General features: G+C 63.6%; 38 protein-coding genes, 1 tRNA gene and 2 rRNA genes (1 of these 41 only partly in view). 11 read left to right on the forward strand and 30 right to left on the reverse strand.

Features of this window, described 5'->3' with window-relative positions:
• A protein-coding gene (locus tag LOZ77_RS13135; RefSeq protein ID WP_230279458.1) for a hypothetical protein crosses the window boundary here: on the forward strand, positions 1-1,559 show its 3' portion. It extends 214 nt beyond the left edge of the window; 1,559 of the gene's 1,773 nt are visible here — the last part of the coding sequence; the start codon falls outside the window, past its left edge; it ends in the stop codon at positions 1,557-1,559.
• A gap of 1 nt (position 1,560) precedes the next feature.
• Here LOZ77_RS13135 and LOZ77_RS13140 read toward each other — a convergent pair whose 3' ends face one another.
• From LOZ77_RS13140 to rpe, 6 genes are all read right to left on the reverse strand, one after another.
• Positions 1,561-2,052 carry a Fur family transcriptional regulator gene (locus tag LOZ77_RS13140; RefSeq protein WP_230279459.1) on the reverse strand — a complete coding sequence of 164 codons (492 nt, stop codon included), beginning with the start codon at positions 2,050-2,052 and terminating at the stop codon, positions 1,561-1,563.
• Between the two features lie 61 nt (positions 2,053-2,113).
• On the reverse strand, positions 2,114-2,782 hold the full coding sequence (gene msrA / locus LOZ77_RS13145; RefSeq protein ID WP_230281871.1) for a peptide-methionine (S)-S-oxide reductase MsrA: 669 nt from the start codon (positions 2,780-2,782) through the stop codon (positions 2,114-2,116).
• Between the two features lie 16 nt (positions 2,783-2,798).
• On the reverse strand, positions 2,799-2,924 hold the full coding sequence (locus LOZ77_RS17850) for a hypothetical protein (protein ID WP_255671130.1): 126 nt from the start codon (positions 2,922-2,924) through the stop codon (positions 2,799-2,801).
• Positions 2,925-3,051: 127 nt separating this feature from the next.
• Positions 3,052-4,644: a bifunctional phosphoribosylaminoimidazolecarboxamide formyltransferase/IMP cyclohydrolase gene (gene purH, locus LOZ77_RS13150; protein ID WP_230279460.1), complete on the reverse strand. Its 1,593-nt coding sequence runs from the start codon at positions 4,642-4,644 to the stop codon at positions 3,052-3,054.
• A 142-nt stretch (positions 4,645-4,786) separates the two neighbouring features.
• Positions 4,787-6,679: a heparinase II/III family protein gene (locus LOZ77_RS13155; protein WP_230279461.1), complete on the reverse strand. Its 1,893-nt coding sequence runs from the start codon at positions 6,677-6,679 to the stop codon at positions 4,787-4,789.
• 7 nt (positions 6,680-6,686) lie between these two features.
• The gene (gene rpe / locus LOZ77_RS13160) at positions 6,687-7,349 is read right to left on the reverse strand and encodes a ribulose-phosphate 3-epimerase (RefSeq protein ID WP_230279462.1); all 663 of its coding nucleotides are present in this window, start codon (positions 7,347-7,349) and stop codon (positions 6,687-6,689) included.
• Positions 7,350-7,514: 165 nt separating this feature from the next.
• Between rpe and LOZ77_RS13165 the strand changes: the two genes are divergently transcribed.
• From LOZ77_RS13165 to LOZ77_RS13180, 4 genes are all read left to right on the forward strand, one after another.
• Positions 7,515-9,230, forward strand: a complete 1,716-nt coding sequence (locus LOZ77_RS13165) for an ABC transporter ATP-binding protein (protein ID WP_230279463.1) — start codon at positions 7,515-7,517, stop codon at positions 9,228-9,230.
• A gap of 134 nt (positions 9,231-9,364) precedes the next feature.
• The gene (locus LOZ77_RS13170; protein ID WP_230279464.1) at positions 9,365-9,877 is read left to right on the forward strand and encodes a DUF2141 domain-containing protein; all 513 of its coding nucleotides are present in this window, start codon (positions 9,365-9,367) and stop codon (positions 9,875-9,877) included.
• A gap of 69 nt (positions 9,878-9,946) precedes the next feature.
• Positions 9,947-11,182 carry a M20 family metallopeptidase gene (locus tag LOZ77_RS13175; RefSeq protein WP_230279465.1) on the forward strand — a complete coding sequence of 412 codons (1,236 nt, stop codon included), beginning with the start codon at positions 9,947-9,949 and terminating at the stop codon, positions 11,180-11,182.
• Positions 11,179-12,492 carry a Zn-dependent hydrolase gene (locus LOZ77_RS13180; protein ID WP_230279466.1) on the forward strand — a complete coding sequence of 438 codons (1,314 nt, stop codon included), beginning with the start codon at positions 11,179-11,181 and terminating at the stop codon, positions 12,490-12,492. The genes LOZ77_RS13175 and LOZ77_RS13180 overlap by 4 nt, the downstream gene beginning before the upstream one ends.
• Here LOZ77_RS13180 and LOZ77_RS13185 read toward each other — a convergent pair.
• From LOZ77_RS13185 to LOZ77_RS13245, 14 genes are all read right to left on the reverse strand, one after another.
• Positions 12,489-13,730 carry an Nramp family divalent metal transporter gene (locus LOZ77_RS13185; protein WP_230279467.1) on the reverse strand — a complete coding sequence of 414 codons (1,242 nt, stop codon included), beginning with the start codon at positions 13,728-13,730 and terminating at the stop codon, positions 12,489-12,491. The two genes, LOZ77_RS13180 and LOZ77_RS13185, sit on opposite strands and share 4 nt — an antisense overlap.
• Before the next feature lie 10 nt (positions 13,731-13,740).
• Positions 13,741-15,678 carry an asparagine synthase (glutamine-hydrolyzing) gene (asnB, locus tag LOZ77_RS13190; RefSeq protein ID WP_230279468.1) on the reverse strand — a complete coding sequence of 646 codons (1,938 nt, stop codon included), beginning with the start codon at positions 15,676-15,678 and terminating at the stop codon, positions 13,741-13,743.
• A 46-nt stretch (positions 15,679-15,724) separates the two neighbouring features.
• A complete protein-coding gene (locus LOZ77_RS13195; RefSeq protein WP_230279469.1) occupies positions 15,725-16,822 on the reverse strand; it encodes an aspartate carbamoyltransferase in 1,098 nt (365 codons plus the stop codon).
• Entirely contained in the window at positions 16,819-16,941 is a 123-nt protein-coding gene (locus LOZ77_RS17855; protein WP_255671131.1) for a hypothetical protein, read from the reverse strand. Before LOZ77_RS17855 ends, LOZ77_RS13195 begins: the two co-directional genes overlap by 4 nt.
• A complete protein-coding gene (locus LOZ77_RS13200) occupies positions 16,938-18,362 on the reverse strand; it encodes an urea transporter (protein WP_230279470.1) in 1,425 nt (474 codons plus the stop codon). The genes LOZ77_RS17855 and LOZ77_RS13200 overlap by 4 nt, the downstream gene beginning before the upstream one ends.
• Positions 18,355-18,789 carry a hypothetical protein gene (locus LOZ77_RS13205; protein WP_230279471.1) on the reverse strand — a complete coding sequence of 145 codons (435 nt, stop codon included), beginning with the start codon at positions 18,787-18,789 and terminating at the stop codon, positions 18,355-18,357. The genes LOZ77_RS13200 and LOZ77_RS13205 overlap by 8 nt, the downstream gene beginning before the upstream one ends.
• Positions 18,790-19,049: 260 nt before the next feature.
• The gene (locus LOZ77_RS13210; protein ID WP_230279472.1) at positions 19,050-20,531 is read right to left on the reverse strand and encodes an NAD(P)(+) transhydrogenase (Re/Si-specific) subunit beta; all 1,482 of its coding nucleotides are present in this window, start codon (positions 20,529-20,531) and stop codon (positions 19,050-19,052) included.
• The gene (locus LOZ77_RS13215; RefSeq protein WP_230279473.1) at positions 20,528-20,842 is read right to left on the reverse strand and encodes an NAD(P) transhydrogenase subunit alpha; all 315 of its coding nucleotides are present in this window, start codon (positions 20,840-20,842) and stop codon (positions 20,528-20,530) included. Before LOZ77_RS13215 ends, LOZ77_RS13210 begins: the two co-directional genes overlap by 4 nt.
• A 14-nt stretch (positions 20,843-20,856) precedes the next feature.
• On the reverse strand, positions 20,857-22,017 hold the full coding sequence (locus tag LOZ77_RS13220) for an NAD(P) transhydrogenase subunit alpha (protein WP_230279474.1): 1,161 nt from the start codon (positions 22,015-22,017) through the stop codon (positions 20,857-20,859).
• A gap of 83 nt (positions 22,018-22,100) precedes the next feature.
• Positions 22,101-22,736: a CoA transferase subunit B gene (locus tag LOZ77_RS13225; protein ID WP_230279475.1), complete on the reverse strand. Its 636-nt coding sequence runs from the start codon at positions 22,734-22,736 to the stop codon at positions 22,101-22,103.
• The gene (locus LOZ77_RS13230) at positions 22,736-23,062 is read right to left on the reverse strand and encodes a DUF5076 domain-containing protein (RefSeq protein ID WP_230279476.1); all 327 of its coding nucleotides are present in this window, start codon (positions 23,060-23,062) and stop codon (positions 22,736-22,738) included. Before LOZ77_RS13230 ends, LOZ77_RS13225 begins: the two co-directional genes overlap by 1 nt.
• Positions 23,062-23,769, reverse strand: a complete 708-nt coding sequence (locus LOZ77_RS13235; RefSeq protein ID WP_230279477.1) for a CoA transferase subunit A — start codon at positions 23,767-23,769, stop codon at positions 23,062-23,064. The genes LOZ77_RS13230 and LOZ77_RS13235 overlap by 1 nt, the downstream gene beginning before the upstream one ends.
• A 286-nt stretch (positions 23,770-24,055) precedes the next feature.
• The gene (locus LOZ77_RS13240; protein WP_230279478.1) at positions 24,056-26,098 is read right to left on the reverse strand and encodes a transglycosylase domain-containing protein; all 2,043 of its coding nucleotides are present in this window, start codon (positions 26,096-26,098) and stop codon (positions 24,056-24,058) included.
• A gap of 107 nt (positions 26,099-26,205) precedes the next feature.
• Positions 26,206-27,150 (reverse strand): MFS transporter, encoded by a 945-nt coding sequence (locus LOZ77_RS13245; RefSeq protein WP_230279479.1) that lies wholly within the window; start codon positions 27,148-27,150, stop codon positions 26,206-26,208.
• Positions 27,151-27,401: 251 nt separating this feature from the next.
• Here LOZ77_RS13245 and LOZ77_RS13250 point away from each other — a divergent pair, with 251 nt between their 5' ends.
• Positions 27,402-27,965: a DUF4136 domain-containing protein gene (locus tag LOZ77_RS13250; RefSeq protein ID WP_230279480.1), complete on the forward strand. Its 564-nt coding sequence runs from the start codon at positions 27,402-27,404 to the stop codon at positions 27,963-27,965.
• 46 nt (positions 27,966-28,011) lie between these two features.
• Here LOZ77_RS13250 and LOZ77_RS13255 read toward each other — a convergent pair whose 3' ends face one another.
• From LOZ77_RS13255 to LOZ77_RS13270, 4 genes are read right to left on the reverse strand one after another with little or no spacing between them, the layout of a single operon-like run.
• A complete protein-coding gene (locus LOZ77_RS13255; protein WP_230279481.1) occupies positions 28,012-29,424 on the reverse strand; it encodes an efflux transporter outer membrane subunit in 1,413 nt (470 codons plus the stop codon).
• Positions 29,425-29,438: 14 nt separating this feature from the next.
• Positions 29,439-32,648, reverse strand: a complete 3,210-nt coding sequence (locus tag LOZ77_RS13260; protein ID WP_230279482.1) for an efflux RND transporter permease subunit — start codon at positions 32,646-32,648, stop codon at positions 29,439-29,441.
• 56 nt (positions 32,649-32,704) lie between these two features.
• Positions 32,705-33,982: an efflux RND transporter periplasmic adaptor subunit gene (locus LOZ77_RS13265; RefSeq protein WP_370638010.1), complete on the reverse strand. Its 1,278-nt coding sequence runs from the start codon at positions 33,980-33,982 to the stop codon at positions 32,705-32,707.
• A complete protein-coding gene (locus LOZ77_RS13270; RefSeq protein WP_230279483.1) occupies positions 33,979-34,398 on the reverse strand; it encodes a hypothetical protein in 420 nt (139 codons plus the stop codon). Before LOZ77_RS13270 ends, LOZ77_RS13265 begins: the two co-directional genes overlap by 4 nt.
• Before the next feature lie 80 nt (positions 34,399-34,478).
• Here LOZ77_RS13270 and LOZ77_RS13275 point away from each other — a divergent pair, with 80 nt between their 5' ends.
• A complete protein-coding gene (locus LOZ77_RS13275; RefSeq protein ID WP_230279484.1) occupies positions 34,479-34,718 on the forward strand; it encodes a hypothetical protein in 240 nt (79 codons plus the stop codon).
• 19 nt (positions 34,719-34,737) lie between these two features.
• On the opposite strand, the gene LOZ77_RS13280 is transcribed toward LOZ77_RS13275, so the two are convergent.
• The gene (locus tag LOZ77_RS13280; protein ID WP_230279485.1) at positions 34,738-35,376 is read right to left on the reverse strand and encodes a TetR/AcrR family transcriptional regulator; all 639 of its coding nucleotides are present in this window, start codon (positions 35,374-35,376) and stop codon (positions 34,738-34,740) included.
• A gap of 266 nt (positions 35,377-35,642) precedes the next feature.
• Here LOZ77_RS13280 and LOZ77_RS13285 point away from each other — a divergent pair, with 266 nt between their 5' ends.
• Positions 35,643-36,473 (forward strand): alpha/beta fold hydrolase, encoded by an 831-nt coding sequence (locus LOZ77_RS13285; RefSeq protein WP_230279486.1) that lies wholly within the window; start codon positions 35,643-35,645, stop codon positions 36,471-36,473.
• A 44-nt stretch (positions 36,474-36,517) separates the two neighbouring features.
• Here LOZ77_RS13285 and LOZ77_RS13290 read toward each other — a convergent pair whose 3' ends face one another.
• Positions 36,518-38,572 carry a TonB-dependent receptor gene (locus LOZ77_RS13290; protein ID WP_230279487.1) on the reverse strand — a complete coding sequence of 685 codons (2,055 nt, stop codon included), beginning with the start codon at positions 38,570-38,572 and terminating at the stop codon, positions 36,518-36,520.
• A 200-nt stretch (positions 38,573-38,772) separates the two neighbouring features.
• Between LOZ77_RS13290 and LOZ77_RS13295 the strand changes: the two genes are divergently transcribed.
• Positions 38,773-39,714, forward strand: a complete 942-nt coding sequence (locus tag LOZ77_RS13295) for a hypothetical protein (RefSeq protein WP_230279488.1) — start codon at positions 38,773-38,775, stop codon at positions 39,712-39,714.
• A 25-nt stretch (positions 39,715-39,739) separates the two neighbouring features.
• Here the strand turns inward: LOZ77_RS13295 and LOZ77_RS13300 are convergent, their stop codons facing one another.
• A complete protein-coding gene (locus LOZ77_RS13300) occupies positions 39,740-41,347 on the reverse strand; it encodes a winged helix-turn-helix domain-containing protein (protein ID WP_230279489.1) in 1,608 nt (535 codons plus the stop codon).
• A gap of 177 nt (positions 41,348-41,524) precedes the next feature.
• Here LOZ77_RS13300 and LOZ77_RS13305 point away from each other — a divergent pair, with 177 nt between their 5' ends.
• Together LOZ77_RS13305 and LOZ77_RS13310 are read left to right on the forward strand one after the other, a co-directional pair.
• Positions 41,525-41,833 carry a hypothetical protein gene (locus tag LOZ77_RS13305; RefSeq protein ID WP_230279490.1) on the forward strand — a complete coding sequence of 103 codons (309 nt, stop codon included), beginning with the start codon at positions 41,525-41,527 and terminating at the stop codon, positions 41,831-41,833.
• A 9-nt stretch (positions 41,834-41,842) separates the two neighbouring features.
• Positions 41,843-42,319 (forward strand): hypothetical protein, encoded by a 477-nt coding sequence (locus LOZ77_RS13310; RefSeq protein WP_255671277.1) that lies wholly within the window; start codon positions 41,843-41,845, stop codon positions 42,317-42,319.
• Positions 42,320-42,507: 188 nt separating this feature from the next.
• Here the strand turns inward: LOZ77_RS13310 and LOZ77_RS13315 are convergent.
• The 3 genes from LOZ77_RS13315 to LOZ77_RS13325 form a co-directional block, all read right to left on the reverse strand.
• Positions 42,508-42,584: transfer RNA gene (locus tag LOZ77_RS13315), tRNA-Met, on the reverse strand.
• 112 nt (positions 42,585-42,696) lie between these two features.
• Positions 42,697-42,811 (reverse strand): 5S ribosomal RNA (rrf, locus tag LOZ77_RS13320).
• Positions 42,812-42,941: 130 nt separating this feature from the next.
• Positions 42,942-45,732: ribosomal RNA gene (locus tag LOZ77_RS13325) — 23S ribosomal RNA — on the reverse strand.
• Positions 45,733-45,884 lie beyond the last annotated feature (152 nt).

Here is a 45,884-nt window from a genome sequence, read left to right on the forward strand (position 1 = left end):
ATGCGCCGTTCGGTGCCGGAATGCACTGGTCGCGGCTGGTCGATGTGCCGCTGGCGGCAGTGATCGTCGTGCTGTCGCCTTTGTTCGGGCAGGCTCTGGCCGAACATGTCGCATCGGTCATCGTACCGCTGGGCACATTATGGCTGGCGGTGCTGCTGATTGGGCGGATCGCATGGCGCCTGTGCGACGAGGAAGCGACGGGCCTTGCCTGCCTTGCCGCCGCCATCGCCGCGCCGCTGCTGCACCAGATGCGGCCGATGCGGATCGACCATCACGGCTGGCAGATCGTGCTGTTCATGCTGGCGGTCAATGCGCTGATGGCGCGCGATGCGCGGCGCGGCGGGTGGATTCTGGGCGGCGCGCTGGCGCTGTGGCTCAATATCTCGATGGAAGCGCTGCCGATGGTCGCGGTGTTCGGCGCGATCCTGTTCGCGCGCTGGCTGCGTTGCTGGGGCGACCGCCAGTGGCTGGTCGCGATGCTGCAATCGCTGGCGGCCTGTTCGGCGGGACTTTACCTGCTGACGCGGGGGACTACCCCGTCGCTGCCGATGTGCGATGCGATGGCGCCTGCGCATATTGCCGCCCTGTCGATTATGGCCATCGCCGCCACCGGGCTGGGCCGGATCGAAGTGCCGCGACCGTGGATGTTCATGGTGCTGGTGCTGGGATCAGGCGCGCTGGCGGGTGTGATCGTGCTGCTGCAAATGGCGCCGCAATGCGCGGGCGGCAGCTTTGCGGGGATGGATCCGGTCGCCCATGATGTGTGGCTGGCCAATGTGATCGAAAGCAAGCCGCTGTGGCATCATCCGGTCACTCTGATCGCACAAATTCTGGTGCCGACCGCGATTGCCATTGTCGTATCGTTGCGGCTGGCCGCGCGCAGTGCCGACTGGCTGCACCGCTGGCATCTGGAATATACCGTGCTGCTGCTGGCCGCGTTGGTGCTGGCGGTCTTTCTGCCGCGTTCCAGCGGATTGGTCGCGGGGCTGGCCGCCGTGCCCATCGGCATGCAGATGAAGCAGTGGCTGCGCCAGCTGCGAAGCCTTGGCCGTCCCGGCAAGCAGGCGATGGCGGTCGCGGGGATGACGGCATCGCTGCTGCCCGCCATGCCGTTGACCGTGCTGATGCATGCCACCCCCAGTCACGCCTCCGCTGCAAAGGCAGCGCCCGCCATTGCGTCGGCCTGCGACGTGTCCGGCGTGCTGCCGTCACTTGGCGAAGATGCGGCCAATATCATGGCGCCCATCGATATGGGACCCGCGATCCTGATCGACAGCCCGCATCGCGTGGTCGCCACCGCGCATCACCGCGCGCATCGCGGCATTGGCGATACGATCCGCAGTTTCAGCGGACCCGCAAGCGATGCGCATGCGATCCTGATGAAACGGCGGGTCGGTTTTGTCATGCTATGCCCCGAAATTTCGGAAGTGCGCTTCTATCGCAACATGGGGCACGATAATCTCGCCAGTATTCTAACCGCAGGCGAAACGCCCGACTGGCTGATGCCGATCACCCACGACGGCGATCAGGGTGTGCTGGTCTGGCGGGTAATCGGGTAGGTCAGGCCGCGCAGGCGGCGCATGTGCCGCGCAATTCCACCACCGTGCGCAAATCCCCGAAACCGGCCGAACCGGCTGCCTGCCGCAACCCGTCCGTCAGCCGGTCGTCATCGATATGTTCGGCGCGCCCGCATTGGTCGCAGATCACGAAGATGCAATCGTGGCGGCAGCCGGGATGGCGGTTGACCAGATAGGCATTCGCGCTTTCGATCCGGTTGGCCAGATTGGTGCGCACGAACAGGTCGAGGATGCGATACACGCTATTGGGTGCGACCCGCTTGTCCCGCTCGCGCGTCAGCTCCTCGGCAATGTCATAGGCCGATACGGGCGCGGCGCTTTTCATCAGCTGGCCGAACACGGCGCTGCGCATATCGGTCCATTGCTCGCCCGCATCGGTCAACGCCGAACGCGCCGCGCGCTGCAGCGATTTGCCCGAGTGTTCCTCGTGGTCGTGACCCGAATGGTCGTGCGGAGCCAGGGTTTCATGAGACATTGCGCAAACCGAGATATTTACTGCGGGGCCCGCTGGCAAGCTTTCGCGGCGGCGTGGCGGATCAACCCCGCCGGAACGATGCGCGGTAATCGTCGGGGAACAGGGCCTGCAATGCCCGCACCTTGGGCGCGTCCCACCGCAGGATATAGGGGTGGCGCGGATTCTTTTGCGCAAAGTCCTGATGATAGGTTTCGGCAGGATAAAACCGCTTTTCCGCCTCGATCCGCGTGACGATCGGCCTGTCCCACAATGCGGCCTGTTCCAGCTGCGCGATATAGGCGCGGGCGACCTTGGCCTGCACGTCGGTCGTCGGCACGATGGCGCTGCGGTAATGGCGGCCGGTGTCGGGCCCCTGACGGTTCAGCTGTGTGGGATCAGCGACAACGGCAAAAAAGATGCGCAGCAATTCGTCATACCGCACCTTGGCCGGGTCATAGGTGATGCGCACAGCCTCGGCATGATCGGTCAGGCCTGCGCTGACTTTTTTGTAATCGGCATCGGCGCTCGTTCCGCCGTGATAGCCCGATACCGCGCTGGTCACGCCATCGACATGGCTGAACACCGCTTCCACGCCCCAGAAACAGCCGCCCGCAAAGATCGCGGTGCGCGTGCCGCCCGATTCGCGGGCCTGTATCTTGGCAGGGGGCGTCCGCACCGCCTCTTCGGCAGAGGCCGGAATCTGGCAGGCCGCAAGCCATGCGGCACCCAGCAACAGAAAGGGCGTGCGAATGATCACGCCCGGCACATTACAGGAAAACGGCGGCGATGGCATCCGATGCAAAGGGGAAGCCCGTCGTCGCGAACAGGCCCGCCGCGCCGATGGCAAAGCCGATCGAGAGATGGCGGATCATGTGCTTGTCGAGAATGCTCATGGCGATGCTTTCGCTTCAGTCTGGAATATGGTTACCGCTTCTACCGGCGGTCCACTGAAAAAAGGGTGAACGGCGCTGTCGTGCGCCGTTCATCAACGTAACCGATTGTCGCGGAAAACCGCCGCGATCAGTGGCGGAAATGGCGCATGCCGGTGAACACCATGGCAAGGCCGGCTTCGTCGGCAGCGGCGATCACCTCGTCATCGCGGATCGAACCGCCGGGCTGGATCACTGCGGTCGCACCCGCCTCTGCCGCCGACAGCAGGCCGTCAGCAAAGGGAAAGAACGCATCCGAAGCAACCGCGCTGCCCACGGTCTTGGGCTCGGTCCAGCCATAGGTGTCGGCGGCTTCCTTCGCCTTGACCGCAGCGATGCGCGCCGAATCGCGGCGGTTCATCTGGCCTGCGCCGATGCCTGCCGTCTGGCCGTCCTTTACATAGACGATGGCGTTCGACTTCACATGGCGCGCCACGGTCCATGCGAACAGGCAATCCTTCAGCTCCTGATCCGTCGGCGCACGCTTGGTGACGACTTTCAGATCCTTGGGATCGACATGGGCGAAATCGCGATCCTGCACCAGCAAGCCGCCTGCGATCACCACTTGCGAAACCCCGCGGCGGCGCGGATCGGGCAGCGAAGGCACGACCAGCAGGCGCAGGTTCTTTTTCCTGGCAAAGATCGCCTTGGCCGCATCATCCGCGCCGGGCGCGACGACGACTTCGGTGAAAATCTGCGTGATCTTTTCCGCCGTCGCCGCATCCAGCGGGCGGTTCACGGCGACGATGCCGCCGAATGCCGACACCGAATCGCACGCCAGCGCCTTGTCCCACGCCTCGGCCAGATTTTCGCCCACGGCGACACCGCAGGGATTGGCGTGCTTGACGATCACCACGGTCGGCGGGCCGTCCGCGAATTCGGCCACCAGTTCCAGCGCGGCATTGGCGTCGTTATAATTGTTATAGGACAGTTCCTTGCCCTGAAGCTGCTCGGCCTGCGGCAGGCCGACGACATGCGGCCCCTCGGGCACATAAAGCGCGGCTTCCTGATGCGGATTTTCGCCATAGCGCAGCGTGGTCACCAGCTTTGACGCCATGGCGCGGCGCGGCGGGAACTTCATCTGCTGGTCGGCATAGGCGAACCATTGGCTGATCGCCGCGTCATAGGCTGCGGTAGCGGCAAACGCCTTGGCCGCCAGCATCTTGCGAAACGCATAGCCGGTGGAGCCGTCGCCCGCGTCCATTTCGGTAATCAGCGCGCCGTAATCGGCGGGATCGGTCACGATCGAGACATAGGCATGGTTCTTGGCGGAAGAGCGCACCATCGAAGGGCCGCCGATGTCGATATTCTCGATAATCTCGTCGCGGTCGGACCCCTTGGCGACGGTTTCGACAAAGGGATACAGGTTGACGACGACCAGATCGATCGCGCCGATGCCGTGATCTTCCATCGCCTTGGCATGGGCGGCATCGTTGCGCACCGCCAGCAGGCCGCCGTGCACCTTGGGGTGCAGCGTCTTGACGCGGCCATCCATCATTTCGGGAAAGCCGGTCAGCTCCGAGATATCCCTGACTGCCAGCCCCGCATCGCGCAGCGCTTTGGCCGTGCCGCCGGTGGACACCAGCTCGACATTGCGGGCAGCCAGCGCCTTGCCCAGATCGACCAGCCCGGTCTTGTCCGAAACGGACAGCAGGGCGCGGCGGACGGTGACGGGGTTTTCCATGGGTTCGTGGCTTTCGTGACAGCGGCGCCTATGCGCCATATGTGCGCGTGCGCTTAGGCGCGGAGGCGCCAATCATCAACCGCCGATTGTGACGTTTCGGGAACGGGGACGCGAATCCGGCCCGTTTGGGCCAGCTTTCGCATCAGCCCATCTTGCGCAGCGACCAGTGGACCATGTCGCCCTCGCGCCCGACATCGCCGGTGACGACCAGTTGCAGCGTCTGGCGCGGCTGCCCCCCGCCATCGACCCACAGGCTGTCCTCTATCGCCAGACCCGGTTCGTCGACGCGGAACTGCCAGTATGTGCCATCGGGGAGCGCCAGCATCGCGCCGCTGCCGCCATCCTCTGTCTGCACGACGTGATCGGCCGCGACATTGGGGCCAAGGTGGAACCGGATCGCGAAATTATGGCTGCCGCGCCGCGCCCGCTTGCCGCGCGGCATCAACGCGTCCTGCCCTTCCAGGATGGACCCGTCATCGGCCAGCGCCAGCCGCCGTTCGTGATACAGCCCGTGCCGCGCGACATAGCCGTCGTGACTGGCGATCATGAGATGCGCGCCTTGCGCCCGTTCGCGGTCGAACGTGACCGATTTGACGCCGCTGCCCAGCCTGCCGTCGGCCTCGACCGCCGTCGAATCGCCTTCGCCCAACATCAGCGTGCTATGCGCGGCGGTAGAGCGCAGCCCTTCCTCGATCCGGCGCGGCACGGCCCCGCCCGCCATGGACGCGCCGCCGCAATTGACGAAAATACGCTCGGTCCCGTGGCTGAATTCGATGGCAAGGGTCGATGCGCAGCCGCCATGCGCCTCGCGCCCCGAAGGCGGGGGCGCGGCATCGAATTGCAGCACGGCCTGTTTCGCGGCGAGCCGCTGGAAACCCCAATGCCCAGCCTCTCGCAACGGGCGCGCATGCGGGTCCGCCGCTTCGCACAGGGTCAGCAAACGGCGCGCGCCCATCGGAGCACAGCCCTGCCAGCTGCCCAGCGACCCGTCGGCATGCGCCAGCGCCAGCAGGGGCGGTGTCATCAGCCGCAGCATCGTTTCGATCTGCGGAGGCGGTTCGCGGCGGCATGCGCGATAGCACGCGACCAGCCGCAGCAAGGCCGCTATGGTATCGATCTGGTCGTCGGGGCTGCGCGACAGCATGCCGCCATCCTCGCCCACCGCATCGCCCAGCGTGGCGATCAGCCCCGCCTCGCCATACAGGCGGCGCGGCTTGCCGTCGGGCATCAGAAGCCCTGCGGCGGTTAGCCCTGCCCATGCGAAAATCGCGTCCTGCGGCAGGTTGCGGCGGCGCGCCTGCCGGTCAAGCCAGAGCGCGGTATCGGACATATGACGCAGCAGCGCGGCGCGGAACGCACGATCCCCGCCCGACAGGATCAGCGGCGCATGCACCAGCCAGCCCAGCAGACGTTGACCCGCGACTCCTGCCTGCCACGCAGGCCCTTCGCCCACGACCGGATTGGCCAGCAGCCAGCGGCGCATGATGTCTTCGGCCACCGGGGCAAGCTTGTCGCGCGTGCCGGCGGCCTCCAGATCGGGAAGCCAGCTGAAACCATGGATCGCGCGCGCAATCGGCGGGGCCAGCTTGGCCGAGCTGAAATCAAGGTTCTCGATGCTCAGCCGTTTGCCCGCGATCAGGAAATGGCCCGCGCGCAGTGCCATGCCGGCGGGCCGTTCCCCCGGCAGCGGTTCGGCCACCGTCGCCAGCAGGCGCATCTTCGAAGGCTTGTGGAACGGGCGCACCAGATTGCGCGCCGAAATGCCGCGCGCATAGAGGAACCGCATCGTGCGGTCGATCGGCCCCAATGTCGGTGGCGACAGATCGGCCAGCCCCAGCTCTCCCTCACGCGGCGGGGGCGGCGCGGATGAACCCTCGGCATTCATACGCGAGGACGATCCCGAAGCCGGATCGCCCGCATCATCTTCCACCCAGCCGCCATCGCCGCCGGTGCGTGCCAGCGGAATGCCGCGCCGACTGGCCGGACCCGACAGCGATTCGGGCCCGTCGCGCAAATGGGATGGATGAAATGCCATCGGGTGATCAGTCTCCGCCCTTCAGCGCGGCGATATTGGCCGCATATTGCGAAGGCCCGCCCTTGAACGTGGCGCTGCCCGCGACCAGCACATCGGCGCCCGCATCGACGCACAGCCGCGCGGTTTCGGCATTGACGCCGCCATCGACCTCCAGCCTGATGTCGCGGCCCGTCTTGTCGATCATGCGGCGCACCGCCTCGATCTTTTTCAGTTGCGAGTGGATGAAACTTTGTCCGCCGAAACCGGGATTGACGCTCATCACCAGCACCAGATCGATGTCGTCGATCAGATAATCGAGCATTTTCGCGGGCGTAGCGGGATTGAGCGAAATGCCCGCCTGTTTGCCCAGCCCCTTGATCGCCTGCACCGTGCGGTGGATATGCGGCCCCGCCTCGGGGTGGACGGTGATGATATCGGCACCGGCCGCCGCGAATTCTTCCAGATACTGGTCGATCGGGCTGATCATCAGATGGACGTCGAAAATCTTGTCTGAATGCGGACGCAGCGCTTTTACCACGGCGGGGCCGATGGTGATGTTGGGCACAAAATGCCCGTCCATCACATCGACATGGATCCAGTCCGCACCGGCGGCGTCGATGGCGCGCACTTCCTCTCCCAAACGGGCGAAATCGGCAGACAGGATCGAAGGCGAGATGAGTGGTTTCGGCATGAATCACGATTAGTCCACAGGGGCGAAGCGTCACAAGCAACATAGCCGTTTTTTTCCACACGCTCCCTCCGGTTCGTCTCTTATGGAGACAGTTTCGCTGGCCGAGCCGGTCATCAATCGCGACCACCCGTGCCAATCGGCGCAAATGCGGTTAGGAACGCGGCGATGATCCGCTCGCTTTTCCGCCATGTGCCCGATCTTTTGCGCGCAATCCCGCCGTGGCAGATGACGGTTCTGATCGTCCTGACGCTCATGTCGGCTTTGACCGAGGGTATTGGCCTGCTGATGCTGGTCCCCCTGCTTTCGGCCCTGTCCGATGGACAGTTGGCGGCAGGGTTGCCCGATTGGGCGGCGGCGGCATCGGGCGCATTGGCATCGCGGCTGGGCCTTGCCGGACTGCTGGCGCTGTTCGTGACGCTGGTGGCGGCGCGGGCGCAAGTGAACTTCCGCCTCGCGCTGGTGCAGGCGCGCAGCCAGTATGCCGTGGTCGACGTCTGGCGCAGCCGCATCTATCGCGCGCTGCTGGCGGCGGGATGGCGGCATTTGTCGGCCATGCGGCAATCCGACAATATCAGCCTGCTGATCCAGCTGGTCGATACGATAGGCGATGGCATATTCCGCCTGCTGGTGCTGGCGACCAGCGTGGCGACACTGGCAGTCGTCTGGCTGGCGGCCCTTGCCCTGTCGCCCGTGACGGCGCTGGTGGGGGCCGCAGGCGGGGTCGTGGTCATGCTGCTGTTCGCTCGTTTTCGTCGCCGCGCGCGCGTCTTGGGCGGCGCTGTCATCCGCGAAGTCGGCGCTCTGCAAAGCGAGGCACAGGAATCGCTGGGCGCGTTGCGCCTGATCAAATCGCACGGGCAAGAGGATATGGCCGCGCTGCGCCTTGCCGAAAATGTCGGAGCCATGCGCCGTGCCCAATTGGCGATGATCGGCACGACAGCGGGTAGCCGCGCCCTGTTGCTGACGGGCGGTGCCATGGTGATGGCATTGGTTGTCTGGATCGCGTTTGCGCAAGGCGTGTCGCTGGCGGTCCTTTTACCGCTGATAGCATTATTCGCACGGTCTGTGCCGCTGCTCGACGCATTGCAGACGGGGTTGCAGCACTGGGCGCACGCCCTGCCTGCCATCGAACGCGCCGAATACCTGCTCGCCGGCGCGCAGGCCGCACGCGAGCCCGATTTGCCCGCTACTCCCGTTGCGCGCCCGAGGCGCGAGATTGCGGTGACCGGCGCGACCGTGCGCCATGCGGGGCGCGATTTGCCCGCGCTGGACGATGTTTCGCTCACCCTGCCCGTCGGGTCGATGACCGCGCTGGTCGGCCCGTCGGGCGCGGGGAAAAGCACGCTGGCCGACCTGTTCGGCGCGATGTTCGCACCCGATTCGGGCGGGCTGTCCCTCGACGGGGTGATGCTGGACGGCGCATCGCTGGTCGGATGGCGCCGCCGCGTCGCCTATCTGCATCAGGAACCGGTGCTGTTCCACGCGACGATCCGGCAGAACCTGACATGGGCCCGCCCCGACGCGGACGATGCGGCGCTGGCGGAAGCACTCGACAAGGCCTCGGCCCGCTTCGTGCTCGACCTGCCCGACGGGCTGGACACGATGGTCGGCGATGCGGGGCGGCGGCTGTCGGGCGGAGAGCGGCAGCGCATTGCCCTTGCCCGCGCCTTGCTGGGCGATCCGGCGCTGTTGATACTGGACGAGGCGACCAGCGCGCTGGATGCCGCGAACGATGCCGCCATCGCCCGCGCCATCGCCGCGCTAAAAGGGCAATGCACCGTACTGGTCATCGGCCATCGCGGGGCGCTGACCGGTCTGGCCGACCGTATCGTCACGGTGGAGAGCGGGCGGATCGCGGTCGTCAAACCTTCTGCCAGCTAAACGGCGAATTCAGCGCCTATTCACGGCATTTGCGACAAAAAGCACGCAATATGCGACCGGACTTGACGATTTTTCGCGCACCACCATCTGGCCGCCCGTTCCTTTTTTCCCTTCCGCAGCGGAGCCATTTTCGCATGACGCCGACCCCTGTTATCAAGCACCGCCGTTCGCTGGCTGCCAGCGGGATCGCCGCCCTGACTTTGGGCGCGGCGGCGCTGGTCCCTGCGCCCGCCATGGCCGCCCCGGCAGGCTGCGAAGGCGACACCAGCGGCGCAAGCTGGGTCTTTCTGGAAGCGCAGAACATGCGCAATGCCAAGGGCTGGCTGACGGTGAAAATCTATAACAATGCCGACGAATTTCTGGGCAGCGGCGGTTCGATGGACGTGATCCGCGTGCCCGCAAAGCCCGGCAACCAGCGCATCTGCATGAAGCTGCCCGAAAACGGCACCTATGCGTTCTTCGTCTATCATGACGAGGATATGGACAAGAAGCTCAACTTCAACTTCCTGAAAATGCGCCCGACCGAAGGTGGCGGCTTTTCGAACAATCCCGATATGGGCAGCATCCGCCGTCCCAGCTGGAAAGAAACCGCGATCCGCGTCTCGCGCCCCGGACTTGCTACGCGGGTGACGGTAAAATACCCGTAACCCGCCGGTTTCGCGCGCAGTTTCGGGCGGGCTTTGCCTGTCAGGCGGGGAAATGTTAGCCCTGTTTGCATGAACCTTCACACGACTCCATCGCATGGCGCCGCCCCCTCTCTGGCAGAGGCGGCAGAGGCGCTGGGCGGGGAGATCGTGGCGCTGCGCCGCGCGATCCATGCCGATCCCGAACTGGGTCTGGAAACCCCGCGCACACTGGCCAAGGTGAAAGAGGCGCTGGCCGATCTGCCGCTGGAATGGCGCGAAGGGCCGCAGACGACCGGCGCGGTCGCCGTGCTGAAAGGGCGCAATACAGGCCGGCGCGTCGTCCTGCGCGGCGACATGGACGCGCTGCCCCTGGCCGAGGAAACCGGCCTGCCCTTCGCCTCGCGCATCGACGGACGGATGCATGCCTGCGGACATGACGGGCACACCGCCATGCTGGCAGGTGCGGCGCGGTTGCTGGCGGCGCGCGCGCAGGACTTTGATGGAGAGGTCTGGTTCATGTTCCAGCCGGGCGAGGAAGGCTTTGGCGGCGGGCGCATGATGGTCGAGGACGGGCTGCTGACCGACGAAAACGGGCCGCCCGATGCCGGTTTCGCCCTGCATGTCATGCCCAATGCCCGCCACGGCCAGATCGCCTGCCGCGCAGGGCCGCTGATGGCAGCGTCCGATACGCTGCAGATCGTGGTGAAGGGCGCGGGGGGCCACGCCTCTCTGCCCCATGGCGCTGCCGATCCGATGCCCGTCGCGGCCGAGATCGTGACCGCGCTGCAATCCATGGTCACGCGCCAGTTCGACGCGGGCGAACCCGTCGTCGTCACCGTTACAAGGATCGAGGCAGGGCATGCCGACAATGTCATCGCCGACAGCTGCATCATGCGCGGCACATTGCGCACCCTGTCGGAAGAAACCCGCAGCCGCCTGCCGCAAGTGATCGAGCGTCTCGCGACGAATATCGCCGCCGCCCACGGGCTGTCGGCCGAAGTGACGGTCAGATCCGGCTTTCCCGTCACGGCCAACGATCCGCGCGCCTTTTCCCTCGCGCAGCAGGTTGCCACACGCGAATTCGGGGCGGAAAGCTTTCAGGTGCTGGACCGGCCGCTGATGACGGCAGAGGATTTCAGCTATGTTTTGAAACATGCGCCCGGTGCGATGCTGTTCCTTGGCGTTGCACGCGAAGGCGATGACTGGTCGCAATGCTGCGGCCTGCATTCGCCGCGCATGCATATGGACGAAACCGCGCTGCCGCGCGGCGCGGCGCTGCTGGCCGCGCTGGGGCTGGAGGTTTTGCAGAAAGGCCTTTCCACATGACCACCCCCGACGGATCGAACCTGCCCCGGATCGACATCGGCCGGATCGAATCCGACATCAACGCCATCGCCCGCTTCGGCTTTAACGAAGAGGATCGCGGCGTGTACCGGCAGGGTTTTTCGGCGGAAGACATGGCCGCGCGCCAATGGCTGCGCGACCGGATGGAAGACCTGGGGCTGGCGCATCGCATGGATGGCGCGGGCAATGTGATCGGGCGTTTCGGCGGCGGATCGTGGGACGATAAAGACGCCAAACCCGCCATCGTCATCGCCTCGCACCTCGATTCCGTGCCCGCGGGCGGCATTTTCGACGGTGTGCTGGGCGTGGTCGCGGGGCTGGAAGTGATCCGCACCATGCAGGACGCGGGCATTACCCCGAACTATCCAATCGAAGTGATCGCCACCAGCGAGGAGGAAGGCCGGTTCGGCGGCATGCTGGGCGCGCAGGCGCTGACCGGCAATCTCACCCGCGAATGGCTGGAAAACGCGGCGGACGAACATGGTCTTGCCCTGAAAGACGCCATGGCAGAGGCGGGGCTGGATTACCTTCAGGCCCTGCACGCCTATCGCCGTCCCGAGACATTGCATGCCTTTCTGGAACTGCATGTCGAACAGGGGCCCGTTCTGGATACCGAAAAAACCACCATCGGCGTGGTCGAGGGGATTTCGGGCGTGTTCAAATGGATGGTCAAGCTGAAGGGCAAGGCCGATCATGCGGGCACCGCGCCGATGCACCTGCGGTCCGACGCGCTGATGGGCATGGTCGATTTCGCGCATGAAATCCCGCGTATCATCGACGAGGAAGGAACCGACAAAAGCCGCATCACCATCGGCCATGTCGCGCTGAAACCCGGATTTCCGCATACCGTGCCGGGCGAAGCCGATTTCACCATCGTCGGCCGCGATCTGGACGAGGACGTGATGAAGCGCCTTGCCGATGCCTGTCGCAAGGTGCTGGAATCGATCTCGCGCCGCCACGGGCTGAAATTCGATTACGAACAGATGAGTTGGCTTGCCCCCGCCTATTGCGACGAGGGGATCGTCGCCATGATAGAGCGGAATACCAAGGCGCTGGGCTATAGCTATAAGGTCATGCCGTCGGGCGCCGGGCACGACGTGCAATTCTTCACCGCGTTGACCCGCACCGGCCTGATTTTCGTGCCCAGCGTGGGCGGCATCAGCCACGCCCCCGACGAATGGACGCATTGGTCCGATATCGAGCGTGGTGCCCAGCTATTATGCAATTGCGTGATGGAACTGGCATGCGCCGCGGAACAGCCATTGCCGGTGGGCCAGCTTGCGTCGGGCTAGACGGCGGCGAACAGGCCCCATAATTGCTGCCCTGCCAGCACCACGAACAGCAGGGCCGAACCCGCCAGCATCACGTTCGACAGCCAGCCGTTGCGCGCCTCTGCCGGCAGCGTCCTGCTGTTCAGCAGCAGCAACAGGGTGATCGCCAGAAACGGCATGAACAGTGCCCCGAACGCGCCATAGATCACCGCCAGCAGAAACGGTTGCTGCGCAAACAACAGCACCATCGGCGGAAAGGTCAGCCATGCGGCATAGGCGCGGAACGGTGTGCTGCGTTCGGGCGGGCCGTCGCCCTGCGGCCGGTCGAAGAACTGCACGTACCAGTCGGTGAAAAACAGGCTCATCCCGTGCCACACGCCCAGCACCGACGAAAAGGCCGTGGCGGCAAAACCGACAAGAAAGGCCGTGGCAATCGGCCTGCCAAAGCGGTCTTCCAGCACATTCGACAGGTCGAGCAGACCCCTGTCCCCGCTCTGCAAGGCGATGCTGGCGGCATAGAGCAATTCCGCGCCCACGATCATCATGGCCACCACGAAAACGCCGGTCAGAATATAGGCGACGGCATTGTCCACCCGCATCAGCGGCAGCCAGCCGGTGCCGTTCCAGCCCTTGGCCTGCGCCCAATAGCCATAGGCCGCGGTGGTCACCGTGCCCCCGACCCCGCCGATCAGGCCCAGCGTATAGAACAGCGAGTTTTCGGGCAGCGCAAAGGCCAACCCCGACAATAATCGGGGGACATCGGGCGCCGCCAGTGCGGCAAGGCTGACGATCACGACGAACATCACGCCGACCAGGATCTTGATCAGCCCCTCCAGCCGGTCATAGCGGTTGAAGAAGACGAATGCGAAACCCGCCAGGCCCGTCAAGATCGCCCAGCCCGTCAACGGCAGCACCGGAAACAGGGCAGCCAACGGCAGGGCGGTCGCGCTCATCGCGGTGGCGCCATAGATGAAGCCCCAGATCACCACGTAGATGCCGAAATACCAGCCGGTCCACCGGCCCAGCGATTGCCAGCCCGCCAGAATGGTCGATCCGGTGGCAAGGTGATAGCGCGCCGACCCTTCGGACAGCGCGACCTTGACGATACAGCCGACGATGGCCGCCCACAGCAGCGCATAGCCGAAACGCGACCCCGCGATCAGCGTAGCGACCAGATCGCCCGCCCCCACGCCGGTTGCGGCCACGACGATGCCAGGGCCGATGTGGCGCCAGATACTGCCAGACGGTTGCGCGCTCATAGACGAAGTTTCAGATCAGCTCCTCGATCGCGTGCAGGGCGATCGCATGGTTCAGGATGATATCCTTGCGCGTATTCGCGGTGTGATCGTCCGATTGCTTGTATTCGGCAATCGAGGCGCGCAGCTTTTCCTCGTCGAAAATGCCGTGCAGGGCGATTTTTTCGGACGACAGCCATTTGTCGAGCAGCATGTCGATCTCGCGCCCCTTTTCCTCGCTGGTATGCGCGGGCGGCGCCATGAAAGCGAATTTCTCCCGCTTGTAGAGCACTTCGGGCAGCACGTGCTTCATCGCCTCGCGCACCACCCATTTCTCGATCCCGTCGCGGATGCGGACGCTGGGCGGGATGCGCATGGCCAGTTCGGCGACATGGTGGTCGAGGAAGGCGGGGCGCGATTCAAGGCTGTTGGCCATATCCACACGGTCGCCGCCCCAGTTCAGGATCTGCCCCTCCAGCATGGTCTTGATCCAGCTGTACTGCACCTTGTCCAGCACGTGCCGCCCGTCGAGCATGTCCTTGTCGAGCGAATAGGCAATCGCCGCGACCGGATCGTAACCGTCAAGCTTTGCGAGAAACTCATCCGACAACAGCGGTTTGACCCGTTCGTAGACCAGCATCCACGGCTGGATCCAGCTGGGGGTAAAGCCCATCACCTCTTCGAATGCGGGGTGGCTGATCGTCTGTTCGGCCAGCACGGAGCCGGAGAAAATCTTGTTCCGCTCCTTCATCTCCGCGCCTGCCGCTGTTTCGGCATAGGCGGGATCGTGCAGGAAATAATCGGCCTTGAACTGGGCATAGCCGCCGAACAATTCATCGCTGCCTTCGCCCGTGATCACCACCTTATAGCCGTTTTCGGTCACATGCTTCGACATCAGCATCTTGGCGACGCCCAGCGTGTTGTAAAAGGTGCGTTCCGAGTAATAGACCGCATCCTCGAAATTCTTGCCGTAAAGATCGGTGGCGGACACGCGCAAAATATCCTGATCGGCGCCGACCATTCTGGCCATTTCGGTCGCGATCGAGGTTTCGTCGTATCGAGCATCGTCAAAGCCGATGGTGAACGCCTTCACCGGCGATTGCTGGATCGCCGCCGCCATGCCGAGGATGGAGCAAGAGTCGATCCCGCCCGACAAATAGCAGGCAACGGGCACATCGGCCTCCAGTCGCAGGGCGATGGATTCGACCAGCGCGCGGCGCACATTCTCGATATGCTCCTCATCGGGCAGATCGTCGTGCTGGCCATCAAGGGGGAAGTCGGCATCCCAATAGCGGCGCTCGTCCACCTCGAACCCGTCGCCGGTCTTCCTGATGATCAGCATATGGCCGGGCTTGACCGCCTTGATGCCCTTCCACAGCGTCATGCCGGGCACCATGACCTGCATCATCTGGTGCAATTGGGCCTTGGGATCCAGTTCGCGCGGCACATCGGGATGGGCCAGCATCGCCTTGATCTCGCTGCCCCAGAACACGCCATTTTCACCCACATGGTAAAACAGCGGCCTGATGCCGAACCGGTCGCGCACCAGAATGAGCTGCTCCTTGGTCTTGTCAAACAAGGCAAAGGCGAATTCGCCGCGCAATTCATGCACGAAATCAAGGCAATGCTTGTCATACAGTTTGATCGCCAGCTCGCTGTCGGACTTGGTGTTAAAGCAATAGCCGTCGGTGCGCAGCAGGCCGCGGATGCGCTTGTAATCATAGAATTCGCCATTGGCGGTCAGCACCAGATCGCCGGTGCCGTCATCGTCGCGCCCGAAGATCGGCTGGTCGCCCGAATTCAGCCCGATGATCGAAAGCCGCGTGTGGATCATGGCAAGTCCATGCCGCTCATCGACATGGAAACCGCGCCCGTCCGGCCCGCGATGATACAGCGCGTCGGCCATTTTCTCGGCACGGGCCATGGTTTCGGGATGATGATCGCGGGCCCAAAGCCCGGCAATTCCGCACATGGGCGATCCTTTACTTGATATGCTCGCGTTACTGGATGAGTTCAGGTTACTTGATGAGTTCTCTGGGCACGATGTTCCGCACCCGTCCGAATATGGCGAGCAGCAGCGCCTGACGCAGCCAGACCGCGCCATCCGCCTGATTGAAATAGAGGTTGTGATCGGTGTTATCGAGGCACACGCCCAGCTCCTCCCCGCGGGCCAGCGGGTGCAGGATGACCGTGTCGGGCTTCATCTGGCTGTCTGCCGACAAAGAGAATTCGTCCCCGAAGAAGCGGTAGCCGTCGCCCAGAAAGGCAATCGCGTTCATATAGATGACGTCGAGATATTCGAGGCTTTGCTTCAGATTCCGGCTGAAATCGATGGTGATCGGGCTGGCATTGGTCAGCGCGCGCAATTCATCGCCCAACGGGTCCGCCATTTCCGAAAAGATCGTGATATGGTTGATATTCCTGTGAAACAGCAGCGCCAAAGTGAGAAAGCTTTTCACCGTGCGCATGTTTCCAGGCGTGCCGATGATCCCGATGGTCAGCCGGAATTGTTCGGGCAGCTCGCCAAAGGCCAGCTCGGGCCGCCATTTCATCAGTGCATACCAGTCTGCCAGCGCCTGTGTCGGATGTTCGTCTGACCCGTTGCCGCCGTTGATCAGCGGGATGCGCATATATTCGGTCAACTGTTGCAGCGCTTCCTGCTGCGTGTGCCGCACCACCACCACATCGGCATAGGAATTGAACATCTGCCCGATGTCGCGCATCGATTCGCCCTTGGCGACGCCGGTGGTCTTGGCATCGGCAACGGACAATGTCTTGCCGCCGACATGCAGCATGGCGCTTTCGAACGACAGGCGCGTGCGCGTGGACGGTTCGAAAAAGGCGGCCGCCATGATCTTGTCGTCCAGCGCATGACCCGCCGGAAACTTGCGCAATTGTAGATAGGCCGCCAGCTTGGACAATTCCTGCATCAGCGGCAGATCGAATTGCGCCGCCGACAGGATCGAACAATGGTGCAGCCGGTCCAGCACATCCAGATCGAGCTTGGGCGACATGTCCAGCAAATCATTGGGATCGGGGCAATTGCCCAGAACCCCCGCCTTGCGTGCGGGATCGGCGCGATGGTCAAGCTGGCTGGCGGATTGGATATCGTTCACCAGATCGACCCCGATTTCGCATCCCTGACCAGCATCGCCGCCAGCGCGGTGGCCGATATGGCGCACCAGCCCAATGCGGCCCAGACCGCGACTTCAAGGAATCCTGCAGAAAAGCTCATGCGTCCTCCTTCAACCGCGCCCAATCGAACCGGTTCCGGCCCATCGCACTGGCCGCCAGCACCCAGACCATGGACACGGCGGTGGCAATCGTCGTCGCGACGAACCAGCCGATGGTGAAATAGCATATCAGCCCCGCGCCCGCGCCCAGCACCATACCGCCCAGCGCGCCCGCCGTATTCGCGCGCCGCCAGTACAGTCCGGTGATGATCGGAAAGATCATCGCCCCCACCAGCGGGCCGGCGAAAAACAATACGCTGGCCAATGTGCCGATGCGCGGCGCGCACAGCGCCCATGTCAGCACGCCCAGTGCCAGTGTGATCCATTGCGCCGCGGATTTCAGCGCCGCGGGCGAGGCATCGGGCCGGATCAGGCGGCGCCAGATATCTTCAGTGACCAGATCGCTGGTTGCCGCCAGCAGGCTGTCGATACTGGAGGCGAGCGAGCAGAACACGATGATGAAAATGCCCACCGCCCCCGCCGTGCCCAGCACTTGCGCGATCACCAGCGGCGCGACCATGTCGCTGGACGGTACGGCCACGCCCAGCGACCCCGATGCCAGCGCGATGAAACCGGCGGCAACCGGAATGGGCAGCCAGATCAGCCCGCCGATCAGAAACGCCTTGCCGCCAACCCCTTGGCGAAAGGCAAAGGCGCGGCTCCACCACACATTATTGTGAAACACCTCTCCCAATCCGAACAGCAGATTGTTGAAGATCGCCATGATCGCGGCGGGGAACAAGACGTCGAGCAGGGCAGGCTTGTTCGCGGAAAGCTCGGCGTGGATTTCACCGACCGACACTTGCGACAGGACCGCGACGCCCACGATGACGATGCCGATGATGATGATCAGCGTCTGGATGAAATCGGTCCCGATCACCGCGCCCAGCCCGCCGCGCATGGTGTAAAGCACGCACACGCCAAGGATGACCGTCATTCCCCAGACGTAATCGATGCCGGCCAGCGCCTCCAGCAATATGCCGCCTGCCATCGCCATGCTGACCAGCCATGTCAGCGAGTAGAACAGGGTAAAGACCAGAAACACTGCCCATGCCGCCCGGCCGTATCGCAGGCGGAAGAAATCGCCGCTGGTATAGCCATGGGGCATCAATGTGCGAATACGCACCGCCAGCGGCGCGAACAGGATCAGCCCCAGCGATGCCGTGGAATAGGCGATCATGCCCCACACGCCCAGTTCCAGCGCGAATTGCGGGGCGAGCATGGTGGTGTTCGACGTAATCCAGGTGGCCGCTGCCGTCGCCGACCCCAGCGCCAGCCCGACATTGCGGCCCGCCAGCGCGTGATCCTCAAAGCTCTTGTTCCGGCGGCCCCAGTAAATGCCCAGCCCCACCCACAGCACGCTGAACAGCGCGAGCAGGATCCAGCCGAGCGTGGGGTCGAGGAAAATCGTGCGTTCAGTCACCGCGGCTACCCCGCAGGATCACCGCCAGAACGGTCAGGAACACGACACCGCCCAGCAAGGTCAGCAAAAGCGCGCGCGACAGCGACTGATGGCGCACTTCCAGCACCAGCTCGTCCGTTACCGCGCCATGTTCGGGCGCGATGCTGACCGTGTAATCGCCATCGGAAAGGCCGGAAAGAAACAGCGTCTCTCCGCGGCCGCCGAACAGCGGGCGGGCGTTGCCGTCCGGTCCGGCAATGGCGATTTCGACGGGACCGTCCGCCTGCCATGTCAGGTTGGCCTGACCGGTATCGCTGGCAAGGGGATCGTCGCCGGTAAAAACAGGCTGCGCCATGGCGCCGGGAATGGACAGAGCGGGGACGATCAGGGCGGGAGCGAGCAGAGATGCGGCCAGCGGCACCAACCCTGTGCGGGCGGCGCGTGCCACAATAGATGCCCTGCGTTCTGCGATCCGGCTTGCTCCGTTTCCCTGACTTTCGCAACCGACCTATCAAAGCTGACCCGCAAGGGCCACCGGCAGCGGGCATTTTATCCCGCTGCCGATGTTTGCCCGACAACTTGAACCTGATTCAGCCCAGGGTGGAGAGAAAATGGTGGTTTCTGAGAACCGGCGCGCAGCGTACTAAAAGTACGTGAGCACCGGAAGCGCAGGAAACAGCCATTTGCAGCCCTCCATGGGCTGAATCCTTAGTCCGCGAGGGACTTGTTGATCTCCTCGACCATCTTTTTGGCGTCGGAAAGCAGCATCATGGTCTGGTCCATATAGAACACGTCATTGTCGACACCGGCATAGCCGACGCCGCCCATGCTGCGTTTCAGGAAAAAGACCTGTTTCGCCTTGCCCACGTCGAACACGGGCATGCCGAAGATGGGCGAGGACTTGTCGGTCTTGGCCGCCGGATTGACCACATCGTTCGCGCCGATGACAAAGGCCACATCGGTCTGCGCAAACTCGCCGTTGATGTCCTCCAGCTCGAACACCTCGTCATACGGCACATTCGCTTCGGCCAGCAGCACGTTCATATGCCCCGGCATGCGGCCCGCCACGGGGTGGATCGCATATTTGACCGTGACGCCCTTTTCTTTCAGCAAATCGCTCATCTCGCGCAGCACGTGCTGGGCCTGTGCGACCGCCATGCCATAGCCGGGGATGATGATGACCTGTTCGGCCTGGCTCATCATAAAGGCCGCGTCCTCGGCGCTGCCGCGCTTCCACGGCCGGTCGACCTTGGCACCGCCGCCCGCACCGCCGCCGCTGTCGTCGGCACCGAAACCGCCCGCGATCACGCTGATGAAGCTGCGGTTCATGGCGCGGCACATGATGTAAGACAGGATCGCACCCGATGCGCCGACCAGCGCGCCGGTGATGATCATGGCCGTATTGTGCAGCGTAAAGCCCATCGCCGCCGCCGCCCAGCCCGAATAGGAATTGAGCATCGAGACGACCACCGGCATATCCGCCCCGCCGATCGGGATGATCAGCAGGAAACCGATGATGAAGGCCAGCAGCAGGATAACGGGAAACACCCATTCCGGCGCCGGATTGGCATGCGCGAACATCGCCGTCAGGATCAGGATCGCCGCAAGAGTGCCCAGATTGATCACGTGCCGCAGGGGCAGCATGATCGGCGCGCCGCTCATATTCCCGTTCAGCTTCAGGAAGGCGATGACCGAGCCGGAGAAGGTGATCGCACCGATCGCCGCGCCCAGCGCCATCTCGACCCGGCTGACCGGGCTGATGACCAGCGTTTCAAGGCCGCTGGCATCCCAATGCGGCACCAGAATCCCGAACGCACCCGGATTGGCATAGGCTGCGCCCGCCACCAGCACGGCGGCAAGACCGACCAGCGAGTGGAACGCCGCCACCAGCTGCGGCATGGCGGTCATCGCGATCTTGCGCGCGATGACGAAACCGATCGTGCCGCCGAAGAAGATGGCGATGCCGATTTCGGGAAGGCTGGCAATGTCATGCGTGACCAGCGTGGTGACCACGGCGATCAGCATGCCGACCATGCCGTAACGGTTGCCCGCACGGCTGGTTGCAGGGCTGGAAAGCCCGCGCAGCGCCAGAATGAAGCAGACGCCCGCGACCAGATAGGCCAGCGCGACCCACGGGTTCACGCCATGCGTATCCGCGCCCGCGGCGGCAAGGAAGTTCATGAGGTTCATGCCTCACCTCCTTCGGCCTTCTTGGGGGCACGCGGTTCTTTTTTCTTGTACATCGCCAGCATGCGTTCGGTGACCGCAAAGCCGCCGAAGATATTGACGCTGGCCAGCACCACGCCGACCAGACCCAGCCATTTGGCGACTACGCTGCCTGCCTCTGCCGAGGCGATCAGCGCGCCGACGATGATGACCGACGAAATGGCATTGGTCACCGCCATCAGCGGCGTGTGCAGCGCGGGCGTCACCGACCACACCACGTAATAGCCAACGAAGCACGCCAGCACGAAAATCGACAGGATCGCGATAAAGTCCATGTCCGTTCTCCCCCTTAGCCCAAAAGCCGTTCGTGGACGATCTTGCCGCCCTGCGTCAGCCGGATGGCATTGCCGATTTCCTCATCCAGAACCGGCCCGCCCGCTTCCTTGTCCCAGAAGGCAGAGACGAAATTGAACAAATTGCGCGCAAACAGGGCCGATGCGTCGGCCGCCAGATGCGCGGGGGTGTTGGAAAAGCCGATGATCTTCACGCCATGCTTTTCGACGGTCTGGTCAGGGACCGACCCCTCGACATTGCCCCCCTGTGCGACGGCAAGGTCAAAGATCACGCTGCCCGGTTTCATCGTGGCGATCTGCGTATCGGTGATCAGGCGGGGCGCGGCGCGGCCCGGGATCAGCGCGGTGGTGATCACGATGTCCTGCCTGGCGATATGGCTCGATACCAGTTCCGCCTGCGCGGCCTTGTATTCCTCGCTCATCTCGGTGGCATAGCCGCCGCTGCCCTCGCCCTCGATCCCAGCGACTTTCTCGACGAAGATCGGCTTGGCTCCCAGCGACTTGATCTGCTCTTTCGTGGCGCTGCGCACATCGGTGGCCGATACCTGCGCGCCAAGGCGCTTGGCCGTGGCGATCGCCTGCAAACCGGCCACGCCCACGCCCATCACGAAGACGCGCGCGGCCTGAACCGTGCCTGCTGCCGTCATCATCATCGGGAATGCCCGCCCATATGTATTGGCACTTGCGATCACCGCCTTGTAACCGGACAGGTTAGATTGGCTGGACAGCACATCCATCGATTGCGCGCGGGTAATGCGCGGCATCAGTTCCATGGCCAGCGCTTCATAGCCTGCCGCCGCATAGGCATCGGTCAGCGCGCGGTCGCGGAACGGATCGAACACGGCGGCGATCCTGGCCCCCGCCTTCGCGCCCGAAAGCACCGCCACATCGGGCGCCTGCACGCCGAATACCCAGTCCGCGCCCGCGATGGTCGCAGCCAGATCGCCGACCTGCGCCCCCGCTTCCCGATAGGCTTCGTCGGTAATCGCGGCGTTCAGCCCCGCCCCGCTTTCCACCCTGACCGTCGCGCCCAGCGCGATCAGTTTCTTTGCCGTTTCCGGGCTCAGCGCGACCCGTGTCTCGCCATCGGCACGCTCTTTCAGCGTGGCGATGACGGGGCCTGTCGCGCCGCCGGCAACATCATTGGCATTGGCCATGCCTGTCGTTCCCTCTTTTATTTTTGGTCAGCGGCCTGTCGCTCTCCAGTTCCGGAGACCGCCTCCCCCCAAGTGATCCGGTATCAATCCGTATAATGCGCCGTCGTCTTGGCTTTCACCTCGTCCGCCGTGACTCCGTCGGCCAGTTCGATCAGCCTGAACGGGCTGTCATGGTCGGGCCGCTGGAACACGCAAAGGTCGGTGATGATCATGTCGACCACGTTCTTGCCCGTCAGCGGCAAGCTGCACGACGGGATGAATTTCGGCGCGCCCGATTTCGAACAATGCTCCATCACCACGATGATCTTCTTGACGCCCGCGACCAGATCCATCGCGCCGCCCATGCCCTTGATCATCTTGCCGGGGATCATCCAGTTGGCGATATCGCCGTTCTCGGCCACTTCCATCGCGCCCAGCACGGTCAGGTCGATATGCCCGCCGCGGATCATGCCGAAACTGGTCGCACTGTCGAAATAGGCGCTGCGGTCCAGCTCGCTGATCGTCTGCTTGCCCGCATTGATCAGATCGGCATCTTCCTCTCCCTCATAGGGAAAGGGACCGATGCCCAGCATGCCGTTTTCCGATTGCAGCGTCACCTCGACACCGGCGGGAATATGATTGGCGACCAGCGTCGGGATGCCGATGCCAAGGTTCACGTAAAATCCGTCTTGCAGTTCCTTTGCCGCGCGGGCGGCCATTTCATCGCGGTTCCAAGCCATTATTGCGGCCTTTCGTAATCTTGTACGGTGTCTAGACCGGTGGTGTTGGTCTCACGCTCCATATCGACGCCTGCCCAGATGCGCCGCAGCGCTTCCTCTTCGCTCATGCCATGGCACTGGGCATAGGCGCGCGCGCCATGGCGGATCGAATCGACCAGCAGCATGCCAAACATCTCGGGCATCTCCAGCCGGTCGGGCTGGATCAGGCAGGTGGCGGGGCCATCGGGTTCCACCCACAGGCGGGCGACTTCCTGCGAATTATTCAGGAAATCCATGCCCACAATGTCGATCGCACCGGCATGGACCGCCGGCTTGCGGCCGAACATCAGGCAGCCTCCCGCGGCCGGGTCGTCACGAATTCGATCTTCTTGTCATAGGGCGCGCCGACGATCATGCGCTGCACGTAAACGCCGGGCAGATGGATGCAATCGGGGTCGAGGCTGCCGGTCGGCACCACTTCCTCTACCTCGACCACGCAGACCTTCCCGCAGGTCGCGGCGGGCACGTTGAAATTGCGCGCGGTCTTGCGGAACACGACATTGCCGCTTTCATCCGCCTTCCACGCCTTCACCAGCGCCAGATCGGCAAAGATCCCGCGTTCGAGGATGTAATCCTCGCCATCGAAGTTCTTCACTTCCTTGCCCTCGGCCACCTGCGTGCCGACGCCGGTCTTGGTATAGAAACCGGGAATGCCCGCACCGCCCGCACGCATGCGTTCGGCCAGGGTGCCTTGCGGGCAGAACTCTACCTCAAGCTCTCCGGCCAGAAACTGGCGTTCGAATTCCTTGTTCTCCCCCACATAGGACGAGATCATTTTCGACACCTGCTTGGTGCGCAGCAGCTTGCCGATGCCTTCATTGTCGATACCGGCATTGTTCGACGCGAACGTCAGGTTCTTGACCCCGCTGTCGCGCACGGCATCCAGCAGCCGTTCGGGAATGCCGCACAGGCCGAAACCGCCGCTGGCAATCAGCAACCCGTCTTTCAGCAATCCGTCCAGCGCGGCAGCGGCATCAGGATAGAGTTTCTTCATATCGCGAAAAGTCCCGTCTCCGTCTTTCGAACCCGACCGGGCCGGTGCGGTCCATGCGATACGCAGGCCACGGCTGGCGGTTTCGTCTTTGTCTTTTCATTGCGGCGCCGCGGCGGGCGCCTGTTCCGGCGAATGGCGGCAGGCGGATGGCCTGCCTGTCGCTATCTTGCGCGGGATGGCCGCGCACCGCAAGCCCGGAACCGTAAAGGGGCGCTGCAACTGTCATAAATTTCAGGGCGGAATCCATATCCGACCGCGCGCCAAAGGGCGGAAAAGCGGTTGATCGTCAGATCGCAGGCGATTCTTCGGCAGCACCCTGTTCGGGGTCGGCCGGTTCGGCCGGTGCTTCAGGCCCTCCATCCGGCTCGATGAGCGACCGGTCCGCGTCCTCGGGCGCAACGCCATCGGGCAAAGCGGCATCGGGCGGGGGCAGCAGGTCCAGTTCCAGCGGCACCAACCCTTCCATGCCCGGATCGATCAGCAATCCGTCCTCGCCGATCATCTCGATCAGGGGCACGTCCTCTTCCTCTGGCGCGATGGGCGCGGCAGGGGGCGGCGTGCGGCGCAGGCGGGCGGTATCGATGGGCAGCTTCGCCTCGCCCAGATCGACGCCGCGCATGAATTCGCGCCAGATGCGCGCGGGCAGGCCCCCACCGCTATTGCCGGGAACGGGCGCATTATCGTCGCGCCCGACCCAGACCGCCGTCACCAGATCGCCCGCAAAACCGATGAACAGCGCGTCGCGCCCTTCCTGCGACGTCCCGGTCTTGCCGAATGTCGGCGTGCGCAGCGCGGCCGCCTTGCCGGTGCCGTTATTGGCCGCATGCCACAACAGATCGAGCATCGGGGCCCATTCTGTCTGCGGGTCCAGCGCGCGCGCGGGGCGTTTGCGACGCCCCTCGATCCCGTGCACCTTTACCGGATAGCGCCCGCCCGCAAAGGCGGCATAGGCGCCAACCATTTCTTTAAGCGTGATGGACGCCGTGCCCAGCGCGATACTGGCATCGTCGGGCAGATCGGTCGTGACGCCCAGATCCTCTGCCGCTATGCGCACGTTTTTCAGCCCTGCGCGGTCGGCCACGCGGATCGCGGCGGTATTGCTGGAAATCGCGAAGGCTTCGCGCAGGCTCATTTCCCCGCGATAGCCGCGATAGCCGTTGCGCGGTTGCCACTGGCCGATGCGCACCGGCGCGTCGGTGATCGTATCGTCAGCGCCCATGCCTTCGCGGATCGCGGCGAAATAATCGAACAGCTTGAAGGTAGAGCCCGGCTGCCGCTCTGCCGTGGTGGCACGGTTGAATGCCTCCGGCGTCCATTCCTTGCCGCCGACCATGGCGACGACGCGCCCGTCGGGCCGGATCGCCAGCAGGGCCACTTGCGACGAGCCCAGCCCCGCCCGCCGCACCGCGCGTTCGGCGCGGGCCTGAATATCGGGCACTAGCGTGGTCTGCACCTCGCCCTTGAAGCTGTCGGGCAAGTCGGCGGCCAGCCAGTCCACGAACCAGCCCGCCTGTTCGACCGGCTTTTCCACCTTGCCGATTTTCAGCCGCGGATCGGCGACGGCCTCTGCCTCTTCCCCGTCGATGAACCCCGCTTCCACCATCGCCGCCAGCACCACGCGCATCCGGTCGGTAGAGGCATTGTAATCCACCGTCGGGGCCAGCCGCGAAGGCGCCTTGACCATGCCCGCCAGCATCGCTGCCTCGCCCAGCGACAGATCTTGCGGAGCCTTGCTGAAATAATGATGCGCCGCCGCCGTCAGCCCCGTCTGCCCTTCTCCAAAATAGCAGTTTTCCAGATAGCGCGAGAGGATCGTGTTCTTGGTCGTCCACCCCTCTACCCAGTCGGCCAGCAGCATTTCCTGAATCTTGCGGGTAAAGGTGCGGTCCTGCGTGAAAAAGGCGTTCTTCACATATTGCTGTGTAATGGTGGACCCGCCCGCCACCACGCCGCCCGCGCGCAGATTATCGAATGTCGCGCGCGCCAGACCGCGAAAATCGACGCCCTTGTGGTCATAGAACCGCCGGACCTCGATCGCCAGAAACGCATGGCGCACATGATCGGGCAGTGCCGATGCGTCGACCTCTGCCACCGGCCTGTCGCCGCGATGGGCCAGCAATGTGCCATCGGCCGCCAGAAAATCGACACCGGCCGGCCCCGGAGGCGCACCAACGCGCCACGGCGGCGCCATCCATGTCTGCCAGCCGACCAGAATCAGCAATGCCGCGCCCAGCGCCAGCACCCCGCGCGGCTGCACCTTCAACCAATCCAGCAGTTTCGCGCCAAGGCGCAGTGCGGGAAAGGGATGGGAATTTGCGGTGCCGGTCATGAAACGCGGGTCAAGCAACGGGGTATTGGCGGGTCATGACACGGGTTTTGAGCAGAATTTGCGAGCCTTGAACAGCGGGGGCAAAAACTTGCGATGAAATGCGTCGGTCAGCAGGGCGTCGCCGCCAGCCGCGCCTTTTCCCCGCGCTCCAGCACGACGGCCAGCACATAGATCGCAAGACCGCATAGTGCGAGCACCGATCCGATAAAGCCCGCCGATGTCAGGCCGTAACCGGCCGCGATGGCCATGCCCGCCAGCCACGGGCCCAGCGCATTGGCAGTGTTGAACGCGCTGTGATGCGCGGCGGCGGCCAGCGTCTGCGCGTCGCCCGCAACATCCATCAGCCGCACCTGCATCACGCTGCCGACGCCGCCGCCCATGCCGATCAGGAAGATGATCACGCCCAGCGCCACCGGATTATGCGCCACGAACGGATAGATCGCCAGCATCACCGCGCTCCACGCCAGCATCGCCATGGCGGTGGTGTCGCGCGCACGATCCGCCGCGCGGGCGCCTGCCAGATTGCCCAAAGTCATGCCCACGCCGAAAATGCCCAGCACCAGCGGCACGGACGCCTCGGACAGGCCGGTCACCTCGATCATGGTAGAGGCGACATAGGTATAGACCGCGAACAGCCCCCCGAAACCGATCGCCCCCGACGCCAGCGTCAGCAGGACCTGCGGACGGCGCAATGCGCCCAATTCGCGCAGCGGGCTGGCCGTGCGGTCGGCAGGCTGGTCGGGCGCCACGGCGCTCAGCGCGTTCCCTACGGCGAACACCGCCATCAGCGCGATCAGCAGCAACTTGCGCCGGAATCGCGCGCCGAACATGGCGATCAGCGGCGCGCCCACCACCACGCCCAGCGCATAGGCGCTGATCGCATGGCCTGCCTCCACCTCGGTAATGCCGAGATCGCGGGCGAAAAAGGGCACAAGGCTCATCGCCGCGAATTCGGCCGTGCCGATGGCGAATGCGCCCATGGCAAGGGCGAACAGCACCCATGCGGGACCGGGGGAGCGTGTGGCGGAGCGGGTCGGGGATTGATCGTTCATGTTGCAGCGCAATATAGTTGGTGCAACCGCGAGCGCCAACGGGGCCGGTAAGCGATAAAATCGATCTGCATGCGCGGAAAAGCCACTTCAAATTTGCAGGAATGCAGGGGGGGCGAACACCGGCATCGGGTCGCAACATTCGCAAAACTAGGGTCAGCCCTTATGGGCAATCACAGGGTTTTCCGTGATTTCTGATGCAAGATGGCGGCAGGCTAGGGGCCGTCCGTGGCAATCAATGGAAAGGGCGTCTGATGAAAACTCTCTATCGCGGCATCATGGCTTCGATCGCGCTGGCATCGCTGGCTGCATGTTCGACCACTCCCAAACCGAGCTTCAGCACCGAGGCGGCGCCCGATATCAATCTGGCCGGTTACACCACCTATAGCTGGGCCTTCCCCAAGCGCGGCGGCGGCAATCCGTTCGTCTACGAACGCGTCCAGAACGCGATGGACGCCAGTCTTGCGCAGGCCGGTTACAAGCTTGTCGCAGAGGGGCAGGGCGACATGGAACTGGCCTTTACCCTTGGCGCACGCGACAAGGTGGACGTGACCAACTGGGGTCCGGTCGGCCCGTATTACCCCGGTTATGGCATGAACTACCGCTATGGCTGGGCCTATCAGTATAATCAGGTCGATGTGCGCAATGTGACCGAAGGGTCGATGGCGCTGGACGTGTTCGATGCAAAGTCCAACCGCCCGATCTGGCACGGCGTCGCATCGGCCCGCATCGGTTCGACCGACAGCCCCAGCGACGCGCTAATCCAGTCGGCGGTGCAGGGTCTGGTCGACCGGTTTTCCACCGCCAGCGGCAAGTAAGGAAAGGGGGCGGATTTCGGTTCGCCCCCCTTCCGTCATCCGGCCGTCAGCTTTCGCTCCAGCTTCCGCCCAATGCGCGGAACAGATCGACCTCTGCAAAGGCCACCGAACGCGTCGCCGCAGCATATTGCGCGTCGGACTGGGCCAGTGTCCGCTGCGCATCCAGCGCATCCAGCGCGTCGATCTGGCCGCGGCTCTGGCGCGCAAGGCTGACATCGGCGGCGCGGCGTGCCGCATCGCGCGACGCTTGCAACCGCTCCTTGCGCAGCAGCGCGTTGCGATAGGCTGACAGCGCGGTCTCGGTCTCTTCCAATGCGCGCAGAACGGTGCCGTCGAACAGCGCCAGATCGGCACTGGCATCGGCGCGGCTTTGTTCGATGCGCGACCGCACCGCTTCCTGATTGGGAAAGGCCCATGACAGCATCGGGCCGACCAGCCAGCCCAGCGGACCCGATCCCAGCACGGCCGTATCGCCCACCGAATTGGTGCTGACCGCCCCGCCCAGTGTGATGCGCGGATAAAGATCCGCCGTCGCCACGCCGATGCGCGCCGTATCGGCCGCCAGCCGCCGTTCCGCCGCCTTTACGTCGGGGCGGCGCGCCAGCAGGATCTGGCCGTCGCCTACCGGTATCACTTTCCCCACATCGGGCGTATCGCCCCGTGCCCGCACAGCATCGGGCAAGTCCTGCGGCGCGCGGCCCGTCAATGTCGCCAGCCGGAACAGCGCCGCATCGCGCTGCGCGACCATGGCCGGGATCGATGCGGCCTGTTCTTCGCGCAACTGGGTCAGCCGGATCACGTCGAGCTTTTGATTCAGCCCCCGTTCGAACCGCGCATTGGTGATCCGTTCGGACCGGCTGAGCAAGTCGAGCGAACGCGTCGCAACCGCGATCTGCTCGGCACTGCTGGCGGCATCGACATAGGCCTGCACGATATCGGCCACCACCGTCACGCGCACGGCATCGGCATCCTGCCGCGCGGCTTCGTAATCGGCTTGCGATGCCTCTATCCCGCGTGCCACGCGGCCGAACAGATCGACTTCATAGCCGACCGCGAATTCACCCGCGACACGGCGCCCTTCGCGGTCCATGCCGGGCAACACCTCACCTTCGGACACCCGGCCATAGCTGCCCGACGCGTTCACGCCGGTCTGCGGCAAGGCCTCTGCCCGCGACCCGCGCAGCGATGCCCGCGCGCGTTCGATCCGCGCGATGGCCACGCGCACATCGGTATTGGCGGCCAGCCCGTCGGCGACCAGCCCATCCAGCACCGGATCGTCATACAGCTGCCACCAGTTCGCCACCGGCGCGGCATCGCTGATCCGGTCGCCCTTTGCGCCGATAAAACCGGCCTGGGCCGCGGGGGGCACGGCGGGGGACACATGGTCCGGCCCGACGGTGCAGGCGGTCAGCGCGGTGGCGGCCAGCAACGCCGCCAACGGTTTCGATCTGAAACGCATCGTCACATCTCCTTTCATTCGGCGGGAAGCAGGACGGGATCGGGGCCCTGCGCGTCGCGGGCGGGTCCGTCCTTGCGGCGGCGCAAACGTTCGGCCAGCGTGCGGCACACCACATAGAAGGTCGGGGTGAACAGCAGGCCGAAAACGGTAACGCCGGTCATGCCGAAGAACACCGCCGTGCCCAGCGCCTGCCGCAGTTCCGCGCCTGCCCCGCTGGCGATCACCAGCGGCACGGTGCCAAGGATAAAGGCCAGCGACGTCATCAGGATCGGGCGAAGGCGGGTGCGGGCGGCATAGACCGCCGCATCCACGATGGACAAACCGCGCTCGTCCTCGGCCTGTCTGGCGAATTCGACCACAAGGATCGCATTCTTCGCCGCCAGAGCGATCAGCACCACCAGACCGATCTGCGTCAGGATGTTATTATCCATGCCCCGCAGGTTCACGCCCAGCATGGCCGCGAACAGGCACATGGGCACGATCAGGATGATCGCCAGCGGCAAGGTCAGGCTTTCATATTGCGCGGCCAGCACAAGGAACACGAACAGCACCGCCATGCCGAACACGACACCCGCCGTATTGCCCGCCATGGACTGCTGATACGCGATGCCCGTCCATTCGGTATCGTAACCGGCTGGCAGCGTTTCATCCGCGATCCGCTCCATCGTGCTCAGCGCCTGGCCGGTCGAGAAACCCGGTGCGACGCTGCCATCCACCTCTATCGCGCGCTGCAGATTATAGCGCGTGACGCGATAGGGGCCGGTCACATCCTGAAACGTGGCGACCGAACCGATCGGCACCATGGCACCCGAATCCGACCGCGTTTTCAGATTGGCGATATCCGCCGTCGATCCGCGGAATTGCGCATCGGCCTGTGCCGTCACGCGATAGGTGCGGCCCAGCAGGTTGAAATCGTTGATGAAGGTCGATCCCAGATAGGTCTGCAGCGTCGCGAACACCCGTTCGGGCGCCACGCCCAGCATATCCGCCTTGCGCCGGTCAATATCGGCATGGACGCGCGGGCTGGCCATGTTGAACAGCGTATAGACCTGCTGCAATTCGGGTTGCCGGTTGGCCTGCGCCACCAGTTGCTGGGTCGCCTTGGCCAGCTCGGCATAGCCGCGACCCTCCTTGTCCTCGACGATCATGCGATAGCCGCCGGGCGGCACGATGCCGTTGATGGTGGGCGGCGGGACAAGGATGACGGTGCCCTTGTCGAACCCGGCCATCGCTTCCTGCGCGCTGGCCATGATGTCGGCTTCGGTCACGCCCATCTCTGCGCGGTCCTCGAAACTTTCATAGGGGAAGTAGATCGCGGCGGAATCGGGGGATGCGGTGCGCGACGGGCCGTTGAAACCGGCGAACATCACCGCGCCCTTGATCCCCTTTGTCGGCAGGATGCGCTGCGCCACCTCGCGCGTCGCCTCGTCCGTGCGTGCCAGCGACGATCCGGGCGGCAGGAAGATCGCGGCCATGAAATAGCCCTGATCCTGCTGCGGGATGAAACCGGCAGGGGTGGACCAGAACAGTCCCACGGTCGCCACGATCAGCGCGGCATAGCCTGCCATCATGCGCAGCGGGCGTTTGACCAGCGTAAAGGTCAGCCTTGCATAGGCATGGCTCATCCGCTCGAACCCGCGGTTAAAGCGGTCGCCCGCCTGTTCCAGCATGCGGTTCCAGCGCGGCGCATCGCTGCCCACGCGCTCCCGCTCGCGCAGAAGCACCGCGGCCAGCGCGGGCGACAGGGTCAGCGATACGATCAGCGAGATGACCGTCGCGGTCGCGATCGTCACTGCGAACTGCTTGTAGAACTGGCCCGAGATGCCGTCGATGAACACGGTCGGCACGAACACGGCGCACAGCACCAGCACGATGGCGATCAGCGCGCCCGAAACCTCGTCCATCGAACGGCGCGCGGCGTCCAGCGGTTTCAGGCCTTCCTCGATATAGCGTTCGACGTTTTCGACCACCACGATCGCATCGTCGACCACGATCCCGATGGCGAGCACCAGCCCGAAGAGCGACAGATTATTGAGCGAATAGCCCAAAGCCGCCAGCATCACCGCCGTCCCGACCAGCGACACGGGAATGGCGACGATCGGAATCACCGCCGCGCGCCAGTTCTGCAGAAAGACAAGGATGACTAGGACGACGAGGATCACGGCCTCGAACAGCGTGTCGTATACTGCTTCGATGGACTGGCCGATGAATTCGGTGGGGTTATAGATCACCGAATATTCCAGACCTTCGGGAAAGCTGGCCTGCAGATCGTCCATTTCCGCGCGCACCGCCTTTGCCGCGTCCAGCGCGTTGGAACCGGGACGTTGCAGCACCGCGATCACCACGGTCGGCTTGCCTGACAGATAGGTGTTGAGCGTGTAATCCTGCGCGCCCAGTTCGATTCGGGCGACATCGCGCACGCGCACCTGTCCGCCATCGGCATCGGTGCGGACGATCACATTGCCGAATTCCTCCGGCGTGGACAGGCGGCCCTGAAGCTCGACCCCCACCTGATAGGCGCCCGCTTGCGGGGCGGCCCGGTCATAGGGTGGCTGGCCCAATGCGCCGGCCGACACCTGCACGTTTTGCGCACGCAGGGCCGATACGATTTCGTCGGCGGTCAGGTCGCGCGCGGCGGCCTTGCCCGGATCGATCCAGATCCGCATGCCGTAATCGCGCGCGCCGAAAAGCTGCACATCGCCCACACCGTCCTGCCGTGCCAGACGGTCCTTTACCTGCGTCAGCGCATAGTTCGACAGATAGGACCGGTCATAGGTTCCGTCGGGCGATTGCAGATTGACGACCATCAGAAAGTCGGGGCTGCTCTTTTTGGTGACCACGCCCATCGCGCGCACCGATTCCGGCAGGCGCGGTTCGGCAATCGCCACGCGGTTCTGCACCAGCACTTGCGCGGCATCGAGGTCGGTGCCGATGGCGAATGTCACCGTAATCGTGACCTTGCCGTCGCCGGTGGACTGCGAATCCATATACAGCATGTCGTCGACGCCATTGATCTCCTGCTCGATCGGAGCGGCGACGGTGTCGGCCACGGTTTCCGCCGACGCGCCCGGATATTGGGCGGTCACGGTTACGGTCGGCGGTACGACATCGGGATATTGGGTGACCGGCAGGCCGAGATAGGCGAGCAGGCCGACGACGGTGATCAGCACCGCGATCACGCCCGCAAAGATCGGGCGGTCGATGAAAAAGCGTGAAAAGCGCATGGGGCGATATCCATTTCGGTCCGGCGCGGCTTGGGCGCGCGCCAGACCAGATCGGTTCAGTTGGCCAGCGTTGCCTGCGACGCGACGGGGCCAGCGGGTTGGGCTTGGGTGGTGGCAGCGGCCTGCGGGAACGCGATCTGCCCGCGCTTGGTATCGACCTTCGCGCCGGTCACCGCCATCTGGTAATTCGATATGACGACGCGGTCGTCGGGCGAAAGACCGGCGCGGATCACGCGCAGCCCCTGCACCATGGGGCCAAGTTCGACGGGCTTGGCAACAATCGTGCCACGGCTATCGACCGTCAGCACGATCTTGCGCGCCTGATCCGATTGCACGGCATCGTCGGGCACCAGCAATGCCTTTACCTTGCCGCCATCGGCCAGTCGCATATTGCCGAACATGCCGGGGCGCAGGAAACCGTCGGGATTGCGCAATACCGCGCGCACCCGGATCGTGCCCGAATGCGGATCCAGCCCGTTGTCGGTAAAGTCCAGCGTGCCGTCCCAGCGGTAATCCGCCTCGTCCTGCAGGCGCACCTGAACCCGTGCATCGCCGGTTTCCGCCAAATTGCGCTGCGCTTTCAGGAACAGCGATTCCGAAACGTCGAAGTTGAAATAGATCGGATCGAGCGCGTTGATCGTGGTCAGCAATGTCGCGCCAGCTCCGTTATCGCCCGACACCAGATTGCCGATATCGACCCGCCGGTCCGAAATGCGGCCCGAAATCGGAGCGCGCACGGTCGCGAATTCGACATCGAGCGCGCGCCGGTCGGCGCGTGCGCGCGCGGCATTCAGCGCCGCGCTGGCCGAACGGACGCGGGTTTGCAGCTGTTCGACTTCGCTTGCGGCCATTGCCTCGTCACCCGACAATCCGGCTACGCGGTCGTAGTCGGATCGGGCCAGCGCCAGGGCGCTGCTGGCAGCGGCGACATCGGCGCGGGCTTCTTCCAACGCGGCGCGATAGGGGCGCGGGTCGACGGTGAAGAGCACCTGCCCCTTGCGCACATAATCGCCGTCGCGGAAATGGATCGCGGTCACCGCGCCCGATACGCGCGGGCGCACTTCGACCATCTGGCTTGGCGCGAACTGGCCGATATAATCGTCCCATTCGGTCACTTCCCGCACCAGGGGCTGCGCGGCGGCGACGGGCGGCATGGCGGGAGCCATGGCCTCTGCCGGATTGTCGGACAGGAAATGCCAGCCCAGCCCTGCGATCAGGGCCAGAGTCAGCCCGCCGGCCGCCCATGTGCGCGGGCGCGGTTTGCGAGTGGGGGTGGTTTCGCCCTCACCCTGTTCGCGGACGAAGAAGGTGTCGATCGTGGTCTGCATGTTCATGGCGCGGTCTTTCGGATGCCGGCATTGTCCAGCCGGATGATGTCGAGAATGGCGTCGATCTCGCTGCGGGTCAGTCCGGCGGCGCGGGCCTCACCCAGCGCGCGTGCGGGAAGGGCAATGCCCTGCTGCCAGCCATAGACGGCCACGTGGCGGATGGCCTCCAGACGGGGATTGGCAAAGCTGGGCGAGACAGGCTCGGGACCAAGCAAGATGCGGGCCAGGCGCCCCCGTTCCCTGCGCGGCTTCAACGTCTTGAGGCTGTCCTTGCGCACGATGTCGATCACGCGGCGTTCAAGGCGGTTCAACACCGGTTCCGCCATTTCCGAGCGCGGGGCCTGATAGTCGGGTTCGGTATCGCTAGCCGTTCTTGTGACCGGAACGGCATGGGCGGTATTCAACGGTTCGTAAAAGGACATGGCCTTCGGCTCCTGTCGCGCCGCACGGGGACGCGCGTCTCCGATCCCGAAAGCGCGCGGCCTCGGGCAGGAAATGGGCAATGGGCGCACAAAACCGCCGCCCGAAACGCGCCGGGCGCAGCCTGTCGCCGGAATGTAAAGGACGGGCCCGGCACATGGCCGTGGCCCTGAACCGTCAGCAGATGACGGCGGTCGGAACGGGTCTTGTCATCGAAGCCTCCTGCAAAGGCGCTACGAAAGCTGAACGGCAGCTTTCTGTACCGCGCGGTAAATATTGCGGCGCAGCAGAAAGTCAACCGGCTTTCTGTACCGGCCGGTAATTTTTTTATTGCAGGGGAATTACGCGGGCTGTGGCTCTGCCCAGACGGTCAGCATCATGTCGATGATTGCATTGAGTTCTTCGCGCGTCGCACCGGCCTGCGCCCTCACCTGCATGCCGCCGATCACGGTGGAGATATAATGGACCAAAACCGCCGGTTCGATATGCGGGGGCAGGTCACCCTCGGCCTTGGCTCGTTCGAATCGCGCGATCATGGCCGCTTCCGACGATTTGCGCCGTTCGATGACATGGTCGCGGATCGACGCATCCTCGGCCTTGCTGCCGATCATGCTGATCACGCCCATGCAGCCATGCGGGTCTTGCCCGCCGCAATGGGTTTCGACCGCACCGCGCAGCAGCCGTTCGGCAACGCCGCGCGCCGTCTCGGCCTCCAGCGCCCAGTTGATATAGGCAAGCTTGTCCCGCTCATACAGGTCAAGCGCCTGTTTGAAGAGCGCTTCCTTGTTGCCGAAACAGGCATAGAGGCTGGGCTTGGTAATGCCCATCGCCTCGGTCAGCAGGGCCATGGACGCGCCTTCGTACCCGTGCTGCCAGAACACGGTCAGTGCCGCGCCCAGCGCGCAATCGGGATCGAACTCCCGCGGGCGCCCGCGTGCCTTGGTCTGGGTTTCAGGAGTCTGGGCTTCAGGGCATTTCATACTGACCGGTATATAGTGCCGCCCGCTCCTGAGTCCAGACGGCACCCCCTCAACGCGGTGGCGAATGCGGCTGCGCCCGTGCAGCTGACGATGGACGGGGTATGGACGACAGGCGTATGATCGACCGGCCCGGCCGATTCCATTCAGCCAGCCCCCCAATTCGGGCGCATCTCGCAGTCGATTTCACGCAGCATGTCACGCCGGGTCCACCGTCATCGTTTTCCTCTACACGGCCATTCGGCCGATATTTCAAAGGAACAATGGCCATGAACAGCATCACCACCAAAGACGGCACTTCGATCTATTACAAGGATTGGGGCGACAAGGCCGCTCCGCCTGTCATGTTTCATCACGGTTGGCCGCTTTCGTCGGACGACTGGGACAACCAGATGATGTTTTTCCTGAACAAGGGCTATCGCGTCATCGCTCATGACCGGCGCGGTCATGGCCGGTCGAGCCAGACTTACGCGGGTAACGAGATGGACAGCTATGCCGCCGATGTCGCAGAGCTGGTGGCAGCGCTTGACCTGAAAGGGGCGGTCCATATCGGCCATTCGACCGGCGGCGGAGAGGTTGCCCGATATGTCGCCCGCGCCGATGCGGGTCGGGTGGCAAAAGCCGTGCTGATTGGCGCGGTGCCCCCGATCATGCTGCAAACGCCCGCCAATCCCGAAGGCTTGCCCCGCGAAGTGTTCGACGGTTTCCGGCAGGCGCTGATCGACAATCGCGCGCAATTTTACATCGATGTGCCCACAGGTCCGTTTTATGGCTTTAACCGCGAAGGCGCGACAGTCAGCCAGGGCCTGATCGACAATTGGTGGCGACAAGGGATGATGGGCGGTGCCAAGGCGCAATATGACTGCATCGAGGCGTTCAGCGCGACCGATTTTACCACCGACCTGAAATCGATCGAAGTGCCGGTTCTGGTGCTTCATGGCGAGGATGACCAGATCGTGCCGATCCACGATTCGGCACTCAAGTCGATTAAACTGTTAAAGCATGGCACCCTTAAAACCTATGCCGGACTGCCCCATGGCCTGTGCCAAACCCATGCTGACATCGTGAACGCCGATCTGCTGGCCTTTATCGAAGATTGATCCGGTTTCCCGCGAAGGAGGGCGGGCCTGAACAAGTCTGCCCTTCAAAGCCGCATTTCGATCCCCAATCCGATCTCGCGCGGGTCGGCCGCCGTGCCGAAATCGGCGTCGAACAGATATGTCATGGCGAAATTATCGAACAGATTGCGGGCATAGACGAAGAAGGCCGTCCTGCCGGTGCGGTATTCACCGCGCGCATCGACGAAGGCCGCCGCCTTGATCCGGCGCGACGGCAGGTTGGCATCGCCGCTGAAATAGCCGCTGTGATAGCGGGCCTGCGCCGACAGGCGGATCGCATCGGCGGCGCGCCAGTCCACCGCGCCCGATGCGCTGAACCGGGGCGCGCGCTCGAACGATTGGCCAAGGATCGGATCGTTCGGGCTTAGCGTGCGGACGATCCGCGTTTCCAGCCAGCCCAGCCCGCCGCGCAGGTTCAACCCGCGCGCCGCCTGCCATTCGGCCCCTGCCTCCAGCCCATAGGATTCGGCAGCGGGGGCATTGGAGAATTCGGGCAACAGGATGATGCCGCCATCCGGCAAGCCAAAGGGGACGAGCAATTCGCGCTGGGCATCGGAGATATCGTTGTAGAACAGATTCGCGGTGATCGCGCCCTTCCCGCCGCCAAGCGAGGCGCGGAAAAAGGTTTCGAAGTTCCACAGCCGCTCGGCCCCGAAATCGTCCTGCGCCCTTTGCCACAGGCTCAGGCTGGTGCCGCCGGGGTTATAGGCGCGCTGCACCATCACCCCCGCCGTGACGGCCGCGCCGATATCATAGGCAAGCGACAGCTTGGGCAGCCACGCATCGAACCGGCCGTCATAGTCCAGCACCAATGGCCCCGCCGCACCTTCCCTGCGCTGCCGGTCGGTCTGGTATCGCAGCCCGCCCGTCAGCAACAGGCGCGGCAAAGGCCGCCAGTCCGCCTCGGCAAACAGGCCAAGGCTTTCCTGCCGGTCGCGGAAATCGCCCGTGCCGATGCCCAGTCCGGTAATGTCGATGAACTGGTCCTGCCGCGTCGCCAGCCCGTGCGATCCGGCACGCAGGTCCAGCCGGTCGCTCGCCTGCCAGATCAGGTTCAGCTCTGCCGAATAATCGCGCGTTTGGGCACGCATATTGCCCAGCCCCGGCAGGCCGAACCGGCGCGCCAGCACATCGCCATGCGACAGGATCGCGATCGCGCGCCAGCCGGACCCCGCATCATATTCGGCGCGGGCGGTAATGGAATCGGTGTTGATCCTCATCACGCCGATCATGCGGTTCGGCACGGGCAATTCGCGTTCGGGAAATGGCCGCGCCACCCCTTCGAACTGGGGCGATTGCGACGCATTGTGAACATAGGTTCCGTCGATCCGCAGCCCCGTTTGCGCGGGCTGGAACAGGATTTTTGCGCGCAGCATGCCATAATCGTCGCGGTCGATATCGGCACCGGCAATGCCGTCTGCCATGTCGCTTGCCGCGGTGGCGAAACGCAAATCGCCCGCCAGCCGGAATGCCAGCCGGTCCGCGACGACGGGACCCGACACCGTTGCGGAAACCTGCCGCGTATCGAAACTGCCCGCGATCAGCCGCGCGCGCCCTTCCCAGTCCCACACCGGCTGGGCCGAGGCGACGACGATGGCCCCGGCAATCGCATTGCGCCCGCTGGTGGTGGTTTGCGGGCTGCGGAACACTTCGATCCGGTCGATGTCCCATGCCGGTTCCGAACCCGACACGAATTCGGCATAGCTGGCCGCCCTGCCGTCAAGCTGCAACGTCACCCGCGGGCGCGTGCCGCCCAGAAACGCGAACAGATTGCGCAGCACGCCGGTCGAATCCTGCCCGCGAATGGCGGGCCCCTCCTCTCCCGACCCCAATTGCACATTGGGGATCAGCACCAGCAGATCGTCCAGCCGCGCAGCGCCTGTGGCGTCGATCGCCGTAGCATCGATCACGACCACGCTGGACGGGGTTTCGCGCAGGCTGCGGGTGATGCGCTCGCCAGTGACGACGATCTCTATCGGCGGGGCGGCCTGTTCGCCCCCGTCCGCCGCGACGGGCTGTGCGATGGCGGCTCCGGCCCGCAGGGCAACACAGAACGCGAAAGCAACTCGCCCATATGTCATCGTGACCTCGCAAGGCACATTCTGTTTTGCGGACGATACTGCAATTCCGGCCTATGCAGAACAGGGATTTCGTGGCGGTGCGCCTTACTCTGCCATTGGTCGGCAAACCATCAGCCAATCATCCGCCCTCCATCATTCAGCGCTCGGCCGACCGCGCGCAATATGCCTGCGCCGGACAAAGCCGGTGGAGGAGACAGACCATGTCACGAAATATCCGCGCCATCGCCGCATATGCCGCGATGCCGTCCGCCCTTGCCGTTTGCCTTGCCGGATGCGGGGGCAGCGATAACGGCCCGTCGGGGCGCGATCCGGTTCAGGCCCCCGCGCCCTCTCCCACCCCTGCACCCACACCGGCCCCGACCGCGTCCATCTATCCCGACGCGCCGTTCGGCCTCACCGGCGATCAGGATTTCTTGCTGATCGGCTGGATGTATTCGGGTGAGACGGTGGAGACGGAAGACGGCCCGGTCTATCAGACCAGAGCGGACCCGCTGGCGGCAGACGCCTTCGCCCTGTCATGGTCGATGGCCGAGGGCAGCTATCTCACCACTGCCGGTTCGGTGACCGACGGAGTCCTTTATTACACCTTCCCGGGCAATAATCCCTATGCCTTTAGCGTTGCCCGTCCCGACGGATCGGAAAGCGATCTGGACGTCTCGATCGGCATTGCGCAGGGCGCCCCTGTCGGAAGGATCTACTGGCATCAGCAGATAGAGGGCGGCCACACCACTCTGGGGCAGGCCATGTTCGCAATCGCGGCCAAGGCGGATGCCGTTCCCCGCAGCGGAACCTATAGCTATTCCAACGGCCAGCTTGGCCGTCCGAACCGGCTGGAGTTCGACTTTGCCAAGGGAGAGATCACCGGCACCGTTACCGTCGAATATAATGACGGCTGGTATTATACCCTGCCCGTCCAGTATGAAATCGAACCGGCAAGGATCGAAGCGGGACAAACCGGTTTCACAGCCCGTTTCGCCATTCCCGATGCGCCCGAAGGCTTCGACAAATATGGCGAGATTACGGGCGTTTTCGTGGGGTCCGATGCAAAAACAATCGCCTATTCGCTGAAAAGCCCCGCCCATAATGCCGAATGGGAGTGGTGGGTCATGGATTACACGGTCGGCATGCTGCAACGCAATTGACCGGCCATGGCCAACGCATCCGTGCCTAGATCATGGCCAGAAAATCGGGCCGGACACCGCGGATGTTCCAGTAATCGGCCAGCCCCATGTCGCGCGTCAACGGCATAAAGCGCGGATCGCGCCACATGGGCGCCGCGAGGGGGGTGAACAGCATATTCGTCTTGCGGCGGCGCTGGTCGGGCACCACGGGCTGTCCCGGCCGCCACTGCATCGCGGCGATAACGGGCCCGCGTTCCAGGTAATAGGCATCGGCTAGCGCGAAGGCCCGATCGGTTGCACCCATCAGGTTCAGCAGCATCATCGCATTGACCACGCCCGCGACATTCCGGCTGACCCCGCCCATCAGGCCTGTGGCGGCAGCCTCGATCGCGGCGGGATCGTGCGATTGCGCCGCGACCAGCGCCGCGCGGATGCCCATGAACATCGGGGCAGGCAATGGCGGACGCGCCGCTTTGTCGTCGACCTGCGCCAGCGCGCGGTCGATCCGCCCCGTGCCGCACAGCAGCCACAGCCGCGCGAACCATAAGCCCGGTTGCGCGGGCCACATTTCCAGCCCGCGCGCCGCCACGCGGTCTGCCTCGGCAATGCGGTCCAGAAACCAGAGCGCATAGACCAGCCGGAATTGCAGATTGGCATCCAGCGGCGCGCGGTCGGTAAAGGCCAACCTGTATTCGGCGCTTTCGCGCATGCGGCCCACCGCGCCCAACAGGAACGAACGTGCATCGCGGGCATAGATATCATCGGCATGGCGCGCGATCACCGCGTCGAAACGGCGCTCTGCGGCATACCAGTCCCCGTAATAGGGAATGGCGATGGCCAGCGCCGCGCTGGCGTCGGCATTGTCGGGATCGAGCTTAAGCGCCCGTTCCGCCGCATCATTGATCGCCGCGACCGGCCCGGCGCTGGCATCGGCGACATGCTCGCTCAACCGTGCGCGCGTCAGGGCCAGCAGGCCCCATGCATCGGCGCGTTCGGGATCGGCGGCGACCGCCTGTTCCAGCAGCGCGACGGCACGCCTTTCCTGCGCCGCATCGCCCGTTCGCAGCGCGATGCGGCTGTCCTCCATCATCCGCGTGACCGCATCGGTGCCGGTGGATCGTCGTGCAGCCACCCATACGGCCAGCCCCGCCGCCGCAATTGCCGCCGTGCCGGTAACGACGGTCCGGCGCGACAGGGTGCTGGCGGCCGGTTCGGGCGCGACCGCGGCTTCCACGGGCCGGGCCTGTTTGGCGGGCGTGCTGCCGGCATCCAGCCTGAAACCGATGCGCGGAATGGTTTGAACCTCGAAATCCGCGCCGGTCGTGCGGATGATGCGGCGCACTTCCTTGATCGCGCGATTGATCGAATCGTCCCCGACGATCATCCCTTTCCAGCAATCGTGGATCAGATCGTCACGCGTGACCACGCTGCCGCCCGCATCGGCCAGAGTGACCAGAACCTGCATCACACGCGGTTCGGCAGTGGAGCTGCCAGACGGCCCCTCGATCGTGCGGACAGACGGGCGGACCCTTGCATTGCCAAGGACGAAATCCGCGCGGCGGGCAAGGTAATGCGTATCGCGCCGGTCGATCAGCGGGCGCGCTGATCCGCTCTCCAACCCGAAACCATCCGGAAACGATCTGCTTTCGTTCATTAACTTCGCCGCCTCGCTGACCCGGCAATCGACAGGCGCGGACGTTGCCCCGCAGGCCGATATACCAAGTTTCGGGCGCGAATACACGCGGGAACGACGGGCCGCGCATTTGCCAAAGGGGCGGCCGAATTCGCTGCGCCCACGGCACATTTGAAGAAACCGATCATGTCAGATTCCATGCATATTTCGGCCCGTTGCGCCGCATTCGGTGCCGCAGTCGCCCTTGCTGTGCTTGCCATTCCGGCGGCGGCCGATCCGACGTCCGAATGCAATGCGGGCACAGGCGGTGACAGCACCGAATGCGGCACCGGCGCGCAAGCGAACGGCGATCGGGCCATGGCGACCGGAAACGCCGCCGTGGCATCGGGCGAAGCTGCATTGGCCATTGGTGCAGCTGCGGAGGCAAGCGGCTTGCACGCCAGCGCCGTGGGCACCGATGCCGCCGCGACCGGGACCGGCGCGCAGGCATTCGGCTATCAGGCGTAGGCATCGGGGCTGTTCACGCTTGGCGCGGGGCATCAGGTCGTTGCCAGCGGGCAGAACGCCACCGCCGTCGGCCCGCTTTCGCAGGCGACCGGCATGGGGGGCAGCGCCTTTGGCAATGGCGCGGTCGCCAGCCAGATGGGGACCGCCGCCATCGGCGTGCGTTCGGCAGCCAGTGCCGCAAACGGAACGGGGCTGGGCGCGCTGGCGACGGCATCGGGCGTGGGGGCGACGGCCATCGGCGCACGCGCCGTCGTGGGCTTCGACGGTTCGACCGCAATCGGCGTCGGGGCAGCGACGCTGGCCGCCAATGAAGTCGCGCTGGGCGGCACCGGCGGATCGGTGCGGATCGGTGACATCGCAGCCAGCGCGGCCGCGCAAAGCGGTGTTGTCGCAGTCGCCACCGTCGACGCATCCGGCACGCTGGGACAGGATAATACCGCGATTATGCCCGCCATCGCCGCCCTGCAGGGCGCGTCGGGGGCGTAATCCACCCTCCTCGCCACGCAGCGCAGTGGCCATAGCGGTGGTGCAGTTGCTGATCTCGCGGATTGCGATCTATCGGGAAGAGGACGTTCTCGAAGCCGAGATCGAACTCGACCCGGCACATGTGGTGAGCCTGGCGGCCACGGTGGCGCCGGTGCATGAGGTTGGTGTTTTGAGGTGTTTTATGGTGTTGGTTGCGGGGGTTGGATTTGAACCAACGACCTTCAGGTTATGAGCCTGACGAGCTACCGGACTGCTCCACCCCGCGTCACCATTGCTGCTGGTTGCAGCGTAGAGACTAAAAAGCCGCCGCTCGGTTGTACAGGCAGCGGCTTTTTGGTGTTTGTGAATGGGTTTTAGCTGATGACGTCGGCTGCAATGCCTGGCGACGACCTACTCTTCCAATGCTTAGGCATTAGTACCATCGGCGCAGTCTGGTTTCACGGCCGAGTTCGAGATGGGATCGGGTGGGTCACAGACGCCATGGTCACCAAGCAATGAAGCCGGCGTATCAGCGGTTTTAAATCGATGCGCACCCTGGTGGGTGAAGATATATCTGGATGAGGATCGTCCTCATCAAGGACATGCCAGGATCTGGCAGGACTGTCATTGATGATGTGGAATTCTCAAGCGCGAACAGAACTATTAGGACCGGTTAGCTCCATGCGTTACCGCACTTCCACACCCGGCCTATCAACGTCGTGGTCTACGACGGTTCGAAGATACCTAATCTTAAGGGAGGCTTCCCGCTTAGATGCTTTCAGCGGTTATCCCGTCCATACATAGCTACCCTGCGGCACCCTTGGCAGGATGACAGGTACACCAGAGGTATGTTCACCCCGGTCCTCTCGTACTAGGGGCAACTCCTTTCAAGTATCGACGCCCACGGCAGATAGGGACCAAACTGTCTCGCGACGTTCTGAACCCAGCTCACGTACCACTTTAATTGGCGAACAGCCAAACCCTTGGGACCTGCTCCAGCCCCAGGATGTGATGAGCCGACATCGAGGTGCCAAACGATTCCGTCGATATGAGCTCTTGGGAATCATCAGCCTGTTATCCCCGGCGTACCTTTTATCCGTTGAGCGATGGCCCTTCCACGAGGGACCACCGGATCACTATGACCGACTTTCGTCTCTGCTCGACTCGTCAGTCTCGCAGTCAGGCAGGCTTATGCCATTGCACTCTTGCAGCCGGTTTCCAACCGGCCTGAGCCTACCATCGCGCGCCTCCGTTACTCTTTAGGAGGCGACCGCCCCAGTCAAACTACCCGCCACAGAGGGTCCCTACGCCGGCTAACGGCGCGAGGTTAGACATCAGAAAACAGCAGGGTGGTATTTCACCTATGGCTCCACGTCAGCTGGCGCCAACGTTTCAAAGCCTCCCACCTATGCTACACAACTCTTTCCTAATGCCACTCTGAAGCTGCAGTAAAGGTGCACGGGGTCTTTCCGTCTAACCGCGGGTACTCCGCATCTTCACGGAGAATTCAATTTCGCTGAGCATATCCTGGAGACAGTGGGGAAGTCGTTACGCCATTCGTGCAGGTCGGAACTTACCCGACAAGGAATTTCGCTACCTTAGGACCGTTATAGTTACGGCCGCCGTTTACTCGGGCTTCAATTCGGAGCTTGCACTCCTCCTCTTAACCTTCGAGCACCGGGCAGGCGTCAGACCCTATACGTCGTCTTGAAGCCGACTTAGCAGAGTCCTGTGTTTTTGCTAAACAGTCGCTACCCCCTGGCCTGTGCCCCCTCCTACTGCTTGCGCAGAAAGAGGGCCTCCTTCTTCCGAAGGTACGGAGGCAATTTGCCGAGTTCCTTCAGGATACTTCTCTCAAGCGCCTTGGTATACTCTACCTGACCACCTGTGTCGGTTTCGGGTACGGTCTATACGGAGAGGCTATTTCCTGGGACCACTTGGCTGCCCTTCCAATCCGATAAGGAAGAACAACGTCCGCAATCCGTCACACATCTCCAGGCCCACGAATATTAACGTGGTTCCCATCGACTACCCCCTTCGGGCTCGTCTTAGGGGCCGGCTCACCCTGCGCTGATTAGCATTGCGCAGGAACCCTTGGTCTTTCGGCGAGAGGGCATCTCACCCTCTTTGTCGCTACTCATGTCAGCATTCGCACTTCCGATACGTCCACGGTCGGTTACCCTCCCGCTTCACTCGCTTACGGAACGCTCCGCTACCGCTCGTAGTAAACTACGAACCCTAAGCTTCGGTGCATCACTTTAGCCCCGTTACATCTTCGCCGCAGGAACCCTTGTTTAGACCAGTGAGCTGTTACGCTTTCTTTAAAGGATGGCTGCTTCTAAGCCAACCTCCTGGTTGTTTTGGGATTCCCACATGCTTTCCCACTTAGTGATGACTTGGGGACCTTAGCTGTAGGTTAGGGCTGTTTCCCTTTTGACGACGGACCTTAGCACCCGCCGTCTGTCTGCCGGACTAGACTCGATGGTATTCGGAGTTTGGTTAGGTTTGGTACAGCTCGCGCCGCCCTAGCCCATCCAGTGCTCTACCCCCATCGGCAATCATCCGACGCTCTACCTCAATAGATTTCGCGGAGAACCAGCTATTTCCCGGCTTGATTGGCCTTTCACCCCTAAACACAACTCATCCGAGAATTTTTCAACATTCACCGGTTCGGTCCTCCAGTGCGTGTTACCGCACCTTCAACCTGGTCATGCATAGATCGCCGGGTTTCGGGTCTAATACACCATACTCTGTCGCCCTGTTCAGACTCGCTTTCGCTGCGCCTACACCTATCGGCTTAAGCTTGCATGGTACATTAAGTCACTGACCCATTATGCAAGAGGTACGCTGTCACTCCCTATGGAGCTCCAACTGCTTGTAAGCATTCGGTTTCAGGTACTGTTTCACTCCCCTAATCGGGGTGCTTTTCACCTTTCCCTCACGGTACTAGTTCGCTATCGGTCATGTACGAGTATTTAGGCTTGGAGGGTGGTCCCCCCATGTTCAGACAGGATTTCACGTGTCCCGCCCTACTCAAGTCTCACATCCTCATTTTCGCATACGGGGCTGTCACCCGCTATGGCCACTCTTTCCAAAGTGTTCTGCTAGTTTAGATGTAAGCACTGGCCTGGTCCGCGTTCGCTCGCCACTACTAACGGAATCTCGGTTGATGTCTTTTCCTCCAGGTACTGAGATGTTTCAGTTCCCCGGGTTCGCTTCACCAAGCCTATTTTATTCAGCTTGGGATACCTTATCCACCTCACTCAAATCACGGTAAACCGTAACCTGAGAGAAATGGTGAAGGTGGGTTTCCCCATTCGGAAATCGCCGGATCAAAGTTTGCTCACAACTCCCCGACGCTTATCGCAGCGTGCCACGTCCTTCATCGCCTGTACATGCCAAGGCATCCACCAAATGCTCTTACCTCACGCTTGAGAATCCACACCATCAACAACAGGCCTGCATAACGCCTGTGTCGTCTATAGGTGCGGACGATATCTCAGCCAGATAATCAATTTTGATTGATCTTGTGATGATATCATGATGACGCAAGTTTCCCTACGCTTCTCACGATACCGCCACGGCA

Origin of the sequence: Croceicoccus sp. Ery15, assembly GCF_020985305.1 — a bacterium.
In the GTDB taxonomy this organism is placed as follows: domain Bacteria; phylum Pseudomonadota; class Alphaproteobacteria; order Sphingomonadales; family Sphingomonadaceae; genus Croceicoccus.

Bases quoted from the DNA above. Each gene is read 5' to 3' on its own strand.
- LOZ77_RS13140 (WP_230279459.1), bottom strand. From the start codon at position 2,052: ATGTCTCATGAAACCCTGGCTCCGCACGACCATTCGGGTCACGACCAC.
- LOZ77_RS17850 (WP_255671130.1), bottom strand. From the start codon at position 2,924: ATGAGCATTCTCGACAAGCACATGATCCGCCATCTCTCGATCGGCTTT.
- purH (WP_230279460.1), bottom strand. From the start codon at position 4,644: ATGGAAAACCCCGTCACCGTCCGCCGCGCCCTGCTGTCCGTTTCGGAC.
- LOZ77_RS13155 (WP_230279461.1), bottom strand. From the start codon at position 6,679: ATGGCATTTCATCCATCCCATTTGCGCGACGGGCCCGAATCGCTGTCG.
- rpe (WP_230279462.1), bottom strand. From the start codon at position 7,349: ATGCCGAAACCACTCATCTCGCCTTCGATCCTGTCTGCCGATTTCGCC.
- LOZ77_RS13165 (WP_230279463.1), top strand. From the start codon at position 7,515: ATGATCCGCTCGCTTTTCCGCCATGTGCCCGATCTTTTGCGCGCAATC.
- LOZ77_RS13170 (WP_230279464.1), top strand. From the start codon at position 9,365: ATGACGCCGACCCCTGTTATCAAGCACCGCCGTTCGCTGGCTGCCAGC.
- LOZ77_RS13175 (WP_230279465.1), top strand. From the start codon at position 9,947: ATGAACCTTCACACGACTCCATCGCATGGCGCCGCCCCCTCTCTGGCA.
- LOZ77_RS13180 (WP_230279466.1), top strand. From the start codon at position 11,179: ATGACCACCCCCGACGGATCGAACCTGCCCCGGATCGACATCGGCCGG.
- LOZ77_RS13185 (WP_230279467.1), bottom strand. From the start codon at position 13,730: ATGAGCGCGCAACCGTCTGGCAGTATCTGGCGCCACATCGGCCCTGGC.
- asnB (WP_230279468.1), bottom strand. From the start codon at position 15,678: ATGTGCGGAATTGCCGGGCTTTGGGCCCGCGATCATCATCCCGAAACC.
- LOZ77_RS17855 (WP_255671131.1), bottom strand. From the start codon at position 16,941: ATGAGCTTTTCTGCAGGATTCCTTGAAGTCGCGGTCTGGGCCGCATTG.
- LOZ77_RS13210 (WP_230279472.1), bottom strand. From the start codon at position 20,531: ATGAACCTCATGAACTTCCTTGCCGCCGCGGGCGCGGATACGCATGGC.
- LOZ77_RS13215 (WP_230279473.1), bottom strand. From the start codon at position 20,842: ATGGACTTTATCGCGATCCTGTCGATTTTCGTGCTGGCGTGCTTCGTT.
- LOZ77_RS13220 (WP_230279474.1), bottom strand. From the start codon at position 22,017: ATGGCCAATGCCAATGATGTTGCCGGCGGCGCGACAGGCCCCGTCATC.
- LOZ77_RS13225 (WP_230279475.1), bottom strand. From the start codon at position 22,736: ATGGCTTGGAACCGCGATGAAATGGCCGCCCGCGCGGCAAAGGAACTG.
- LOZ77_RS13230 (WP_230279476.1), bottom strand. From the start codon at position 23,062: ATGTTCGGCCGCAAGCCGGCGGTCCATGCCGGTGCGATCGACATTGTG.
- LOZ77_RS13235 (WP_230279477.1), bottom strand. From the start codon at position 23,769: ATGAAGAAACTCTATCCTGATGCCGCTGCCGCGCTGGACGGATTGCTG.
- LOZ77_RS13240 (WP_230279478.1), bottom strand. From the start codon at position 26,098: ATGACCGGCACCGCAAATTCCCATCCCTTTCCCGCACTGCGCCTTGGC.
- LOZ77_RS13245 (WP_230279479.1), bottom strand. From the start codon at position 27,150: ATGAACGATCAATCCCCGACCCGCTCCGCCACACGCTCCCCCGGTCCC.
- LOZ77_RS13250 (WP_230279480.1), top strand. From the start codon at position 27,402: ATGAAAACTCTCTATCGCGGCATCATGGCTTCGATCGCGCTGGCATCG.
- LOZ77_RS13255 (WP_230279481.1), bottom strand. From the start codon at position 29,424: ATGCGTTTCAGATCGAAACCGTTGGCGGCGTTGCTGGCCGCCACCGCG.
- LOZ77_RS13260 (WP_230279482.1), bottom strand. From the start codon at position 32,648: ATGCGCTTTTCACGCTTTTTCATCGACCGCCCGATCTTTGCGGGCGTG.
- LOZ77_RS13265 (WP_370638010.1), bottom strand. From the start codon at position 33,982: ATGAACATGCAGACCACGATCGACACCTTCTTCGTCCGCGAACAGGGT.
- LOZ77_RS13270 (WP_230279483.1), bottom strand. From the start codon at position 34,398: ATGTCCTTTTACGAACCGTTGAATACCGCCCATGCCGTTCCGGTCACA.
- LOZ77_RS13275 (WP_230279484.1), top strand. From the start codon at position 34,479: ATGGGCGCACAAAACCGCCGCCCGAAACGCGCCGGGCGCAGCCTGTCG.
- LOZ77_RS13280 (WP_230279485.1), bottom strand. From the start codon at position 35,376: ATGAAATGCCCTGAAGCCCAGACTCCTGAAACCCAGACCAAGGCACGC.
- LOZ77_RS13285 (WP_230279486.1), top strand. From the start codon at position 35,643: ATGAACAGCATCACCACCAAAGACGGCACTTCGATCTATTACAAGGAT.
- LOZ77_RS13290 (WP_230279487.1), bottom strand. From the start codon at position 38,572: ATGACATATGGGCGAGTTGCTTTCGCGTTCTGTGTTGCCCTGCGGGCC.
- LOZ77_RS13295 (WP_230279488.1), top strand. From the start codon at position 38,773: ATGTCACGAAATATCCGCGCCATCGCCGCATATGCCGCGATGCCGTCC.
- LOZ77_RS13300 (WP_230279489.1), bottom strand. From the start codon at position 41,347: ATGAACGAAAGCAGATCGTTTCCGGATGGTTTCGGGTTGGAGAGCGGA.
- LOZ77_RS13305 (WP_230279490.1), top strand. From the start codon at position 41,525: ATGCATATTTCGGCCCGTTGCGCCGCATTCGGTGCCGCAGTCGCCCTT.